We start from the raw sequence: 42,485 nt of genomic DNA on the forward strand, positions 1-42,485 counted from the left end.
TGACCGGCGGTCACCTCTACCTGGGCGACGACCCCGCCTACGTCAAGGCCAACTACCAGGAGATGCTCGACCAGAGCGGCAAGACCCGGCCGACCATCTGGACGGACATCTGGTACGAGTACCAGGCCCTCGGCGACGGTGACGCGGCCCTGGCCAACTTCCGCGCCAACAACGGATTCACCTCCGAAGAGGGCGAGAGCAAGGCGCACACCTTCCACTGGATCCGCAACCTGGCCGCGCTTGGCAACGTGGACACCACCGTCACCGCCGACAACCCGCTGACCGCGGTCTTCACCAAGAGCGGCCGGCGCACCTACGTCGCCGCCAACGTGGCGGCCACCGACACGACCGTGCACTTCTCCGACGGGACCGCCATCAAGGTGCCCGCCGGCAAGACGGTGGCCTCCGGCGCCCAGAACTGGAGCGGCGGCACCGCGACGGGCGGCGTCGACTCCAGCCCGAGCCCGAGCGTCACGGACTCCGCGACCCCCAGCCCGAGCCCGTCGGACAGCGCGTCGCCGAGCCCCTCCCCGTCGGACAGCGCGTCGCCGTCTCCCAGCCCGTCGACCACCGCGGGTTCCTCCCCGGACCTGTACCTGCAGTCCGACGGCACCCTGGCGGGCACGGCGGGCGGCGACGGCAGCGTCACCGTGACGTCCGGCGACGGCACCAACCACGACGGCACCCCGTACCAGCCGGTCACCATGACCAGCAAGGGACTGAACCTGAAGTACAACGGGGCCACCACGACCTTCGATCTGTCGGTCGACGCCAAGCAGGCCGTGGGCAACGGCGTGCAGATGCGGGTGTCCTACGACTGCACCGGCGACGGCAGCTGGGACCGCGTGGAGACCTACCGCTACTTCGCCACCGACCCGGTCACCGGCTGGGAGCACTACAAGGACACCCAGGGTCTGCTCTCCTCCCAGGGCACCATGTGCGGCAGCCTGACGGGCGGCACCGTACGGGCGGAGGTCTGGAACGCGATCGGCAATAATCCCACCACCGTGGGCACCGGCAGCCTGTCCGTGCTGCACCTGCCCTTCGCGTGAAACAACCGAGGCGCCGGTGATCGAGTCCTAGGCTCCGGACGGAACCACGCCAGCCACCCCGGGGACGACCTGGCGGGCCCGTGCAGCGCGGGTCCCTCGTCCAGATGCCACTTGTCGCCGGGCTGAGGCTGTCGGCGGCGCAGGCTGTCGGCGTACTGCCCTCACGCCTCGTCGAAGGCCTCGAGCAGGCGCTCGTACGCCGGCTTCGGCCGCAGGGCCGCGTCCCACGGCAGGGAATCGGCCGTGCGCGGAGGATAGATCTTGGTGTCGGCGGTGGAACCGTACCGGTCGGTGAATCCCCAGGTGGAGAACGATGTGCAGTTCGGCTCCCCCAGGCAGACCCGCAGCTTGCCCGCCATCTCGTCAGCCTGGGTGTGCCGCCCGTCCTCCTCGTCCTCACCTATGGGGACGTCCATCTCCGACACCCGCGCCTGGACCCCGAGTTCCGCCAGATCCCGCACATGGCCGCGAAAGGTCTCCGGGTCGATGCGGTCGCCGGGTGCGTACTCGTGGTTTTGAAAACCCACGCCGTCGATCGGTACGCCGCGTTCCTTGAGCCGCTTGACCAGATCGTAAAGGGCGTCCCACCGCTCGCCTTCCTCCTCGACCCCGTACTCGTTGAGGAACAGCCGTGCCTTCGGATCGGCCCGGTGAGCGGCCCTGAACGCCTCGTCGATGTACTCCTCGCCCATGGCCTCGAACCACGGGCTCTGCTCGGAGCGCAGACCGAGATCCCCGTTGGTGTAGCTCTTCTCGTCGTCGGACATGGGCTCGTTGACCACATCCCATTCCGCGACCTTTCCCTTGAAGTGCCCGGCGACCGTGGCGATGTGCCGGAGCATGGTCCGGCGCACCTCCTCGGGGTCGTCGTCCTCCCGCATCCACTCGGGCAGGGCCTCGTGCCAGACGAGGGTGTGCGCGTGCACCTTCATGTCGTTCGCGCGGGCGAAGCGTACGAGTAGGTCCGCGTCGCGGAAGTCGTAGACGCCCCGGCGTGGGTGGAGAAACTGTGGCTTGAACGCGTTCTCCGGAGTGAGCATGGAGAACTGGCTCCCCGCGAGCGCCCGGTAGCGTGCGTCGGTGAGCAGCGGGTTCTCGGCCACGGCGGCGCCGACGTCGAACGGCCGCCCCACGTCTGCGGCCCGCGCACGCAGCGAGTCGTCGGACTGCTCCTGGCGTAGCCGCGGCGCCTTGATCACGCGGAGCGAGTCACCGCTCTCCGCCCGCGCGGTCAGCTGCGTGAGGCGCCATCCCTCGCGGCGCTCGTCTTCGCCCGCGTCCGCCTCCAGACCGAACCAGACAGTGCCCTCGGCGAACACCCCCGGGTCCTGCACGGTTCCCAGCCGCCGCCCGTCGGCGTCCACGCGGAAGGTGTCACCGATGCTCGACACGGCGAGCGTCACCGTCCCGGAGCAGCCGCAGTCGAACTCCTCGGATGTGGCCGGCTCATCGCTCTCGCCGTCCCATATCTGTACCTTCACTCGTCCGTCAGCGGTCACGCCGACGCGGAGTGAGGGCCGCTCCTGCCGCCACTCGTCATAGATGACCGGTACCCGTCCGTACAGCCGCAGCCATGAGCCCCCGTCATCGTCACCCACACCGGACATGCGCGCGGTGACGGTGAAGTCGCCATCGGATTCAAAATGCGGGCCGGCCAGGTTCAGCGGGGGGTTGGGCTGGCCGCCGGAGGAGTCCTGCTCCACGATGCGCCGATCCAATGCGCTGACCCGCAGGATGTCGTTCCGCGCGGTGGTACCCGGCGTCTGCGTCCAGTCCTGGTTCCGCAGCAGGTCTTCGTCGTTTCCGCCGCCCGCGCCGTCGCCCTGCCCCGTACACCCGGCCGCCACCGCCATGACGAGCACCACGGCGGTCAGTCGCTGCCACGTCCCCCCACCGAGGCCCACGGTCCCTCCCACTCCCTTGTTCGAGACGCGATCAACGTCTCGAAACCGGGCCACAGTTCATCACACGCGAGGTACGGCGGCCTTCAGGCGCCGGGGAACAGCGGAACGGGAAACCGACGTCTGTAAACTCCGTGACGATCCACCACGGGCAATGGCCCGTTATCCGCGGTACCGGTCACGATGAGCTGCGGCTACGCTCGGCCGAGGTCACGTGAAGGCGGCCCCGTCTTTTTCTGTGGCAGAGCCGCTGGCGCCGGTCCTCGTTCCGTTGTTCTTCAATCCCTGGTCTCAGGTGCCCGAGCGCGGAGTGCGTTGGATTCAGCCGGCCCAGACGCCAGAGTTCGCTGTGGTCGAGCCGAAGTCGAAGATGAAGCGGGTGCCGTCCAAGACGTCGGTGGCGACTACGGTCCACTGGCCCGCAGGGGCGGTCTTGAAGGAACTCTGGCAGTACCTGCTGCCAGAACTCTGGTAGAAGCAGACCGCGATTTGGGTCGTCGTGTTGGGCTTGATGTTGATGTCGTTGCAGTTGCTGGTCGCGGTGAGGGTGGTGGATCCGTTGTTCGGGTACCACCGGTCCCCCGACGGTTTGGAATAGGACTTTGCGCTGCCGTAGCAGGACTGGGCCGTGAGGGGCCCCGCGGTGGCCGTGGAAGTGGTTGCGGCCGTCAGTCCACCAGCCGCCAAAGCAGCGACAGCCAGAAGACGGATAGTGCGGGAACGGATGCGCATGCTTCCCCCTACCTATTACGCCGGTTCATCCGACGCTCAGTGGACTGTAGGAACCCGTACAGTCATCCGGATAGGCCATGTTCCGGACAATCGCCGCCGCCGATGCAACCGCTCCGACGCCCAGTTCCTCATGGCGTTCCCTGACCACCGTGGCCCAGGGGCCCGCACCGGACTCGACATGACCTCCGGCGGGCAGCCAGCCGCCGATACAGCTGGTCATAGGCAAGCGATCGGCTGCGATCGGCTCGTCGGGCGGCCCCGGCGGCCGGGCGGCCGGTCCGTGACCGAATCGGCTCCGGGACCGATGTCTTCACGAACTCCGCCCGTATGGTGCCGAGTTCGGCGCGCTACGATCATGTGTGTGACCGCTCCGGAGCCGACCATCCTCGCCACGTCCGGAGGGCACCGTGTCGGCACGCGCACGCGGTTGCTCTTCGATGCGCTGGTCCACCACGCGGTCGAGCTCTCCGGCGTGCACGGCAGGCGTCCCCGCATCCTGTACGTCGGCACGGCGACCGGTGACGCCGAGCATGTGACGGCACGGGTGGCGGAGGCGGCGCGGGCGGCGGGTTACGACCTCACTCCCCTGTACCTGTTCCCCATGCCGAACGTCGAGGACGTCGAGGGCACGGTGCTGGCCCACGACGTGGTCTGGGTGATGGGCGGTTCGGTGGCCAACCTGCTCGCGGTGTGGCGGGTGCACGGGCTCGATGTCGTCATGCGGCGCGCGTGGCGGGCGGGCGTGGTGCTCGCCGGGGTCAGCGCGGGTTCCATCTGCTGGTTCGAGGGCGGCGCGACGGACTCCTTCGGGCCCGGACTGCGCCCGGTCACCGACGGGCTGGGTCTGCTGCCGTACGGCAACGGCGTGCACTACGACTCCGACGCGGGCCGGCGTCCGCTGATCCACCGGCTGGTCGCGGAGGGCGTCTTCCGCACGGCCCACTGCACCGACGACGGGGTGGGCCTGGTCTACCGGGGCACCGAACTGGTCGAGGCCGTGGCGGAACTGCCGGGCAAGGGCGCCTATCTGGTCTCCCGCGAGGGCGCCCGAGCGGTGGAGGAGCGGCTCGAACCGCGGTTGCTGCCCGCGCCCCGGTTCTGACGGGGGCCTGCCCGTACCCGGGTACGGCTCGCCCGGCAGCCTCTCTGACCTGCGGTTCTCCTCAGTGCGCGGAGTCTGGGCCCCATCGGTGGGGCGGGTGCGCAGGAATATGGGGGTCAGTTCCCCATGTGGGGGCCGCGGCGGTCTGACACCTTCTTCCTCGTGACTGAGACCGCCAGCCTCCCGACCCCCCGGACCGCCAGCCTCCCGACCCCCGGCAGCTCCGGCCTGCCGCTCGCCTGGTGGGCCCCGGCGCTGACCCTCGCGGAACGGCTCGCCGCGCCCGGACTGCCGGCGGCGGCGTCCGCCGGCCTCGCCGCCGGGCGCGCTCCCTGGAACGTCGGGGACGGCGAGGGCTTCACCCTGCGGCTGGCCCACCTCGCGGTGGACGGGGCCACCGCGGCGGCCCTCGCCGCGGAACCGGCCGAGCGTCTCGCCGCCCGCGCGGCCAAGCCCCACTGGGCGGACTACGCGGAAGCCGCGCTGGCCGCCGCCCCCGAGAGCCTGCACGAGCTGACCGCTCACGGCACGGGCCCCGAGGTCTTCGCCGCCGTCGTACGGCCGCTCGTCACCCCGGCCGCGGACCGGCTCGGCTACCGCACCGCGGGCGTCCCGGCCGCCGAACAGGCCGTGTGGCGGGGCGCGTTCGAGCGGAGGCTGACGGAGCAGCTCGTCCGGCAGGCCGCCCGGACGCTGGTCCACGAGTTGTCCCTGGCCCGGCGCGCCGGGCGGCTCGCCGGGGCGGGCCCGCGCGAGCGGTTCGCCTCGTTCGTCGCCGCCACCGCCAGCCGGCCGGGCCTGGCCGCGCTCTTCTCGGCCTACCCGGTGCTGGCCCGGATGCTCGCGCAGACCGCGCTGGACGCGGCGGACGCCGCGGTGGAACTGGTGACGCGGTTCCAGGCCGACCGAGAGGACCTGGTCGCCGGGCTCCTCGACGGGCGCGGGCCCGGTGCGCTGGCCGGGGTCGAACTCGGTCTGGGGGACGCCCACCAGGGCAACCGGGCGGTCGCCGTCCTGCGCTTCACCGGCGGCGACCGGCTGGTGTACAAGCCCCGGCCGCTCGACCAGCACGCCCTGCTCGACGACCTGGCGGCCTGGCTCGGCGCCAAGGTGCCCGGCCTGGCGCTGCGCACGCCGCGCAGCGTGCGCCGGCCAGGGTACGGCTGGCTGGAGTTCGTGGAGCACCGCTGGTGCCGGTCGGTCACCGAGACCGACGCCTTCTACCGGCGCCAGGGCGCGCTGCTGGCCCTGCTCTACGCGGTGGACGGCGCCGACATGCACTACGAGAACGTCATCGCCTGCGGCGACCAGCCGGTCCTGGTGGACGCCGAGACGCTGTTCCACACCGGCCTGCCGCAGGCCATGACGGCCGGCGCCGACCCGGCCGCGGACGCCCTGCAGGCCTCCGTGCACCGCACCTGCCTGCTGCCCCACCTGCTGATCGGCGAGCACGGCGCGCTGGACATCTCGGCGCTCGGCCGGTCCGCCGAAGGCACCTTCCCCAGCGAGGGCCTGCACTGGGCGGACAGCGGCACCGACACGATGCGGGCCGTACGGGGGCCCGTGCTCAGCCCCGCCGCGCAGAACCAGCCGCTGCCCTCGGGGGCGCCGCTGGAGGGCGCCGACCACCGGGCGGCCCTGCTGGAGGGGTTCCGCACCGGGTACGCGGCGCTGGCCGCGCACGGCCGTGAACTGCTCGGCCCGGGCGGACCGCTGGCGGTGCACGCCGACAGCCCGGCGCGGCTCATCGCGCGCTCCACCCGGCTTTACGCCACGCTGCTGGAGGAGTCGGCACACCCTTCGCTGCTCGGCGACGCCCTCGCCCGGGAGGGCGTGTTCGCGGTGCTGTGGTCCGAGTCCGAGCACGACGAGGCGCGCCGGCGGCTGGTCGAGCACGAGACCGCGGACCTGTGGCGCGGCGACGTCCCCCTGTTCGTGCATCGGCCGTCCGGTACAGGGGTCCGGACGGCCGAGGGCACCTGGCTGCCGGAGGTGCTGCCGGTGGCGAGCCTCGCCGCCGTCGGCGAGAAGCTGGCCCGGATGGACGAGGTCGACTGCCACGACCAGGAGTGGGTCATCTCGGCCACGCTGGCGGCGCGGGGGGCCGGTGCCCCGCCGGCGCGGCGCTCCGAACTCGCCCTCGCCCCGCTCCCGGCGGTCGTGCCGGACGCCTCGCGGCTGCTGGCCGCGGCGTGCGGCATCGCCGACGAGATCGCCGCCCGCGCGGTACGCGGCGGCGGCCGGACCAACTGGCTGGGCCTGGAGCAGGTTTCGGGGCCGCACTGGGCCGTGCTGCCGATGGGCGCCGGGCTGGGGCAGGGGTACTGCGGTGTGGCGCTGTTCCTGGCGCAGGCGGACGCGCTGACCGGGGCCGGGCGGTACGCCACGCTGGCCCGGGAGGCGGTCCGGCCGCTGCCGGCGCTGATGAAGGCGCTGGCCGCCGATCCCGAGCTGAGCGCGGCGGCCGGACCCGGCGCCTACGCCGGGCTCGCCGGCATCGTCCACGCGCTCCCGCGGCTGTCCGCGCTGCTCGGCGAGGACCTGACGGGCTGTCTGCCGGACGCGCTCACCGCGCTCGGACACGCCGTCGCCGCCTGCGCGGATCCCGGGCTGGCCGGTGGCGCGGCCGGGGCGCTGGCCGCCGCCGTCGCCGTGCACGAGGCGACCGGGTCCCCCGAGGCCCTGCGGCTGGCGGACGCCGTGGCGGACCTGCTGCTGGCGACGGTGTGCGGAGGGGAGCGGCCGGCGCTGTCCGCGGACGGCGCGGGCACCGGAGGTGATCCGGGCTTCGCGGACGGCGCGGGCACCCGAGGTGGTCCCGGCTTCGCGGACGGCGCGGCCGGGATCGGCTGGGCGCTGCGGCGCTACGCCGGACTCCGCCCGGAGCGTGCCGCCGCGCACGCGGGCGCCGCCGACGCCCTGCTGCGGGCCGCGGTCCACGAGGTCAGGACCTCGCCCCAGGACGTCTCCTGGGCCACCGGGGTCGCCGGCGTGGCCGCCGCCGCGCCCCTGGACGCGGCCGGCTCGCTGACGGCCCGGCTGGCCGACGCCGAGGTGTGTCCCGGCCTGAGCCTCGGCCAGGGCACTCTGGGCACCCTGGAGGCCCTCGCCGTGCTCGCCGGACGGGGCGACACGGCCGCCGCCGGGGCGCTGTCCCGGCGTACCGGTCAGGTGCTCGCGCTCATCGAGGCGCAGAGCCATCGTTGCGCCACCCCCGACCACGTCCCCTCCCCCGGGCTGCTGACCGGGCTGTCCGGCATCGGCTACGGGCTCCTGCGTCTCGCCCGCCCCGAGGCCGTGCCGTCCGTCCTGCTCCTGGAACAGCCCGGCCACTGACCGGTCACGCGCCGGCTCCACCGCGCGTGGTCCGCCTTCCCCGCACCACTGGTGCTTCCGCCGCCTTCCCCGCACCACGGCACTTCCTCCGCCTCCCCGCCCTCCCGCGCGGGACTCCAGAAGGGGACCACCGTCATGGACAAGCACCTCGCCGCCACCGCCGAAACCGCAGCCGGGACCGCAGCCGAAACCGCTGCCCAAACCGCTGCCGACGAGCGGGACGCAGCGGGCGGGATCACGCTCAAGGGCCGCAACCGGGCCTGCGCCCGCGCCCGTGTGCTGGCCGGCATGGTGCTCACCAGCGGCATCGTCATCACGCTGAGCACGATCGACACCTCCGTCTCCGCGCCGCAGTGAGACGTCCTCCGTCCTGGCCGCCGGGGCGGCGAAGGCCCGCCGGGGCGGCGAGGGCCCGTCGGGCCGACCGCGCCCGCCGTCCCCGGCACGGCGGACGTAACCGGACGTAACCGTTCCGGAAGGTGTCCGGGGCTGCGCGACCTGCCGCAAGTCGCGCTGTCCGATTACTATCTGCGCTCATGCGTTCCCATGCGCCCTCCCTGGTCGGTCGGGACTCCCAACTGGCCCTGCTCGAACGCGCCCTGGCCGACGCGCGCCAGGGCAGCGGCGGTGTCGTCTTCCTGGTGGGCGAGGCGGGCGTCGGCAAGTCGCGGGTCGCGGCGGAGGCCGTCGGCGGGGCGCTGGGCGCCGGGATGCGGGTGCTGCGGGGCCGCAGCAGCACCACGGGTCCGGCCGTACCGTTCCGGCCGCTCACCGAAGCCCTGATGTCGCTCTTCCGCAGCGGCGAGCCCATGGACGACCTCGCCCTCGGCCCCTACCGGCCGGTCCTGGGGCGGCTGATCCCGGACTGGGACACCGGGGAACGGGACAGCAGTTCCATGGTGATCCTCGGCGAGGCGGTGCTGCGCCTGCTCATCGCGGCGGGGCGCGGGCAGGGCCAGTTACTGCTGCTCGAGGACCTGCACGACGCGGACCCGGAGACGCTCGGCGTCCTCGAGTACCTGGTGGACAACCTGGAGTACTCGCCCGTCCTGCTGCTCGCCACGATCCGGACGGACTTCAGCGACGCCCTCGACCTGGCGCAGTCCGCCCGCCGGCGCGGCGCCGCCACCCTGGTGGAACTGCCGCCGCTGACCCGGCCCCAGGCGCACGAGATGGTCGCGGCGCAACTCGGCGCCGACGGCCCGGAGCAGGTGCCCGCCGAGGTCCTCGATCGGCTGTGGGAGGACAGTTCGGGAAGCCCCTACCTGGTCGAGGAACTGCTCCAGTCGATGATCGGGGCCGGCACCCTGGTGCGGGGGCCGGAGGGCTGGCGGGCAGTCGGCGACCTCCGCAGTGACGTTTCCTCCTCGCTGGCGCGTGGCATCCTGCGGCGCATCGACCGGCTCGGCGCGCAGGGCCTGACCCTGTTGTCGGCCGCCGCCGTGCTTGGCCGGCGCTTCCCGCTGACGGTCCTGCAGCGCATGACCGGCGTCGACGACCGGACTCTGCTCAGCCATCTGCACGCCGGCGTGGCCGCGCGGCTGGTGATTCCCGACGAGCCCGCGCCCGACTGGTACTCCTTCCGGCACTCGCTCACCGTGGAGGCGCTGTTCACGCAGATGACCCCGGGCCAGCGCGCGGACCTGGCCCGGCGCGGCGCCGAGGCGGTCGAGGAGCTGCACCCTGATCTGGCCGGCGACTGGTGCCCGCTCGCGGCCGGGCTGCGCAGCGCGGCCGGGGACAAGGTGGAGGCGGGCCTGCTGTTCGCGGACGCCGGCGGGCGGGCGCTGGCGGCCGGGGCGCTCGGTTCCGCCGTCACCCTGCTCACCCGGTCGGAGAGCCTGCTGGCCGACGCTGGCGATCCGCAGGCACGGGCCATGGTGCTGGAGAACCTGCTGCCGGCCCTCGCCGAGGCCGGTGACTTCGCCCGCGCCCTCGACCTGGCCGAGGACCTGCATGTGCTGGACGGCTCGGGGCTGAGCCCCGTCCGTCTGGCCACGCTGCACACCCGGCTGGCCAAGGTCGCCCACACGGCGGGCCGGTGGAACGACGGCAACCGGCAGATAGCCCGCGCCCGCGAGGTGCTGGCGGCCGCGCCGGACGAGTCGGCCGCGGCGGCGGTCGACGTCACCGCCGCCTACCTGGCCCTCGACACACCGGGGCCGGACCGCACCCAGCACGCGGAGAAGCTGGCCCGGGCCGCCGCCGACACCGCCGAACGGCACGGCCTGCCCGTCGTGGCCTGCCAGGCCCGGGAACTCCTCGCGACGGTGGCCCGCGAACGGGACCCCGAGGAGTCGGAGGCGATGCTCGGGCAGGCGCTGGCCACGGCGGAGCGCCACCGGCTGCCCCTGCAGCGCATGTACGCGGCCACCCGGCTCGGCGGCAACGCCTGGCTGGCGGACGGCGACACCTCGGGCCTGCTGGCGGCCCGCGAGGAGGCGCTGCGGCTCGGCTCCGTGAACATCGTCCACACCGTGGACGGCATCCTCGTGCTGGACGCGGTGCTGGGCGGCCGCTACGACGCCGCCCGGTCGGCGGCCGACGAGTGCCTGGCCGTCGTACGGCGTCTGCGGCTCGCGCCCGCCGTGCGGTACGTGCTGATGGCCCAGGCCGTCCTGGAGGCCCACCACGCCGACCGGGCGGCGATGGAGCGGGCGCTGGCCGCTTTCGCCGAGTGGGACGGCGCCGGTTCGCAGGAGGAGCCGCTCGGGCGCGGTCTGGCCCGGGCCTTCTGCGCCCTGCTGGAGGAGGACCGGGCACTCGCCCGGGAGGAGCTGCGGCAGGTGCTGGCGCTGGAGGCGGGCAACCCCTCCACCTACCACCTCAGCGGTACCCACGGCCTGGTCCTGCTGCTGGACGTGCTCGCCGGGGACGCGGACCGGGCCCGGCACGAGGAGATCACCGCCACCGCCGTCGCCCGGATGCGCTGGAACCGGCAGTTCGTGCTGCTCACCGACGCCGTGCTGCTGGGCCGCGAGGGCGCGGGCGAGCGGGCGGCGGCCGCGGTGGACGCCGCGCTGGCGGTGGCCGAGCCGTACCCGCTGGCCCAGCACCTGGGGCTGCGGCTGATCGCGGACGCGGCCCACCAGGACGGCTGGGGCGATCCGGTGGGCTGGCTGCGGCGGGCGGAGCACTACTTCCACGAGCGTGACGTCCAGGCCGTCACGGGCGCCTGCCGGGCCGGGCTGCGCCGGCTCGGGGCCTCCGTGCACCAGCACCGCAACGGCACCAGCGGCATCCCGGACCGGCTGCGTGCCCAGGGCGTCACGGTGCGGGAGTTCGAGGTGTTCCGGCTGCTGGCGGAGCGGCTCGGCAACAAGGACATCGCCGACCGGCTGTTCATCTCACCGCGCACGGCGGAGAAGCACATAGCGAGTCTGATCACGAAGACGGGTGCGGCCAACCGCGCCGACCTGTGCGCGCGGTCGGCGGCCCTGCGCGACGCGTAGGCCTGCGGACCGGCCGGACCGGGTGGGGTGGTCCGGCCGCCGCGGACCACCGTCGGCACCTGGGCGGGTGCGGCACGGCCGCCACCAATCGCACGACGCGGGACGGATGCTCAGTGCGGGGCCGAGACCGAGGTGTCGATCGAGGTCAGGGTGATGACGAGACCGCTGGTGAGGACCATCCCGGCGAGGACGCGGGCTCGGGCGCAGGCGCGGTTGCGGCCTGACAGGGTGATGCCGCCGGCGGCGTCCGTCTCGTCGGCCGGGCGGGCGGGGAGGTCGGCGGAGGCGGAGTCGGCGTTGCGGCGGAGCTCGTCCATGGTGAAGAACCTCGTGTCTGTGAGGGCGGGAGCGGGAAGCGGAGCGGGGCGGCGGCGGGTCCGCCGGGTGACTCTCAGCGTGCGAATGCCTGGCCGGAACAGGGAAGTCGGGGGCCCGGCGCGGTCGGGACGCGGGTGCCGGCGCGGAGCGGGTCGCGGCCGGTGTCGGCCTGGGGGATCGTGGTGGCCCGCCGGGCGGGGGCCGGGGGGTTCGCGCTCCGGGGAGTCGCGGATGCGGCTGATGCGGTCACGAGAACAAGGTCACAGATCGGGTGCGGGACCCGCATGGGGAACTGTCCCCCATATTCTCCGGCGGCGCCCACCCACCGCTCCCGGCCCATGGGGGACGGGGACGCCCGGTGCGTGCGGCGGCTCGGGGCGATGGGCCGCGGAGTCGACGCCTGACGGGGCGAAGCCGCAGGCCGGACGGTGTGCGCTCGGCTGAGGGCGCGGCCGCGTGCAGTGCGGCCGAGGGGCGTACGGGGCGTACGGGCCGGGCGGCCGGCCCGGTGGGTATATGGGGGCACGCACGTCCCGCGATGGGGGACGTACGCGGTACCGGCCGTCCGACGGCCCCGTACGCCGTGCCCGTCGTGCGTGCCCGGAGGACCCGGCGGGCCGCCCGACAGGCGTGAACACGCCACGATCTGACCGGTTGTCCGAAAATCACTGGGTACGCGGGCGTGGCCGACTCCGGTCGCGTACGTGCTGCCGGCCCGCGGCCCGCGTCCGCCCCGCAGGACCGGCGCGTGGGGGCGCGGGAGCCGCACGTCGCGGCGTCCTCGCCCGCCCCGCCGGCGGGTGTCCCCCAGGAACTTGGGGGATCGCCCCGCATCCGCCGTCGGGGCCGCCGTGGCTCTACTGGTGTCCCGCCGGCGGGTTCCCGCGGTGACGACCCGAGGGGGCGCCGCCGGCCCGATCTCGACCCGTGTCCCACAGCCAACAGGTGCCGTAAGACAAGACATACAGGAGTGCACGACATGCGGACCTCTCTGGGTATCGACTCCGTTGCGCGGAGTGTGTACATCGCGATGGTCGACCGGCCCGGCGCGGAGGTGGCCGAGCTGGCCGAGCAACTGGCGCAGACCGAGGAAACGGTCCGCGACGGACTGGAGCGGCTGTCCGCCCTGCTGCTCGTCGTTCCGGGGGACTCGGCCAGCGGCTGGCGGCCGGTCGATCCGGAGGTCGGGCTGGCCGCGATGCTCGCCCGGCAGCAGGACGAACTCGCCCGCCACCGGCTCCAGGTGGAGGGCAGCCGGCTGGAGGTGACACGGCTGCTGTCGGAGCGCGGGCGCGGCAGCCGGGACGGCATGCCGGACGTCGAGTGGCTGGCCGGCGCCGACGCCGTGTGGCGGCACGTCGCCTCGCTCGCCGAGGAGTGCGCGCACGAATGGCTGACCGTGGGACCGGCCGAGCGGCTGGACGCCGCGGCCCTCGCGGCCGGCCGCCCGGTGGACGAGATCCTGCGCCGGCACGGCACGCCCGCACGCGCCATCGTGCTGGAGAGCGTCCGCAACGACCCGGAGGCGACCGAGCGCCTGCTGCGGAACGAGGAGTGCGGCGGCGCCGTCCGCACCCTGCCGTCGCTGCCGGTGTGGATGATCCTCTCCGACCGCAGGCACGCCGTCGTGCCGGTGGTCAGCGGCCGCAGCGTGGTCGGCGCGATGGCGTGCGGCGTCGAGTCGGTCACGGAGGCCTTCGCGACCCTGTTCTCCCGGCTGTGGAGGGAGGCCCTGCCGCTCGCCGAGGCGCGTCCCCGCACCCGCGGCAACCTCTCCCTCCAGGAGCAGCACGTGCTGCGGCTCTGGGCGCAGGGGCTCACCGACGCGGCGGCGGCCCGCCGGATGGACGTCTCGCTGCGCACGGTGCGCCGGCTCTCGGAGAAGCTGACGGACCGGTTCGGCGCCCAGAGCCGGTTTCAGCTCGGCGCCCTCGCCCTCGCCAGCGGCGGCATCCGCGCCGAGGACGTCGCCTGAGCCGTCCCGCACCCGGCGTGACCAGCGCACCGTGAAGGGGCCGGACCTCGGTTACGAGGTCCGGCCCCTTCACGGCGTGGCACCGGGCGTGGTCACCCGGCCGGCGCGAACTGCGCCGTGATCGCCGCCATCATCAGGTCGGCGATGCCCTGGGCGAGCTGCGCCGGGGTGGGCGAGTCGAACACGGCCCGCACCGGCACGTCGACCCGCAGCGCCTTCCGCAGCCGGGAGGCCACCTGTGTGGCGAGCAGGGAATGCCCGCCCAGCTGGAAGAAGTTGTCGTGCACGCCGACGCGTTCGATGCCCAGCAGGTCCTGCCACACGGTGGTGACGGTCCGCTCGACGGCGTTGCGGGGCGCCGTGTACTCCGTGCCCAGATCCGGCCGCTGGTGGTCCGGCACCGGCAGGGCCGCGCGGTCCACCTTGCCGTTGGCGGTCAACGGCAGCCGCTCCAGCGTGACGAACGCCGCCGGGATCATGTAGTCGGGCAGGAACCGCCCCAGGTGGGTGTGGAGTTCGGCGGTGCTCGGGATGTCCGCGCCGGCGGCCGCGACGAGATAGGCCACGAGCCGCTTGTCGCCCGGGGTGTCCTCGCGGACGACCACACTGACCTCGCCGATGCCGGGACCCGTCAGCAAAGTGGCCTCGATCTCGCCGAGTTCGATGCGGTTGCCGCGGATCTTCACCTGGTTGTCGATCCGCCGCAGGAACTCGAGCTGCCCGTCCGCCCGCCACCGCACCAGGTCGCCGGTGCGGTACACCCGGGTGCTGATCCCTTCGGCCTCGTACGCGGTGAACCTCTCCTCGGTCAGCTCCGGCCTGCCCCGGTAGCCGCGGGCCACCGGCACGCCGCCGACGAGGAGTTCGCCGGGCACCCCGACCGGCACCGGCCGCCCGTGCTGGTCCACCACGAACGCCAGGGAGTTGGGGATGGGCCTGCCGATCGGCGGGACCGCGTCGCCGGGTTCAACCACCGTGGAGGTGACGATGACCGTCGTCTCGGTGGGGCCGTAGTTGTTGACCACGCGGAACGGCAGCCGGGCCTGCGGCGGCATCCGCAGCCGGTCGCCGCCGGTCAGCACGTAGTCGAGGGTGCTGTCCGGCGCCCACGGCAGCGCCACCAGCGCCTCGAGCATCGGCGTGGACAGGAACGTGGCGTGCACGCGCTGCTCGCACAGCCAGTCGCGCAGCAGGTGCGGGGTGAGCCGGACGGACTCGGTGGTGACACAGCAGGTCGCACCGCGGGTCAGGCCGAGCCACAGTTCCCACGCCGCCGCGTCGAAACCGATCCCGGCCAGCAGCGCGATCCGCTGCCCGGGCTCGAGCCCGTACGTCCGGGCCGTCCAGTGCACCAGGCTGACCACGCTGCGGTGCTCGACCTGGACGCCCTTGGGCCGGCCGGTGGAGCCGCTGGTGTAGATCAGGTAGGCCAGATGGTGCGGTGCGGCGACCGGCTGGGGGTCGGTGTCCGGCTCGCCGGCCAGCGTCTCGGTGTCCTCGTCGAGCAGGAGCAGCGGCACGTCCGAGGGCAGCCGGCCGGTGTGCGCGGAGCCGGTGAGGACGACCGGCGTCGCGGTGTCCCGCACCATGTAGGCCAGCCGCTCGGGCGGATAGTCCGGGTCCAGCGGCACGTACGGCGCCCCCGCCTTCAGGACGGCCAGCTCGGCGGTCACCAGATCGGGGCCGCGTTCCAGGCACACCGCGACGGGCATGTCCGGCCGCACTCCGTACCGGGTGCGCAGGTGGTGGGCGATCCGGTTGGCCCGTGCGTTCAGCTCGCCGTAGGTCAGCGTGCCCTCGGGCCCCTCGACGGCCACGGTGTCCGGCTGCCGGGCGGCCCGCTCCTCGAACAGGCCGTGCAGTGTGGCGGTGTCCGGGAAGGCGGCCGCGGTGTCGTTCCACTCGGCCACGATCCGTCGCCGCTCCTCAGCGGTGAGCAGGCACAGCTCGGACAGCCGTGCCCCGGGCTCGCGGGCCACCGTCTCCAGCAGGGTGCCCAGGTGCCCGGCCAGCCTGGCCACCGTGTCCCGCTCGAAAAGGTCGGTCCGGTACTCCAGGGCGCCGCGCAGACCGCCGTCCGCGTCCTCGGACATCATCAGGGTGAGGTCGAACTTGGCGTCCGGCAGCGTCACCGTGAACGGCTCGACGTCCAGCCCCGGGAGGCTCCAGCCGTGCTCGTCCGGCGTGTTCTGAAGGACGAACATGGTCTGAAACAGGGGGTTGCGGGACGGGTCGCGGTCGGGGGCGAGTTCTTCCACGAGGCGTTCGAAGGGCAGGTCCTGGTGGTCGTAGGCGCCGAGGGCGGTGTCCTTGACCCGGGCCAGCAACTCTTCGAACCGCGGGTCGCCGGACAGGTCGGTGCGCAGGACGAGCGTGTTCACGAAGAAGCCGATCAGCTCCTCGGTCTCCGCGCGGTTGCGGCCGGCCACCGGGCTGCCGACGGTCACGTCGTCCTGGCGGCCGTACTTGGCCAGCAGCACCTGGAAGACCGCGAGCAGCACCATGTACAGGCTCGCGCCGCCGCTCCTGGCCGTCTTCCGCAGTCCGGCGGCCACCGCGGCGCCCACCTGGAACGTCACGGTGCCGCCGCCTCCGGGCCGCCCCGCCGGACGGCGGTGGTCGGTGGGCAGTTCCAGGGGTTCCACCCCGGCGAGCCGCTCCCGCCAGTACGCCAGCTGCTCCTCCAGCACGTCGCCGGTGAGCCGCTGTCGCTGCCAGACGGCGAAGTCCGCGTACTGCACCGGCAGTTCCGCGTCCTCGGGCGAGACACCGGTCGTCGCCGCCCGGTAGCCCTCCCGCAGTTCGCGCGCCATGATCGGCTCCGACCAGCCGTCACAAGCGATGTGGTGCACCGTCAGCAGCAGATGCGCCTCCTCGTCGGTCAGCCGCACCAGGTGCGCGCGCAGCAGCGGGCCGGCGGCCAGGTCGAACGGGCGGGCGGTCTCCGCACGGGCCAACTGCTCAGCCTGCTCCCGCCGTTCCTCGGCGTCGGCGATGTGCCGCAGGTCGTGGACGGTGGTGTGCACCGGCGTCGGCGGATCGACGAGCTGCGCCGGCTCGCCGTTGTCGTCGGCGACGAACCGCGTCCGCAGGATCTCGTGCCGCGCCAGCATCCGGGTCAGCGCCGCGTCCAGGGCGCCGGTGTCCAGCGCACCGCTGACACTCAGCGCGAAGGGCACGGCGTACTCGGCGCGTCCGGGCTCCAGTTGGTCGAGGAACCACAGCCGCTGCTGGGCGAAGCTCAGCGGCAGCGGCCCGTCGGTCCGGTCGGCCGGCGCGATGCGCTCCGCACCAGGCGTCCCGTCCGCCGCCAGTTCCGCCACGGCCGCGGCCAGTCCGGCGACGGTGGGCGCCGCGAACAGGTCCCGCACCGGCACCTCCACGCCCAGCGCGTCCCGCAGCCGTGACGTCACCTGAGTGGCGAGCAGGGAGTGGCCGCCGAGCTCGAAGAAGTTGGCGTCCACCCCGGTGACCTCGGTGCCCAGTACCTCGCTCCAGGCCGCCGCGATCGCCCGCTCCACCGGGGTACGGGGGGCCGGGCCGCCGGCCGTGGTCGCGCGGGGTTCGGGCGCGGGCAGCGCCCTCCGGTCCACCTTGCCGTTCGGGGTGAGCGGCAGCCGTTCCAGTGCCACGAACGCGGACGGCACCATGAAGTCCGGCAGTTCACGGCGCAGCCGCCCGCGCAGGGCCTCGCCGCGCACGGTGCCGCCCGCCGCCGGGACGACGTAGGCGACCAGCCGCCTGTCGCCGGGGGTGTCCTCGCGGACGACGACGGTGGCCGCGGCGACATCGGGGCCGGCCAGCAGCACCGCCTCGATCTCACCGGGTTCGATGCGGTGTCCGCGCAGCTTCACCTGGTCGTCCAGGCGTCCCAGGAACTCCAGTTGCCCGTCAGCCAGCCAGCGCACCCGGTCCCCGGTGCGGTAGACCCGGCGCGGTGTGCCGTCGACGTCGGCGGTGACGAACCGCTCCGCCGTCTGACCCGGCTGCGCCCGGTATCCGCGCGCCAACCCGGCGCCGCCGACGAGGAGTTCGCCCGGGACCCCGGTCGGCACCGGCCGGCCGTACCGGTCCACGACGTACACGAAGGTGCCGCGCACCGGGCGGCCGATCGGCGGCACGGCCGTGCCGGGGACGACCTCGGCCGAGGTCGTCACCACCGTCGACTCGGTCGGCCCGTAGTTGTTGACGACGCGGAAGGGCAGGCGCAGCCCGGCCGGCAGGCGCAGCGCGTCACCGCCGGTCAGCACGTACTCGAGGGAGGTCGGCTCCGACCAGTCGAGGGCCGCCAGCGCCTCCAGCATCGGGGTCGAGACGAAGGTGCCGGTGACCCGGCGCTCGGTCAGCCAGCCCTGGAGCAGCGCCGGGGTGAGCCGTACCGTCTCGTCGGGTACGCACACGGTGGCTCCGGTCGCCAGCGCCGGCCACAGCTCCCAGGCCGCCGCATCGAACCCGACCCCGGCCAGCAGCGCGACACGCCGTCCCGGTGACGCGCCGAAGGTGTCGGCCGTCCAGCGGACCAGGCCGGCCAGGCTGCGGTGCTCGATCTCGACGCCCTTGGGCCGGCCGGTGGAGCCGCTGGTGTAGATCACGTACGCCAGGTCGCCGGGGGCCGCCGCGGGTTCCGGGTCGTGCGCCGGCAGGTCCGCGAGGGACGGCCAGTCCCGGTCGGTGAGGAACCGGCCGGGCTGCCCGGGCAGCCGTGCGGCCCGGGCGCCGTCGGTGACGACGAGCGCGGCCCGAGCGTCCGCGACCATGTAGGCGAGCCGGTCGGCCGGGTGCTCCGGGTCCAGCGGCACGTAGGCGGCGCCGGACTTGAGGACCGCGAGCAGCGCGGTGATCTGCTCGGGGCCGCGCTCCAGGCACACGGCGACCGCGGCCCCGGGACCGGCTCCGCGCGAACGCAGGTACCGGGCGAGCCGGTTGGCCCGCGCGTTCAGCTCCCGGTAGGTCAGTTCCCCGTCCGCCGAGAGCACGGCCGTGGTGTCCGGCCGCAGGGCCGCGCACTCCTCGACGAGCCGGTGCACCGTCGTACCGGCCTCGACGCCGGCCCCGGACTCGGTCGCGGCCACGCCTTCGACCACGTCCTGGACCCCATCCGCGCCTTGGACCACGGCTTCGGCACCGCGCCCCGTGTCCGCGGCGGCCGCCGTCCCGCTCCATTCGGTCAGCACCCGGCGCCGCTCGGCGCCGGTCAGCACCTCGAGTTCGGACAGCCTGCGCTCCGGGCCGGCGACCGCCGCGCGCAGCAGTGTGGTGAAGTGCCCGGCCAGCCGCTCGGCCGTGTCCGGTGCGAACAGGTCCAGGGCGTACACCAGGTCGCCGTCGAGCGAGCCGTCGGACCGCTCGGTGAGGAACAGGGTCAGGTCGAACTTGGCCTCCTCCGCGCGGACGGCGAACGGCTCCACCGCCGCTCCGGGCAGCCGCCACGCGCGGGCGTCCGGGGTGTTCTGGAGCACGAACATCGTCTGGAACAGCGGGGTGCGCGACAGGTCGCGGTCGGGGGCGAGTTCTTCCACGAGGCGTTCGAAGGGCAGGTCCTGGTGGTCGTAGGCCGCGAGCGCGGTGTCCTTGACCCGGGCCAGCAACTCTTCGAACCGCGGGTCGCCGGACAGGTCGGTGCGCAGGACGAGCGTGTTCACGAAGAAACCGATCAGCTCCTCGGTCTCGGCCCGGTTGCGGCCGGCCACCGGACTGCCGACCGCGACGTCCTCCTGGCCGCTGTACTTCGCCATCAGCAGCTGGAACACCGCCAGGAGCGACATGAACAGGCTCGCCCCCTGTCCCGCCGCCAGCCGCCGGACCGCGCCGGCCAGGTCGGCGGGCACCGAGAAGGACACCGTGCCGCCCCGGCCCGACCGCTCGGCCGGACGCCGGTGGTCGGTGGGCAGTTCCAGCGGCCGCACTCCGGCCAGCCGCTCCCGCCAGTACGCCGACTGCCCCGCGAGCGCCGGGCCGTCCAGCGTCTCGCGCTGCCAGCTCGCGAAGTCCGCGTACTGGAGGCCGAGAAAAGCCAGGGTGTCCGGCCGGCCGTCCACCGCCGCGCCGTACAGCTCGCCCAGCTCCCGGGCCAGGATGCCCTCCGACCAGCCGTCGGAGACGATGTGGTGCACCGCGAGCAGCAGCAGCCACCGCTCGTCGGCCACCCGCACCGCCACGGCGCGCAGCAGCGGCCCGGTGGCGAGGTCGAACGGCCGTCCCGCCGCCTCGCGCAGCATCTCCCGCGCGGCGCCGGCGCCGAGGCGCCGGGCGTCGTGGACGTCCACCGTCACCTCCCGCACGGGGTCGACGACCTGGAACGGGCGTCCCGTGGCGTCCGCGACGAACCGGGTCCGCAGGATCTCGTGCCGGGCGGTCAGGGCCGTCAGCGCGGCGGCGAACGCCTCGGGCGCGAAGCCGCCCTCGACCCGCAGTCCCACCGGGATCGTGTACTCGGCGCGGCCCGGCGCCAACTGGTCCAGGAACCACAGGCGTTGCTGGGCGAAGGACAGCGGCAGGGCGTCCGCCGACCGGTCCGCCCGCTGGATTCCGGCGCAGGTGCCGGGTTCCAGCCCGTCCACGGCCGCCGCCAGCAGCGCCGGTGTGGGGGCGTCGAAGAGCGTGCGGTGCGGCACGTCCACCCCGAGGTCCCGGCGCAGCCGGGAGGCGACCCGGGCGGCCAGCAGGGAGTGCCCGCCCAGTTCGAGGAAGTCGTCGTCCGCGCCGACCGCGTCGACGCCCAGCAGCTCGGCCCAGATGCCGGCGACCGCGCGCTCCGTGGGCGTGCGCGGCGCGGTGAACGCGGCGGAGAGGTCCGGGCGGTGGCCCTCGGGCGCGGGCAGCGCGCGCCGGTCCACCTTGCCGTTCGGGGTGAGCGGCTGCCGCTCCAGCACGACGTACCTGGCGGGCACCATGTGCGCGGGCAGCTCACGCGCCAGCGCCGTGCGCACCGCGGCCACGGGCACGCCCGTGCCGCCCGCGGGCACCAGGTACGCCACCAGCCGCCGGTCGCCGGGGACGTCCTCGCGGACGACGACCGTGGCCGCAGCGACGTCCGGCCGGGACATCAGGGCGTTCTCGATCTCTCCGAGTTCCACCCGGTGCCCGCGCAGCTTGACCTGGTCGTCCATCCGGCCCAGGTAGACCAGGCCTCCGTCCGGCAGCCACTTCACCAGGTCGCCGGTTCGGTACACGCGCGCGCCGGGATCGGCCGAGAAGGGGTGCGGCACGAACCGGCTCTCCGTCAGCTCGGGCCTACCCAGGTAGCCGAGGGCCACGTTGACGCCGCCGATCAGCAGTTCGCCGGGCACTCCGACCGGCTGGACCTCGCCGTGCGTCCCGACGACGTAGACCTCGGTGTTGTCGATCGCCCGGCCCATCGGCACGTGGTCCGCCGCCGGGTCCACCGACTCCGTCCGGCTGACCACGTTGCCCACGGTCGCCTCGGTCGGCCCGTACTCGTTGACGATCGCCGTGTCCCCGGCGCCCAGGGCCAGCACCCGGTGCGCGAGCGCCGGCGTCAGGTCCTCGCCGCCGGCGACCACCGTGGCGATGCCGTGCCGGACGCCGTCCTGCTCCAGCCGGGCGGTGAGCAGCTCCAGGTGCGAGGGCGTCGCCTTCAGGAAGCTGATCGGGACACCGGTCGCCACGATGTCCACGGCCGCGTCGAACACCCCGCGGCCCGGCTCCGGTCGCGGCACCACCAGGCACAGTCCCTGCACCAGCGGCAGGAACAGCGCGGTCACCGTCAGGTCGAAGGCGGCGGACGAGCACAGCAGCGAACCGATGCGCGCGCCGGGCGCCGGAGGATAGTTCCGGTCGCACCAGTGCAGGTAGTTGACGATCCCCCGGTGCCCGACCCGTACGCCCTTGGGCCGGCCCGTGGAACCCGAGGTGTAGATGACGTACGCCACGTCGTCCGGGCCCGCGGCGGCGACCGGGGCGGTGCCCGGGCCGGCCGGCCACTCCCGGTCGGCCAGCAGCAGCGCGGTGCCCGGTGCGAACAGGCCCGCGTGCGCGGACTGCGTCACCACCACCGGGGCGGCGCTGTCCTCGACCATGTACCGCAGCCGCTCGGCCGGGTAGGCGGGGTCCAGCGGCACGTAGGCGGCACCCGACTTGAGCACGCCGAGCAGCGCGCACACCAGGTCCGGGCCGTGGTCGAGGCACACCGCGACCAGCGCGCCGGGGCCGACGCCCCGCTCCGCCAGGTACCGCGCCAGCCCCTCGGCCCGCTCGTCCAGCTCCCGGTAGGTCAGCCGTTGCCCGCCGTACTCCAGGGCCACCGCGTCTGGCTGGAGCGCGGCCCGGTCCGCCACCAGCCGGTGCACGGTCGCGGTGTCCGGGAACGCGGACCGCGGCCCGTTCCACTCGGTCAGAATCCGGCGCAGTTCCTCCGCGGTCAGCATCTCCAGCGTGCCGAGCCGCTCTCCGGGCCTGTCGGCGGCGGAACGCGCGAGCGTCGTGAGGTGCCCCGCCATCCGTTCCGCCGTGGCCCGTTCGAACAGGTCGGTCCGGTAGCCGAGGGCCCCGCTCAGCCCGCCGCCGTCCGCGACGAGCTCCAGGGTGAGGTGCGCGTCCGGCGGGAACACGGCGGCTTCCCCGTCGGCCGTGCGCCACGCGAACCACGCCACCGTGGGCGCCGCGCCGCCGGCCGCGTCGGCCAGCGCGCCGAGCGGCGCCGGACCGCGCCGGGCGGCGTCCGCCATGCCCCGCGCGACCGACGCCAGGGCGTCGGTGAACGCGGGGTCCCCGGTCGCGCCCCGCACCACGCTCGCGGCGCCCGCGTCCCGCGCGCCGTCCGCCGGCACCGCCACCGGGACGTCGTCCCGGCCGGCGTGCCGTGCCAGCAGCGTGTGGAACACCGTCAGCAGGACCGCGGGCAGTCCCACGCCCCGGTCGCGGGCCAGCGCGGCCAGCGCGTCGGCGGTCCGGGCCGGCACGTCGAACGCGACCCGGTCCGCGGGGCCCGGGCCGTCCTCCGACGGCCGGCGGTCCGACGGCAGTTCCAGTGGCTCGAGGCCCGCCAGTGCGTGCCGCCACTCCTCCCCCAGCTGGTGATCAGCCACCGTTCACTCCCCATCGTCAGGACATCGTCAGCGGTACAAGCGGTTCACGGGCGGCACGTCGTGCGGTGCGCGGCGAGGAGCGGGGCGGGGCGCCCCGGGCGGGCCGGGGTCCGCGCCGCCGGCCGCACCGCGACCGCCGCGGCACCGAACGTCCGCGACGAGCACGCTAGGACCCGCGAACACCTGCCCCCCAGTGGGCAGTTGTGACTCCCCGGTGGGTGGTCACAACTGCCCAGTGCCGCCCGCGATCACCGCTGGCCACCATGGACGACGTCACTGGACAGCCCGGACGCCCCGCCGCAGGGGCGCCTTTCCGGGCACCCGGCCCGATCGCAGCGGTCGCGGCCCCACCACGGTGTCGAGAGGAAAAGCCGGTCGTGTACCCGCATCGCCAGCCCCCGGACAGCCCGCACCACGCCGTCCTGACCACCATCGCCTCGGACTCACACACCTGGAACCTGCTCTTCCTGCAACTGCTGCTCGAGGAACAGGGCTGGGAGGTCACCAATCTCGGCGCGTGCGTCCCGGTCGGCGTGCTGGTCGAGGAGGCCACGGCCCGCGCGCCCGGTCTCATCGTCGTCAGCACCGTCAACGGGCACGGCGCCGAGGAGGCGCCGGGCCTGGCCCGCGCGGTGCGCGCCGTGCCCGCGCTGGCCGAGGTGCCGCTCGTCGTCGGAGGCAAGCTGGACACCTCGGGCACCACCGCCCCGGACGTCCACGCCTCGCTCACCGACGCCGGCTTCGACGCCGTCCTGACCGGCCCGAACGCCGTCCCCGGACTGCTCGCCCTGCTCGACGCCCTGCCCGAGCACCGGCACGGAAGGTCCCACGCCGATGCCGTCCGCTGAGCCCTCCCCCACTGCCGGCGGCGCCTTCCACCGGTTCACCGCCGAGGCCGCCCGTACCGGCCGCCTCGTCGTGCAGCCCCGCATGGGCTTCGCCGACCCCGCCCGGATGCGCACCGGCCTGATCGCCACCCGCGCCGCCGACGCCACCACCGTCGGCACCCTCACCCTGGACAGCTTCACCCGCGTCGGCGACTACGCCGCCGCCGCCCGCGCCGTCGCCCAGGGCCATCACCTCAACGGCTACCCGCTGGTCAGCATGGACCTCGGCACCACCGTCGGTCTCCTCGACGGCGTCCACGGACCCGACTTCCCGGTCCAGGTGAGGCACGGCTCCGCACGGCCGGGCCGGATCGTCGAGGCCCTCATCGCCGCCGGGCTCGACGCCACCGAGGGCGGCCCCGTCTCCTACTGCCTGCCCTACGGCCGCACCCCGCTGGCCACCTCGGTCCGCTCCTGGGCCGAAGCGTGCCGCAGGCTCGCCGCGCTGCGTGAGACGGGAGCCGAACCGCACCTGGAGACCTTCGGCGGCTGCATGCTGGGCCAGCTCTGCCCGCCCTCCCTGCTCGTCGCCCTGTCCGTGCTGGAAGCCATGTTCTTCCGCCGGCACGGGCTGCGCAGCGTCTCCCTCAGCTACGCCCAGCAGACCAGCCCCGAACAGGACGAGGAGGCCGTGCACGCACTGCGCGCCCTGGCCGCCGACCACCTACCGGACACCTCCTGGCACGTGGTCGTCTATGCGTACATGGGCGTCTACCCGGAGACCCGGGCGGGTGCGCTGCGGCTCGTCGCGGACGCCGCGCGGCTCGCGGTGCGCACCGGCGCCATCCGGCTCATCGTGAAGACTCCGGCGGAGTCGGCCCGTATCCCCTCCATCGAGGAGAACGTCACGGCGCTGGAGACCGCCGCCGCGGCGGCCCGCACCGCGCGGCCGGCCGCCCCGCCGCCGTCCACCGGTGTCGAGGCGGAGGCCCGCTCCCTCGTAGAGGCCGTCCTGCACCTGCACGACGACCTCGGCCAGGCCCTGGTCCGCGCCTTCGCCCACGGCTACCTCGATGTGCCCTTCTGCCTGCACCCCGACAACGCGGGGCGCACCCGCAGCTTCATCTCCGACCGCGGCCGGCTGGAGTGGTCCCGCACCGGATCGCTCCCGCTCGGCCGGCCCACCGCCGCACAGCCGTCCCGGCGCCTGACCTCGTCCGGGCTGCTGCACGCGCTCAACCACGTCAAGAACCGCTACGACGACCCCGCCGCCCGCCTGGTGCGGGCGAGCTGACCCGAGCGGCCCCCACCCCGGCGCCCGCGCGCCACCGCCCGCCGGCCTGCGACTCCGGTCCGGCGACGACAGGACAGGACACGACCGACATGACACTCCAGATGGACCTTCCGCCGGCCCCCGAGGCGCTCGCGCTGCCCTCGCCGCTGGAACACCTGCGCGACCCCCGCACCCGCGCCGCCCTGCGCATCCAGCAGGCGCTGGTGGCCGGCGCCCGCTCCTTCCTGTGCTCCGACGGCGCCGTGGAGATGGCCCACCCGGTCATCGGCCCCGTCACCGACCCGGGTTCGCGCGGCGCCAAGCAGGTCGACGTCGACTACTACGGCCACCGCTACAAGCTGATGACCAGCGCCATCCTCTACAAGCAGGCGTCCCTGCTGGCCTTCGACCGTATCTTCCTGGTCGCGCCCAACGTCCGCCTGGAGCCCGTCGAGACCAGCAGCACCCACCGCCATCTCACCGAGTTCCGGCAGATCGACGTCGAGTACGCGGGCGCCACCCGCGACGACGCCATGGGCGTCGTCGAGCGGCTGATCCGGCACGCCGTGACCACCGCCGTCGACGAGTGCGGCGACGACCTCGCCGTCCTCGGCCGCGACCCCGACGCCCTGCGCCGTTACGTGGCCCGGCCGTTCGCCCGCGTCCCGCACGGTGAGGTCGTCGACGGCCTGCGCCGCGACGGCTACCCACAGGCCGCCGGCACCGAGATCGAGTGGGAGGCCGAGGAGCGCATCTCCCGCCAGGCCGACGCCCCGTTCTTCATCGTCGGCTACCCCAAGGGCTCCCGCGGCTTCTACGACAAGGAGAGCCCGGCCGAGCCCGGCACCCTGCTGAACTTCGACCTCATCGCACCCGAGGGCTGCGGCGAACTGTGCAGCGGCAGTGAGCGCGAGCACGACTACGCGGCCCTGGTCACCCGGATGCGCGAGACCGGCGAGAACCCCTCCAAGTACGCCTGGTACCTCGAGGTCGCCCGGCACGGCATCCCCAGCAGCGCCGGCTTCGGGATCGGCCTGGAACGCCTGACCCGCTGGGTCACCGGCCTGGACTCCGCGTGGCGGACCACCGCCTTCCCGAAGATCGCGGGGGTCGTGTCGCCGTGAACCAGCTGACCGCACCCGGCCTGCCCGAGGACGCCGTGCGCGCCCGGGCCCGCGACGGCGCCGCCGCCGTCTTCCCGCCCCTGGACAGCTACGGCAACGCCGTCTTCGGCGCCGCCCCCGAACCCGCCGGCGACGAGATCGACGCACTGCGCCTGGCCCCGCCCGTCTTCATGCCGGGCCGCCTGGCCAAGCTCATCGACCTCGGCCGCGAACCCCTCTACTCCGACGTCCGTCTCGACACCGCCCTCGGCGGCTTCGCCGCCCCGCTGCCGGTCTACCTGTCGGCGCTCGGCTCGACCCGCGTCGCCGGCACCAGCCTCGCCCTCAGCCGCCAGGCCGGACGGCTCGGCATCCCGATGGTCATCGGCGAGAACGTCGCCCCCATGAACGGCTTCCGCTCCGGCGGCGACGACCACCGCAAGGGCCTGCTGGAGCGCATCCAGGCGTACTGCGAGGAACTGCCCGACGGCGTCGGCGGCGTCTGCGTCCAGCAGAGCACCGAGGACGCCGACTCCGAGGTCTGGAACCACGTCTACAGCGACCCCGCCGTCACCGGCCTGCTCACCTCCGGCCGGCTCGGCTTCGAACTCAAGGTCGGCCAGGGCGCCAAACCCGGCCTCGGCGGCCTCACCATGATCAGCGACGCGGTCGCGGCCGACCTCGCCGGACAGTACGCCGTCGAACGGCTCGGACCCGGCGCCTCGTCGATCCTGCGCTGCGCGAGCCCCGGCACCTTCACCGACGAGATCTTCCGCCGCCAGATCCAGCTCATGCGCAACAACTACCCGCGCGCCCGCTGCTGGGTGAAGCTCTTCCCCGGCCGTGACGTCGGCCGGGCCGCCGCCGTCGCCTGGGACGCGGGCGCGGACGCCGTCGCCGTCGACGGCGCCGAGGGCGGCACCGGCTGGGCCCCGATCGGCTTCCTGAGCCACGTCGGACTGCCCCTCGCCGAAGCCCTGCGCCGCGTCGACCCCGCAGGCCGCACCCTCCTCGCCAGCGGACGCGTCTGGGACGGCATCCGCGCCGTGAAGCTGCTCGCCCTCGGCGCCCGTGCCGTCGGCCTCGGCCGCGCCGCCCTGATCGCCGCCGACGAGGACCCCGAGCACGGTCTCGAGCGCCTGCTGGAGGCCCTGGCGCTGGAACTGCGCATGGCGGTCAGCGCGCTGGGCCGCTACACGGCCGAGGAGACCGGCCCCGAAGACCTCTGGGAGCCCCGGACATGATCTACGAGCACACCTACGAGCTGGTCACCGACGACCTCTTCGTCCTGCTGCCCCGGATGGTGCCCGGCTCGGACCTCTTCCTGAAGATCGAGGGCCTCAACCCGGCCGGCTCCGTCAAACTGAAGACCGCGCTGAGCCTCATCGAGGACGCCGAGCACCGCGGCGTCCTCACGCCGGGCGCCCGAGTCATCGAGTCCTCCTCCGGCAACCTCGGTATCGCGCTCAGCTCCATCTGCGCCACCAAGGGCTACCGCTTCACCTGCGTCGTCGACCCGAACACCAACGCCACCAGCATCGATCACATGCGTGCGCTGGGCGCCGAGGTGGTCGTCGTCGACACCGTCGACGCCAACGGCGGCTTCCTGCAGTCCCGCATCGCCCACATCCGGCGCCGCGTCGAAGCGGACCCGACCGTCGTCTGGCTCAACCAGTACGCCAACCCGGCCAACCCGCGCGCCCATTACGAGCAGACCGCGCGCACCCTGCTCAAGGAGGTCCAGCACCTCGACTACCTGTTCATCGGCGTCGGCTCCACCGGCACGTTCGTCGGCTGCGCGCAGTACCTGCGCGAGTTCTCGCCGCACACCCGGATCGTCGCCGTGGACGCCCTCGGCTCCATCATCCTCGGCGCCGCCCCCGGGCCGCGCCACATTCCCGGGCTGGGCGCGAGCCGCATCCCCGAACTGTTCGAACCCGGTCTCGTCGACGACGTGGTGCTGGTCGCCGAGGAGGACGCGGTACGCGAGTGCCGGCTGCTCGCCCGCACCCACGGCCTGCTCACCGGCGGCTCCACCGGCTCGGTGCTGGCCGCGGTCCGCCGCCGGGCCGGCACCATCCCGGCCGGCTCCCGCGTCGCCGCGATCTCCCCCGACCTCGGCGAGCGCTACCTCGGCACGGTCTACAACGACGACTGGGTCGAGCGGCACTTCGGCGCCCTCACCTGACCCGCCCCGCACCGGCCGGACAGTCCACCCGCCGCGACCGCCCGGCCGCGCCATCCGCCCCCGAAAGGCAACCACCGATGTCGACCTTCCACGTGATCGACGGCTCCGTCGCCCAGGATGTCATCGGCTCCGCGCCGTCGGCCGTCCTGGACATCGTGCGGGAGACCTACCTCCAGCACAGCCGCGGGGCCACCGTGAACCCCAACAGCCACTTCCTGCGCTTCCCGCACGATCCCGGCGCCCGGATCATCGCCCTGCCCGCCCACCTCGGCGGCGACACACCGGTCTCCGGGCTCAAGTGGATCGCCAGCTACCCGCAGAACGTACGGCAGAACCTGCCGCGCGCCTCCGCCGTCCTGCTGCTGAACGACGCCGAGACCGGCTACCCGTTCGCCTGCCTGGAGGCGTCCGGCATCAGCGCCGCCCGCACCGCGGCGTCCGCCGCGCTCGCCGCGGAGACCCTCGCGGACGGCGACAGCCCCAAGACGGTGCTCTTCGTCGGCGCCGGCGTCATCGGCCGGACCGTCTCCGACTTCCTCGCGGCCCGCGGCGCCAACGTCCGCGAGTGCCTGGTCCACGACCACGTGGACGCCTACGCCGAGACCTTCGCCGCCTACACCGCCGCCACCCACGGCTGGCAGACCCGCACCGTGGCGCAGATCGACGCGGCCCTGGCCACCGCCGACCTGGTCGTCCTCGCCACCACCGCGCCCGCGCCCTGGCTGGCGGACGGGCAGACCCTGCTGCCCGGCCAGCTCATCCTGAACCTGTCGCTGCGCGACATCCACCCCACCGTCATGATCAAGTGCCACAACGTCCTGGACGACATCGACCACTGCCTCACCGCGCAGACCTCGCCCCACCTGACGGAGACGGAGTACGGCACACGCGACTTCATCGACGGCACGCTCGCCGACGTGCTGCGCGGCGACGTGACCCTCGACCGCGACCGTCCCACCGTCTTCTCCCCGTTCGGCCTCGGCGTCCTCGACCTGGCCGTCGGCTACCACATCTACCGCACGGCCCTGAGCACCGGCCGCGCCACCGAGATACCGGGCTTCTTCCCCGAACTGAAGCGCTGGTGAACCGTGCGGCACCGGCCGCAGCCACCGACGCCCCGGCCTCGCACCCCCACCATGTCTCCGGTGGGCATGCGAGGCCGGGGCGTCGTCGTGGTGTTGAAAGCCCCCTGCTGCGCTGCCTGGCCCGCGCGGCCTGTAGGGGGGCACGGGGCGGCGTGACTTCGCGGCCCCTGGAAGACACTCAACGCCTGGCAGGTACCGCCGCCGACTACGCCACCGTCCGTGCGGGCGGCCGCACGGATCGAGTGCGGCCAAGGGATGCGCGCGGTCCTGCACTCGGCGTTCACACGGCGCCGGCCCGCTTCCACATGGACCGGGATCTGCACCCTCTCGGCTTCGTCGTCCCGGACTCGCTCGTGGTCACCTACCGCGACCCGGAACCCGACGACATCGACGATGTGGAACTGACCTCCACCGTCGTGGACCGGTTCTATGTACGGCACTGCCCCGCAGTCCCCGCAGGTGTGGGATGTGGTTGCTGCTCCGCGAGCTTGTCTCCGCCTGGCGTGCCGCTGACTACGGCGGGACCGAGTGTAGGTTGACCTGCAGTGTTCACTGCAGCACGCGGACTCGGGTCAACGCAGACGAGAGCCGTCACCTCGGCAATGCTCGTACTGGCTCTGGCCGGCGGTGCTCTCACGGTTGGCGGCCAGGCGACAGCCGACGACACGTCCTCCGACGCGACCGCTACGGCTGCGGCTGCGGCCGAGCCACGGGACTTCGGTCCCGCTGAGGCCGACAACGAGAACACGGCCCGCGTGCTGGCCCAGGCCGAGAACCGCCGTATCGAGATACTTGCGGAGCGGACCGAGACGAGCTCCGCCTACGCCAACCCCGACGGTTCCCTGACGACCGAGGCGTTCGCCGCGCAGATCCGGGTGAAGCAGGACGGCAAGTGGAAGGACATCGACACCACGCTGTCCGATACCGGCGCCGACCTCACGCCCGAGACCGCGGCGGCACGTATCGCCGTCTCCGACGGCGGCGACACCGATCTGGCCTCAGTTTCGGACGGCGGCAAGACCTTCGGACTCGGCTGGCAGGACACCCTGCCGGCCCCCCACGTGGACGGCGACACCGCCTCGTACGCACTGGGTGAGGGCGAGACGCTCAAGGTGACCGCACTGCCCGAAGGCTTCTCCCAGAACGTGCTCCTCGACCAGGCACCACACGGACCGGTGACGTACCGAATCCCCTTGGAACTGCACGGACTGCGCCTGTCCGAGGCCAAATCGGGGCACCTGCTGCTCAAGGACTCCTCCGGTGACCTGGTGGCCGAGGCGCCCGCACCGACGATGTGGGATTCCAGCAAGGACAAGCTGTCCGGCGAGCCGAAGAACCAGGCTCGGGTGGACGCTGACATCGAGACTTCCTCGGACGGCTCGCAGACACTGGTCCTCACGCCGGACGCCGACTTTCTGGCCGCAGCCACCTACCCGGTGACGGTGGATCCGACATCCACCCTCGCGGTGACCACGGACACCTGGGTGGCCACCAACTATCCCGACTCGCAAGTCTCGTCGGCGGAACTGAAATCGGGAACGTACGACGCGGGTTCCACCAAGGCCCGCTCGTACCTGAAGTTCGACGTCTCGGACTTCGCGGGCAAGCACATCACCGACACCAACCTCGCGCTGTACTCGTATTGGTCCTCCTCATGCTCGACATCAGGCGCGGGCACCCAGGTGCGGCGAATCACCTCGTCATGGTCGTCCTCGAGCGTCACCTGGGCCGACCAGCCCTCGACGACCACAACCGGAGCCGTCACCAGCACCGCCGCCAAGGGCTACTCGGACGCCTGCCCGGCCGGCACCGTGAACTTCGATGTCGACGACATCGTGCAGGCGTGGGCCGACGGGTCCGCGAACTACGGCATCCAGCTGCGCGGCGCAGACGAGAGCGACTCCCTGACATGGCGCCGCTTCCGATCAGCGAACTACATCTCCGGTGACAGCTCCGTCGAGCCGCATTTGACCGTGACGTACAACTCGTACCCGTCCACGGCCGCGCAGATCCTTCCCGTCTCCGGGACCATCACCCAGGACGCCACCCCCACCCTCCAGGCACGTGCGACAGATGGCGACGCCGACCAGCTCCGCTACACCTTCGAGGTGTGGGACAGCGGACTGACCACCCGGAAGACCACCGGCAGCTCCAAGTACGTCCTGTCCGGCAGCATCGGCACGTGGACCTCCGGGGCGCTGGGCGCGGGAACGTACAAGTGGCGGGCCAGGGCGTATGACGCCACCGACCTGTCGAAGGCCTGGTCGGCATGGCGGACCCTGACCGTCGACCCGACGGCTCCGGCCGCGCCCACGATCACCAGCACCACTCACGGATCGTCCGTCAACTGGTATTCGACGGACGACTTCACCGGCACCCTCGCTGCCGACGACACGAGCGGCATCGACGGGTACGCGGTCAAGGTCGACCAGAGCCCGGCCACCAGCGCCGGCACCACCGTCACCCAGACCTCCACGGGGATATCGGCCCCGGACCGGAGCGACGGCAGCTGGTACGTCCACGCGGCGGCACGCAACGCAGCCGGACTGTGGTCGCCTACCCAGACCCTCCCCTTCAACGTCGACACGACAGCCCCGGGCGCACCGACCGTCACCTCCTCCACACACCCGCTGAGCACCTCCACCTACGCCAGCCGCACGGCAGCCTTTGCCTGGACCGCTCCGAAGGACACCGCAGGTGTGTCCGCGTACGCGGTCGCCGTGGACCAGAACAGCGCGACGATGCCCGCCAGCACCGGCCCCACCCAGAGCTCCACGTCCTACACCACCACGGTGAGCGGCGACGGCACCTGGTATCTGCATGTGCGCGCCAGGGACAAGGCCGGCAACTGGTCCGGGTCCGCCGCCCACTACGCCTTCGCGGTCAACTCCACGCTGGGCCTGCTACCCACGGTCACGTCCTCCTCCCACCCCGATCAGACGGCCGCCTACAAGGCGACCGCGTTCAAGGCGGCGTGGACGACCAGCACCACCGCGACCGGCTACAGCTACACCGTGGACTCCAGTGCCACCACCGTCCCAGACACCACCACCGATTCCACGACCGCAAGCTACAGCAGCACCACTTCGCCAGGCACGTGGTACCTGCACGTACGCGCCGTCAACTCGGCCGGAACCTGGGGGCCTGCGGCGCACTACCGCTTCACCGTGGACACCACCGCGCCCGCCGCGCCCACGGTCTCCTCGCCGGACTTCCCGGACGACGCCTGGGCCGGTGACGCCGGCGACACCGGGACCTTCACACTGACGTCCGCAGACAAGGGGTTGGACACCTTCACCTACGCCCTGGACGGCGGTACGGCGACCACGGTCTCCGCCTCCGCCGCGACCACCGCGATCGACCTGACCCCGGCCAGCGAGGGCAGCCACAAGCTGACCGTCACCGCCACGGACAAGGCCGGCAACACGTCCGCGGCGACCGTCTACACCTTCCACGTCGGCGCAGCCGGCCTCACCGCTCCCCTGTCCGGCGAAGAGATCGGCCACTCGGTCACCCTCGCCGCAGCCGGACCTTCGGACCTGACCGGAGCCACTTTCCAGTACCGGCGCGGCGACAGCGACGGCTGGTCGGACATCCCAGCCTCCGCCACTGTCGCCCCTGGTAACACTGCGGTCACCTGGCCGGTCACCATGAGCGGCGGGGTCACCCCGGCGCTCACCTGGACCACCGACGCCATCACCGACGACGGCGACCTCCAGGTGCGAGTGACCTTCACGGGCGCCAATTCTCCGGCGCCCTCCGCACCCGTCGCCGTCCTCCTGAACCGGGTCAAGGTCACCGACCAGGGAACCGACCTGGATTCTCTGGCCGCACCGACCTCCACCGAGTCCTACGCGCTGGAGACGGCCGAGGACCGGGCCGAGGCCTCCCCCGACGCCCTCGCCCCGCCCTACCTCGACCAGGACACCGGCAAGCTCGTCGCCCCGGTCACCGACAGCGCTGCGAAGACCGACGCCACCGCCACGATCTCTTTGACCGATGTCCCGGTCGACGAGGGCGGCGACGACACGACTCTGGCCGACGCGGACGAGGCAGCCGACGGCACCACCACGACCGAGGACGACGTGGCCGACGCCGTTGCCACCACCAACGCCACCGTGGTCCCCACCACCAAGGTCGTCGACCACAGCCAGGCCGAACTCGACTCCATCGCGGACGAAGTACTGCTGCTCGACGAGGACGATCTGCCCGGTGCCTCCGCGCTCGCCAGTGCCGAGGTCGACGCCGAGACGAACAAGGTCATCGTCGAGATCGCCGCAGACAACGCCCCACTCACCGACGCGCTCGGCCAGCGGTACGGCATCGACACCGTCACCGTTCGCGTCAACCCCGGGGTCAGCCAGTTCCAGGAGACATCGACCCGGTGGACAGACAAGAACCCCTTCAAGGGAGGCGCCGGCTACGAGGCCCACTGGCCTGACGGCGATCTGCACAACAAGCTGAAGGTGTGCACCACCGGCTTCGCCTGGACGTACAACCGCCACCCGTACATCGTCAGCGCCGGACACTGCACCTACGCCAATGGGTACATGGACAGCTGGGACAACAGCGGCACCGACAACTCGGTCACGGTCGGCTTCGTCGACGTCGACAACTACGCCAACGACAAGGGCTCGGTGAAACTCTCCGGCCAGAACTACTACTCGGGCGACCTTACGCTGATCAAGGTCAGGGAGAACTCGTACAACGTGTCGGCGCGCATCTACCAGCACGACAGTGTGATGCGGCGGGTGGACAACCGCTTCACCACACGCTCGTCCAAGGGACAGAAGTTCTGCACCGGAGGTGCCCGCTCCAGCGAGGTGTGCGGCTGGAAGGTCACAGAGACCAGCAAGCGCTTCAAGTACTCCAACGGTGACGTGGTACACAACATGACCGTGGGCCAGAAGAACTCCGGATCGTGCGTGATCTCCGGCGACTCAGGCGGCCCCGTCTACACCGTGAAGTCGAACGGACACGTCAACGCGAAGGGCATCATCTCAGGTGCCGGCTGCGACTCGGTGAGTGACGACGGCGAGTGCAGTGACGGCTGGGACGGCAAGTGCACGGTGTTCTTCACGGACATCGCTCTGGCAGAAAAGGCGCTTCCCGGAGGGGTCAAGAAGTGGTGAGACGAACGGTGAGACTCACAGTCCTCGCCGCCGTGTCCGTCGTGGCGATGACCGCGTCGGCGTGCAGCAGCCCCAAGCCCTGCGCCGGGGTCGGCGTCACCTCGCAGATCGGCGTGATGTTCCTCCAGCGGGGCTACACCGACCTGGCCGGCGCCTCCTACGAACTCTGCGCAGGAGGCAGATGCGGCAAGGGCCACTTGGCACAGGAGGACATCACGCGGATCAGCCTGCGCCTTCCCGACGACGTGGATGAGCACCTCGGCACAGTCCGTTTCCGCGTCACTCCCAAAGGGAGCAACCATCCCGAGATCGACTCGTCCACCGACGTCAGACTGACCCGCCAGCCCGACGGCTGCGGTGGCGGCGCCTACAGCGAAGGCCTCGCCTTCACCAAAGAAGGCGGCCTGACCACGAAGATCCCGCCCAGCGTGAGAGCGGCCTGGCGCAAGCATCTCGAGTCACTGGCCTCGTCCTCCGAGTCCTCCTGACACGCGCTCCTCTCCACAGCCGGTTGCCGGCTGTGGAGAGGAGCTGACAGCCAGATGCGGTGCCCGCAACCTCGCCGCCAGGCGTCAGTAGTACAGCGTGGGACTGCAGCTGGTGTGGTGCAGGGCGCCCGTGCTGGTGTACACCTTCACGCAGGAGTAGGCGCTTCCGCTGGTCGCAGGGAATGTGGCGACGTTGTAGTTGATCGGCCCGAACTGTCCGGTCCGGTTGAGGGCGTACGTCACCGACTTCACCGCTGCCCCCTTATTTTAGAGGGAAGCCGCCCCGTGGATCGCTCGCGCACGGCACGTCCTGCGCTGGGCCCGACAACCGTTGCTGTCCGCGCCGGCCTTGCCAGAACCGAACAACTCGATCCGGCAACAGAGGCGCGCCGGCCCCCTCACCGAGTTACGGGACATTGGTGGGTTGTTGGCGGGATGGTAGGGGTGGTTGACGGTGGACCAGGGGTGGGTGTCGAGCCCGGCGTGGTGGGGCAGCGGGCTAGGCGGACGTGGACGCGGGGGCGCGCGCGGACATCGTCCGTGGAGACGCGGCCCTTAGGTGTGTCCGGCTGGAGGTGTGACGGGGCGACGCGGATCGCGGGCGTCCCCCAGATCCAGAGGTGGTCCCGTCGGGTCGATGCGAGGATGTCAGTCGGTCGACGTGCGGCGGACTGACGGGGTGGCGGTGGCGGATACTTCGGTCGAGGCGGTGGATGCGGTGGACTGGAGCCGGTACCGGACGGGCGTGCCGGAGCAGCGTCCCGTCAAAGAGGTCCCGGCGGCGCTGCGCCGCCTGGTCGAGTGGGGCGCGGCGGCGACGGAGGAGGACTGCCATCGGCTGTACTCCTGCCTGTTCGTCCCAGGAGGCGGGCTGCCATCGGCCGCGGCCGCGGCCCTGCCGTTTCTCACGGCGCTCGCTTGCGACCCCGCCAACGGCGCACGAGTCACTCTCGTCGAACTGCTCGGTGCTCTGAACGGCGCGGCGCGCGAGGCCGGTGAACAGGGCACTCACGACGCGTGGCGGGAGGAGTGGCGGCGTCAGGGCGACAAGATCACGGCGCTCCTCGCGGACCCCGTGCCGAGCGTGCGGCGCGCCGCTCTCCTCCTCGCGGACGACGACGCGCTGCTCGAACGGTGGCACGCCGAGACGGACCCGGCCGTACGCCTGCCCCTCCTGCTGGCGCTGGGCGCCCGCGCCGCGACGACCGCCGGCGCGCCCAGGACCGGGTCTCCCGGTGGCCGGGACCGGTTCGCCGGCGCGGTGGAGGCGGTGCTGAGCCGGGTGCTGCGCGACGGCGAGCCGGTGATGAAGGTGGCGGCCGTGATCGCCCGGGCGTCCCTCGATCGCGACGCCCCCCTCCGGCATGCCGACCTGCTGCTCAGCGTCCTCGCCGATCCGGCGGTACGGCCCCGGTTCGAGCGGATCTGGTGGCTGCCGGAGGTCGAGACCCCCTTCACCCGTGAAGACGTCGCAGCATGGGTGTCCGGTCTCCTCGACCACGTTCCCCCGGCCGCCCTGTCGTTCGTGACCCGGCTGGCTGAGGCGGCGGAACGCACCGCGGACGACGGGCTGCGCCGGGTCGTCCTGGACGAGGCGTGGCGGCACCTGGTCGTGCGGCGTTCCGCAGCATGGACGGTGCTGCCCCTCGCGGCACGGATGCTGGACTGTGCCGACGACTGCGTGCGGCTCAAGGCCGCGCACCTCCTCGCAATGCTCGCCCCTGCCTCAGGCCCGTACGCCGACCGCCTGGCGGCACTGCTCGACGATCCCGGGACCGACGAAGTCTCCTGTATCGAGGGGACCGTCGGCGACTTCGCACGCTGGGCCCTGGTCCGGCTGGGTGACCCCCGCGGCCTCCCCGGCCTGGTCGAGTCGCTCTGTGCGCCCTGCCGGGAGCAGTTCGGGCGCAGCTGGGTGGCGGGCGATCCGCGCCGGCCGGAGATGCACGAGGTCCTCGCGCCGCTGCGCGAGCACGCCAACGTCCTGCTGCCCGCGCTGCTGGAGGAGGTGCGGCAGGACCACGAACGGCACGGCGACCACGGCGAGATCATGGGCACCTTGCTGCGGGTCGCCGAGGAGTGGGGGCCGGACGCGCTGCCCGCGCTCCCGGTCGTCCTGCCGCTCCTGAAGGACACGCGGTACTCGTTGCGCGTGGTCGACGTGCTGCTGGCGATGGGTCCCGGTGCCGCCTCGACGGCGTCCGCCGTGCGCGACGCGGTCGTCCTCGAACACCCGGGCAACCACCACAGGACCGCGTGGGCCGCGTGGCGCATCGCGGGGGGCGACGACGGCACCGCCCTGCGGCTCCTGGGCGAGGCGGTGCACGACGAGCAGGCGTCCCCGTACGGGCCGGTCCTCCTCCTGTCCGACTTCGGCCCCGCCGCCGCGGCGCATGCCGGACGGGTGCGTGAGGTCATGGAGAACGCCGAGCATGGGAAGGTGACGGCGGCGGTCGCCCTGTGGGCGATCACCGGCGAACCGGGTGCCGCCCTGGCGGTGCTGGAGCAGGTCGTCGTGCGCTTCACCGGGGACGACGACCGCTACGGCGACCTCGCCGAGGCACTCCGCGGGTTTTCGCGCATCGGCACGGTCACGCCGGCCGCACGGCGGGCCCTGCGCCTCGTCGGCGCCCGCGATCTGCGGCTGTCCGCCCACCGGGACTACCGGGCCGTCCTCGACGACCAGGAACTGCGCACCGCCATCGCCGCAGTGCTCGCGCTTCCCTGACGCCCGGTGGCGTCAGGCCCTGCGAGCGCTCCACCAGGGGCGTCGTTGCCGCCGGCCGACGGGCCGCGACTGGAACGATGGACGTCAGTCATCGCGCATATTCGCTTGACAAGCGCTTTCCCGACTCGGGCCGCACCCGCCTGTCTTCCGGCTTAGCAGGTCACGACCGGCCCATCGAAGGTCAACCGCACCGTGCCAACTCGCCGTACTTCATGCCGCTGGAGTAGAGGAACCCCTGCTGACTGCGACCCATGAACTTGATGCCTCGGGTACGCCGCTCCACGTGGGTCAGCCGGAGGACCACGGTGCCCGACTCTGTCGAGAGCTCCAAGAGGTCACCGGGCTGGAGGTCCTCGGCGAAGACATCGAATGTCATGGCGGCGATGGTAAGGCTTGATCGCGAGATGCATCAGCGAGTGAGAACTGCGAGCTGCTTGAGCAGACCAGCCACAGTGGGATGATCTTGTTGTGGCTGGTGTGATCACAGCGTCCGAGCCCTCCTGGATACCCCCGTTCAGCGGGCTCAGCCCGCGGCAGTTCGGCAAGCTGATCACCGCGCTCCGGCGCGAGGGTGCAGATCCGTCCGCCCTCGGTCTCCGTACCGTCGCGATCAACACGCTCGCGGACGTAGGGACAGTGGTGGGCTGTCCTGTGATGATCGACGGCTCGGCCGGTTCACGCCTGGAACTCGGTGAGATCGATGGCGTGAACGCGCAGCGGGTAGCCGTACACCGGGTGTGCCGTCTCCCGCTCGGGGATCATGCCGAGCTTGCGGATGACGTTCTCGGAGGCGTTGTCACCCACCCGGTTGATACTGATGACGCGGTCCAGGCCGCGGTCCTGGAGAGCGAACTCCAGCGTGGCGTGGGCGGCTTCGGAGGCGTATCCCTGGCCCCAGAACTGTGAGCCGATCCGCCAGCTGATCGCCACAGCGGGCATCACCTCCGGCAGGAACTCGGGCACGGACAGTCCCGTGAAGCCGATCAGTTCGCCCGAGGCCAGCAACTCGACGGCGAAGAGTCCGAAGCCCTCCTCGTCCCACTCCTCCTCCCATCGCTCAATGTCCTCGGCCGTGGCGTCCAGGTCGCGCACCGAGCCGTCATCGATCCAGTGCATGACCCGGAGGTCAGCGTTGATGTCCGCCATCGGCGCGAGGTCGTCGTCGTGCCAGCTACGGAGGAGGAGACGGGGTGTGCGGATCTCGGTCATGCGCCCATCCTGCCGAAGTCAAGCGCCCCATCGGTAATCCGGCGCTCGCCCGCGCTGCCGCTGCGGAACCACAAGGCATCAAGCCGCCTGCACCGCATACCGTGACGGGCGAAACATCGGGCCGCCGGCCGGACATACGACGTGCCGCTCGGCGCACCGAGATCATTCACGGAATCGCGGCCAGAGCCACTGCCGCAAGTACGCCGACATCCGGCAGGCGGAACACCCCAGGCCTGGGTCCCCCATCTCTTCAGTCAAGATCGTGGGCCAGGATGGCGATATGACGACCTGGTTCCGCACCTACTACGAGAACGAAGATCTGTGGCTGTACTTCGAGGCCGATGACGAAGGCTGCGCAGCGCGACAGGCTGAGGTCCGGGGGCAGGACTCGCGTCCGGTGACGGCGGGCGTCCTGGTAGTGCTGGAAGCGGCGGAGCGCGGTGCCACGACGAGCTTCGGGCACCTCCTTCCTGATCGCGGTTGTCGCCGTCGGCTTCCAGGTGCCGCCACACGGCGTGGCCCTGGCGGTCCTGTTCGGCGAGCTGGTTGTCATCGCGCAGGCCTTGACCGTGGTGCCGGGCTCATCGAGTACCTCAGCCACAGCACCGGAGCCTAAGCGGCGAGCAGGCAGCGTCGACGATTTCACTTAACCCCGATCGAGTAGAGCCACAGCCCGTTGCCGCGCGTGTCGCCCGCGTCGGCCGCTACGAAGATCACGAACCGTCCGTGCTCTTCGAGAGGACCCGCCTCGTGCCCCTGGTCCGCTTCGCCGCCGCGACCGCCGTGCTCGCCGCCAACCCGAGGACAGTTGAAGCGTCAGTCAGTGGGCGGCGCAGACGCCCGAGCGGCGCCGGGTCCCAGTCTCGATGTCGGTGGGGGATGTCATCCTCGGTTCCATGGGTCACTCTGCGCGGATCACCGCGTTCACAGGTCTCGTCGGACCGCCGCCCGGCCCGGCGCCCGCCGTCGACTGGGCGGCGGTCGAGGACTGGCTCGGCACCCCGCTGCCCGGTGACTACAAGGCGCTCGTGTCGGCGTACGGTGCGGCCGAGATAGGCGGCCCGGGTGCGGCGATCCGGCTGCACCCGCCGTGCGTCAGCACCGACGGCCGCTTCGAGTACGCAGCATGGATCGTCGAGACGCACCGGCACTCGGCGATCCGGCCCGGCATGTTCACCGCGCGTCGGCGTCCCTTCCTGCCCGAGGAGGGTGGCCTGCTCGCCTTCGCCACGACGAGGAGCGGCGACCACCTCTTCTGGAACACGGGCGCCTCGGACGACCCCGACGAGTGGCCGGTCACGCTCGTGACCACGAATGTGGCAGTCGGGGTGAGCGAGCCCTGGGTGGACTACGAAGTCCCTTTCCTGGAGCTGCTGTTCACGCTGCTGCGCACCGGCGTGCCGCACCCGGGCGAGCCCGGCGGGCTGCTGGGCCCGCTGTCCTCACAGATACGGGTCTGGCCGCCGCTGGCCGGGGCCGCCCCCTGGTCGCCGCCGCCTGCGGGCACCGCCGTGGACGCGCGGCAGCACGCGGCGCTCACCGAAGGCTCGGGCCTCGACGCCGTCATGGCACTGGTTCCACCGCCCCTGGAGCCGTACCTGGGCGAGAGCACGTGGGAGCAGGTCTTCGAGCGGCTCGGCACCCGGCTGCCGCCGGACTTCGTGGCGCTCGCGGAGCGGTACGGGGCGGGCAACTGGAGCTGGTGGCTGGACATGAGCGCCCCACTGTCCCTGGACCGGCCACGGGAGCAGGGGCTCGCGGCCACCGTCGAGGACATGCTTGACGGATACCGACAACTGCGCGCCGCCCATCCCCAGTACTACCCGATGCCCGCGTGGCCCGAGCCCGGCGGCTTCCTGCCGTTCGCGTCGACGATCGACGGGGACCAGATCGGCTGGTGCGCGGACGGCCCGCCCGAGACATGGCGCGTAGCCGTCAACCCACGCCACTGCGACCAAGGACCGCCCCTGCCAGACGACTTCACGGCCACCCTGCTCACGTGGTTGCGCGGCGGCCCCGCCGAATCCGGCTTCCCCGGTCTGACCGGCCGGGACCTGCATCCGCTGGACGTCATGTTCTTCGAACCGTTCGGGCCGGGCGCGCCGTGGTGAAGGCCCCTCGTCACCACGGGCTGGGGCCTGCCAGCAGAACGGTGAAGCTGATCCTCCATGGGTATGTCCGCCGTCCGGTCAGGGCGTCGTCGTCGGCGCGGATCAGGCCTGGTGGGCGGTGAACAGGGCGTAGACCTCGTGGTCAAGGCCGCGATGCTGCGGGAGCGCAGGACACGGCCGTCGAGGGGCGCGGCGACCGCCGGCCCGGGACGACCGCGGGCCCACGAGTACGACGAGGGGCCCGCCACGGTTCCGTGGTGGGCCCCTCGTCAGCTCCGTCGGCTCCTGGACGCCGGCGACGATGCTCGGTCAGGCCGGCAGCAGCTCCCGTTCCCGGTCGACGGCGTCGGCCTCACCAGCGGCGGTGGCGGTGGCGGCAGCCTGCGCCGTCTCCCGCAACGCCGAGACGACGGTGTCCAGTTGCTCGTCCCCCCTGACCATCTCCATGTGCCGGCCCGGCATCGCCCTCTGGGCCAGACCTGCCGGGTAGAGCTCGTGCCAGTGGGCGAGGTACTGGGCCTCCGGCACCTCGTCGCCGCTGCCCTCCCGCACCGTGTCGCTGACGAACAGCGTCGCCCTGGCCACCGAATGTCCGGGCCGGTATGCGGCGAGCGAGCGGACCTCCGCCTCCAGCACCGCGAAGGGCAGCCACTCGTCCAGCGTGACCAGATCCTCGTCGAGGTTCATCTCCGGCGCCAGACGCCGCAACTCCCGCTCGGTCGACGCCCGTTCCGCGCCGCGCTCGTTCTGACCGCGGCGCCACAGCGCGTTCACCCGTCGGTACGTCTCGGCGTGCCGCTGGAAGCGGTCGCGCTGGTCGTCGCCGGTCACCGCCGGCTCCAGCAGGAACAGACCGGCCACCTCCTCAGGCGCCCGCGCACCCATCGCGTGCGCGATCACCGCGCCCGTCGACCATCCGAGGATCGTGCACGGGCCCTCGGGCTGCACTCGGCGGATCTCCCGCCAGTACCGCTCCGCGATGGACTCGATCCCGACGAGCGGGGCCTCGTCCGCGTTCAACCCCGGCGCCTGGACGCCGTACACGGTGAACATGCCCTTCAGGCACCGTGCGAGCGCCCGGTACGGGTGGGTGCTGCCGCCGCCCGGGTGCACGCAGAACAGCACGGGCAGCTCGGGGTCCACCGCGGACGACAGGAGCACCACCAGTCCGGCCGACGCCACCTGCGGGACGTCCAGCGCCGCCGCCAGTTGGGCCACGGTCGGGTGCCGCACGATCTGCTGGAGGGCTACGCCCAGGCCGGCTTCCCGCAGTCGGGAGACCACTCGAACCGAGCTGATCGACTGTCCGCCGAGTTCGAAGAAGTTGTCGTGGATGCCGATGGTGTCGACGCCGAGGACGTCGGACCACACGCCGGTGATGAGTTCCTCGGTCGAGTTCCGGGGTGCGGTGTAGGTGGTGGCGAGA

At 72.7% G+C, this 42,485-nt stretch carries 26 protein-coding genes and 1 pseudogene (1 of these 27 only partly in view); 17 read left to right on the forward strand and 10 right to left on the reverse strand.

Annotated features, from left to right (window positions below; genetic code table 11):
• Positions 1-1,052: the end of a glycosyl hydrolase gene (locus tag TNCT1_RS31035; protein WP_235902986.1), read on the forward strand. 1,888 nt of this gene lie to the left of the window's left edge; 1,052 of the gene's 2,940 nt are visible here — the last part of the coding sequence; its start codon lies off the left edge, out of view; it ends in the stop codon at positions 1,050-1,052.
• A gap of 161 nt (positions 1,053-1,213) precedes the next feature.
• Here TNCT1_RS31035 and TNCT1_RS31040 read toward each other — a convergent pair whose 3' ends face one another.
• From TNCT1_RS31040 to TNCT1_RS36740, 3 genes are all read right to left on the reverse strand, one after another.
• The gene (locus tag TNCT1_RS31040; RefSeq protein ID WP_143638718.1) at positions 1,214-2,956 is read right to left on the reverse strand and encodes an endo-1,4-beta-xylanase; all 1,743 of its coding nucleotides are present in this window, start codon (positions 2,954-2,956) and stop codon (positions 1,214-1,216) included.
• A gap of 318 nt (positions 2,957-3,274) precedes the next feature.
• On the reverse strand, positions 3,275-3,685 hold the full coding sequence (locus TNCT1_RS31045) for a hypothetical protein (RefSeq protein ID WP_143638720.1): 411 nt from the start codon (positions 3,683-3,685) through the stop codon (positions 3,275-3,277).
• 25 nt (positions 3,686-3,710) lie between these two features.
• Complete coding sequence (locus TNCT1_RS36740; RefSeq protein ID WP_160160441.1) at positions 3,711-3,905, reverse strand: NUDIX domain-containing protein; 195 nt, start codon at positions 3,903-3,905, stop codon at positions 3,711-3,713.
• 141 nt (positions 3,906-4,046) lie between these two features.
• Between TNCT1_RS36740 and TNCT1_RS31055 the strand changes: the two genes are divergently transcribed.
• The 4 genes from TNCT1_RS31055 to TNCT1_RS31070 all read left to right on the forward strand — a co-directional run bounded on the left by TNCT1_RS31055 (position 4,047) and on the right by TNCT1_RS31070 (position 11,575).
• Positions 4,047-4,787 (forward strand): peptidase E, encoded by a 741-nt coding sequence (locus tag TNCT1_RS31055; protein ID WP_143638722.1) that lies wholly within the window; start codon positions 4,047-4,049, stop codon positions 4,785-4,787.
• 162 nt (positions 4,788-4,949) lie between these two features.
• Positions 4,950-8,123, forward strand: a complete 3,174-nt coding sequence (locus tag TNCT1_RS31060; RefSeq protein ID WP_143638724.1) for a type 2 lanthipeptide synthetase LanM family protein — start codon at positions 4,950-4,952, stop codon at positions 8,121-8,123.
• Positions 8,124-8,258: 135 nt separating this feature from the next.
• The gene (locus TNCT1_RS31065) at positions 8,259-8,480 is read left to right on the forward strand and encodes a hypothetical protein (RefSeq protein WP_143638726.1); all 222 of its coding nucleotides are present in this window, start codon (positions 8,259-8,261) and stop codon (positions 8,478-8,480) included.
• 179 nt (positions 8,481-8,659) lie between these two features.
• Positions 8,660-11,575, forward strand: coding sequence for a LuxR family transcriptional regulator (locus TNCT1_RS31070; RefSeq protein ID WP_143638728.1), 2,916 nt, complete (start codon positions 8,660-8,662; stop codon positions 11,573-11,575).
• Positions 11,576-11,685: 110 nt separating this feature from the next.
• Here TNCT1_RS31070 and TNCT1_RS31075 read toward each other — a convergent pair whose 3' ends face one another.
• The gene (locus TNCT1_RS31075) at positions 11,686-11,892 is read right to left on the reverse strand and encodes a hypothetical protein (protein WP_143638730.1); all 207 of its coding nucleotides are present in this window, start codon (positions 11,890-11,892) and stop codon (positions 11,686-11,688) included.
• Positions 11,893-12,872: 980 nt separating this feature from the next.
• Here TNCT1_RS31075 and TNCT1_RS31080 point away from each other — a divergent pair.
• Positions 12,873-13,868 carry a helix-turn-helix domain-containing protein gene (locus TNCT1_RS31080; RefSeq protein WP_235902988.1) on the forward strand — a complete coding sequence of 332 codons (996 nt, stop codon included), beginning with the start codon at positions 12,873-12,875 and terminating at the stop codon, positions 13,866-13,868.
• Positions 13,869-13,960: 92 nt separating this feature from the next.
• Here the strand turns inward: TNCT1_RS31080 and TNCT1_RS31085 are convergent, their stop codons facing one another.
• The gene (locus tag TNCT1_RS31085; RefSeq protein WP_143638733.1) at positions 13,961-22,915 is read right to left on the reverse strand and encodes a non-ribosomal peptide synthetase; all 8,955 of its coding nucleotides are present in this window, start codon (positions 22,913-22,915) and stop codon (positions 13,961-13,963) included.
• A gap of 377 nt (positions 22,916-23,292) precedes the next feature.
• On the opposite strand from TNCT1_RS31085, the gene TNCT1_RS31090 reads away from it, so the two are divergent.
• The 8 genes from TNCT1_RS31090 to TNCT1_RS31125 all read left to right on the forward strand — a co-directional run bounded on the left by TNCT1_RS31090 (position 23,293) and on the right by TNCT1_RS31125 (position 35,011).
• Positions 23,293-23,763, forward strand: coding sequence for a cobalamin B12-binding domain-containing protein (locus tag TNCT1_RS31090; RefSeq protein ID WP_143638735.1), 471 nt, complete (start codon positions 23,293-23,295; stop codon positions 23,761-23,763).
• On the forward strand, positions 23,750-25,036 hold the full coding sequence (locus tag TNCT1_RS31095) for a methylaspartate mutase (protein ID WP_143638737.1): 1,287 nt from the start codon (positions 23,750-23,752) through the stop codon (positions 25,034-25,036). The genes TNCT1_RS31090 and TNCT1_RS31095 overlap by 14 nt, the downstream gene beginning before the upstream one ends.
• 89 nt (positions 25,037-25,125) lie before the next feature.
• On the forward strand, positions 25,126-26,139 hold the full coding sequence (locus tag TNCT1_RS31100) for an asparagine synthetase A (protein WP_143638739.1): 1,014 nt from the start codon (positions 25,126-25,128) through the stop codon (positions 26,137-26,139).
• Positions 26,136-27,362 (forward strand): glutamate synthase-related protein, encoded by a 1,227-nt coding sequence (locus TNCT1_RS31105; protein WP_143638741.1) that lies wholly within the window; start codon positions 26,136-26,138, stop codon positions 27,360-27,362. Before TNCT1_RS31100 ends, TNCT1_RS31105 begins: the two co-directional genes overlap by 4 nt.
• Positions 27,359-28,306 (forward strand): 2,3-diaminopropionate biosynthesis protein SbnA, encoded by a 948-nt coding sequence (gene sbnA, locus TNCT1_RS31110; RefSeq protein WP_143638743.1) that lies wholly within the window; start codon positions 27,359-27,361, stop codon positions 28,304-28,306. The genes TNCT1_RS31105 and sbnA overlap by 4 nt, the downstream gene beginning before the upstream one ends.
• 77 nt (positions 28,307-28,383) lie before the next feature.
• Positions 28,384-29,391: a 2,3-diaminopropionate biosynthesis protein SbnB gene (gene sbnB, locus TNCT1_RS31115; RefSeq protein ID WP_143638745.1), complete on the forward strand. Its 1,008-nt coding sequence runs from the start codon at positions 28,384-28,386 to the stop codon at positions 29,389-29,391.
• A 602-nt stretch (positions 29,392-29,993) separates the two neighbouring features.
• Positions 29,994-34,523: a DNRLRE domain-containing protein gene (locus tag TNCT1_RS31120; protein ID WP_143638748.1), complete on the forward strand. Its 4,530-nt coding sequence runs from the start codon at positions 29,994-29,996 to the stop codon at positions 34,521-34,523.
• Positions 34,524-34,531: 8 nt separating this feature from the next.
• Entirely contained in the window at positions 34,532-35,011 is a 480-nt protein-coding gene (locus TNCT1_RS31125) for a hypothetical protein (RefSeq protein ID WP_235902990.1), read from the forward strand.
• 84 nt (positions 35,012-35,095) lie between these two features.
• On the opposite strand, the gene TNCT1_RS35645 is transcribed toward TNCT1_RS31125, so the two are convergent.
• Positions 35,096-35,263, reverse strand: a complete 168-nt coding sequence (locus tag TNCT1_RS35645) for a hypothetical protein (RefSeq protein ID WP_160160442.1) — start codon at positions 35,261-35,263, stop codon at positions 35,096-35,098.
• A gap of 433 nt (positions 35,264-35,696) precedes the next feature.
• On the opposite strand from TNCT1_RS35645, the gene TNCT1_RS31130 reads away from it, so the two are divergent.
• Entirely contained in the window at positions 35,697-37,739 is a 2,043-nt protein-coding gene (locus TNCT1_RS31130) for a hypothetical protein (RefSeq protein WP_143638753.1), read from the forward strand.
• Positions 37,740-37,920: 181 nt separating this feature from the next.
• Here TNCT1_RS31130 and TNCT1_RS31135 read toward each other — a convergent pair whose 3' ends face one another.
• The gene (locus TNCT1_RS31135; RefSeq protein WP_143638756.1) at positions 37,921-38,115 is read right to left on the reverse strand and encodes a hypothetical protein; all 195 of its coding nucleotides are present in this window, start codon (positions 38,113-38,115) and stop codon (positions 37,921-37,923) included.
• 92 nt (positions 38,116-38,207) lie between these two features.
• Between TNCT1_RS31135 and TNCT1_RS31140 the strand changes: the two are divergent.
• Positions 38,208-38,318 (forward strand): annotated as a pseudogene (locus tag TNCT1_RS31140) (IS5/IS1182 family transposase); the annotation flags it as partial.
• A 96-nt stretch (positions 38,319-38,414) separates the two neighbouring features.
• Here TNCT1_RS31140 and TNCT1_RS31145 read toward each other — a convergent pair.
• Positions 38,415-38,948 carry a GNAT family N-acetyltransferase gene (locus TNCT1_RS31145; RefSeq protein ID WP_143638759.1) on the reverse strand — a complete coding sequence of 178 codons (534 nt, stop codon included), beginning with the start codon at positions 38,946-38,948 and terminating at the stop codon, positions 38,415-38,417.
• Positions 38,949-39,198: 250 nt separating this feature from the next.
• Positions 39,199-39,549, reverse strand: a complete 351-nt coding sequence (locus TNCT1_RS35650; RefSeq protein ID WP_160160443.1) for a hypothetical protein — start codon at positions 39,547-39,549, stop codon at positions 39,199-39,201.
• A 295-nt stretch (positions 39,550-39,844) separates the two neighbouring features.
• On the opposite strand from TNCT1_RS35650, the gene TNCT1_RS31155 reads away from it, so the two are divergent.
• Positions 39,845-41,059, forward strand: a complete 1,215-nt coding sequence (locus tag TNCT1_RS31155; protein WP_235902992.1) for an SMI1/KNR4 family protein — start codon at positions 39,845-39,847, stop codon at positions 41,057-41,059.
• A gap of 309 nt (positions 41,060-41,368) precedes the next feature.
• Here TNCT1_RS31155 and TNCT1_RS31160 read toward each other — a convergent pair.
• Positions 41,369-42,485 (reverse strand): alpha/beta fold hydrolase (locus TNCT1_RS31160; RefSeq protein WP_143638766.1); only part of this gene is annotated, 1,117 nt, incomplete at its 5' end.

It is taken from the genome of Streptomyces sp. 1-11 (assembly GCF_007176755.1).
Taxonomy (GTDB): domain Bacteria; phylum Actinomycetota; class Actinomycetes; order Streptomycetales; family Streptomycetaceae; genus Streptomyces.

Excerpts from the sequence above, each read along its gene's own strand:
- TNCT1_RS31045 (WP_143638720.1), bottom strand. The coding sequence starts at position 3,685 with ATGCGCATCCGTTCCCGCACTATCCGTCTTCTGGCTGTCGCTGCTTTG.
- TNCT1_RS36740 (WP_160160441.1), bottom strand. The coding sequence starts at position 3,905 with ATGACCAGCTGTATCGGCGGCTGGCTGCCCGCCGGAGGTCATGTCGAG.
- TNCT1_RS31065 (WP_143638726.1), top strand. The coding sequence starts at position 8,259 with ATGGACAAGCACCTCGCCGCCACCGCCGAAACCGCAGCCGGGACCGCA.
- TNCT1_RS31070 (WP_143638728.1), top strand. The coding sequence starts at position 8,660 with ATGCGTTCCCATGCGCCCTCCCTGGTCGGTCGGGACTCCCAACTGGCC.
- TNCT1_RS31075 (WP_143638730.1), bottom strand. The coding sequence starts at position 11,892 with ATGGACGAGCTCCGCCGCAACGCCGACTCCGCCTCCGCCGACCTCCCC.
- TNCT1_RS31080 (WP_235902988.1), top strand. The coding sequence starts at position 12,873 with ATGCGGACCTCTCTGGGTATCGACTCCGTTGCGCGGAGTGTGTACATC.
- TNCT1_RS31095 (WP_143638737.1), top strand. The coding sequence starts at position 23,750 with ATGCCGTCCGCTGAGCCCTCCCCCACTGCCGGCGGCGCCTTCCACCGG.
- TNCT1_RS31100 (WP_143638739.1), top strand. The coding sequence starts at position 25,126 with ATGACACTCCAGATGGACCTTCCGCCGGCCCCCGAGGCGCTCGCGCTG.
- sbnA (WP_143638743.1), top strand. The coding sequence starts at position 27,359 with ATGATCTACGAGCACACCTACGAGCTGGTCACCGACGACCTCTTCGTC.
- sbnB (WP_143638745.1), top strand. The coding sequence starts at position 28,384 with ATGTCGACCTTCCACGTGATCGACGGCTCCGTCGCCCAGGATGTCATC.
- TNCT1_RS31120 (WP_143638748.1), top strand. The coding sequence starts at position 29,994 with ATGCTCGTACTGGCTCTGGCCGGCGGTGCTCTCACGGTTGGCGGCCAG.
- TNCT1_RS31135 (WP_143638756.1), bottom strand. The coding sequence starts at position 38,115 with ATGACATTCGATGTCTTCGCCGAGGACCTCCAGCCCGGTGACCTCTTG.
- TNCT1_RS31145 (WP_143638759.1), bottom strand. The coding sequence starts at position 38,948 with ATGACCGAGATCCGCACACCCCGTCTCCTCCTCCGTAGCTGGCACGAC.
- TNCT1_RS31155 (WP_235902992.1), top strand. The coding sequence starts at position 39,845 with ATGGGTCACTCTGCGCGGATCACCGCGTTCACAGGTCTCGTCGGACCG.